This window comes from Enterobacter cloacae complex sp. P40C2 (genome assembly GCF_014930695.1).
Lineage (GTDB): Bacteria > Pseudomonadota > Gammaproteobacteria > Enterobacterales > Enterobacteriaceae > Enterobacter > Enterobacter pasteurii.
On sequence record NZ_JADBRP010000012.1, the window covers coordinates 57,672 to 113,978 of the forward strand.

General features: G+C 55.3%; 56 protein-coding genes and 2 tRNA genes (2 of these 58 running past the window's edge). 33 read left to right on the plus strand and 25 right to left on the minus strand.

Features of this window, described 5'->3' with window-relative positions:
• A protein-coding gene (gene gltB / locus IM304_RS18650; protein WP_148422346.1) for a glutamate synthase large subunit crosses the window boundary here: on the minus strand, positions 1–432 show its 5' end (the start). The gene continues 4,029 nt to the left of window position 1, outside the view; the window shows 432 of its 4,461 coding nt (coding positions 1–432); the start codon lies at positions 430–432; the stop codon falls past the left edge of the window.
• A 687-nt stretch (positions 433–1,119) separates the two neighbouring features.
• Here gltB and IM304_RS18655 point away from each other — a divergent pair.
• A complete protein-coding gene (locus tag IM304_RS18655; RefSeq protein ID WP_193355887.1) occupies positions 1,120–2,061 on the plus strand; it encodes a TIGR01212 family radical SAM protein in 942 nt (313 codons plus the stop codon).
• Here the strand turns inward: IM304_RS18655 and IM304_RS18660 are convergent.
• On the minus strand, positions 2,041–3,543 hold the full coding sequence (locus IM304_RS18660) for a helicase HerA-like C-terminal domain-containing protein (protein ID WP_193355870.1): 1,503 nt from the start codon (positions 3,541–3,543) through the stop codon (positions 2,041–2,043). The genes IM304_RS18655 and IM304_RS18660 overlap by 21 nt on opposite strands.
• A gap of 137 nt (positions 3,544–3,680) precedes the next feature.
• On the opposite strand from IM304_RS18660, the gene IM304_RS18665 reads away from it, so the two are divergent.
• Complete coding sequence (locus IM304_RS18665; protein WP_193355871.1) at positions 3,681–5,327, plus strand: glycerone kinase; 1,647 nt, start codon at positions 3,681–3,683, stop codon at positions 5,325–5,327.
• A gap of 92 nt (positions 5,328–5,419) precedes the next feature.
• On the opposite strand, the gene IM304_RS18670 is transcribed toward IM304_RS18665, so the two are convergent.
• The 5 genes from IM304_RS18670 to pepA all read right to left on the minus strand — a co-directional run bounded on the left by IM304_RS18670 (position 5,420) and on the right by pepA (position 12,045).
• Complete coding sequence (locus IM304_RS18670; RefSeq protein WP_148418297.1) at positions 5,420–6,439, minus strand: NAD(P)-dependent alcohol dehydrogenase; 1,020 nt, start codon at positions 6,437–6,439, stop codon at positions 5,420–5,422.
• An 83-nt stretch (positions 6,440–6,522) separates the two neighbouring features.
• Positions 6,523–7,026, minus strand: a complete 504-nt coding sequence (locus IM304_RS18675) for a GNAT family N-acetyltransferase (protein WP_148418298.1) — start codon at positions 7,024–7,026, stop codon at positions 6,523–6,525.
• 122 nt (positions 7,027–7,148) lie between these two features.
• The gene (locus IM304_RS18680) at positions 7,149–10,004 is read right to left on the minus strand and encodes a valine--tRNA ligase (protein WP_193355872.1); all 2,856 of its coding nucleotides are present in this window, start codon (positions 10,002–10,004) and stop codon (positions 7,149–7,151) included.
• Positions 10,004–10,447, minus strand: coding sequence for a DNA polymerase III subunit chi (gene holC, locus IM304_RS18685; protein WP_193355873.1), 444 nt, complete (start codon positions 10,445–10,447; stop codon positions 10,004–10,006). Before holC ends, IM304_RS18680 begins: the two co-directional genes overlap by 1 nt.
• Before the next feature lie 86 nt (positions 10,448–10,533).
• Positions 10,534–12,045: a leucyl aminopeptidase gene (gene pepA / locus IM304_RS18690; protein WP_148418301.1), complete on the minus strand. Its 1,512-nt coding sequence runs from the start codon at positions 12,043–12,045 to the stop codon at positions 10,534–10,536.
• Positions 12,046–12,310: 265 nt separating this feature from the next.
• Between pepA and lptF the strand changes: the two genes are divergently transcribed.
• The 5 genes from lptF to mtgA all read left to right on the plus strand — a co-directional run bounded on the left by lptF (position 12,311) and on the right by mtgA (position 18,572).
• On the plus strand, positions 12,311–13,411 hold the full coding sequence (gene lptF, locus IM304_RS18695) for an LPS export ABC transporter permease LptF (protein WP_148418302.1): 1,101 nt from the start codon (positions 12,311–12,313) through the stop codon (positions 13,409–13,411).
• Positions 13,411–14,493, plus strand: coding sequence for an LPS export ABC transporter permease LptG (gene lptG, locus IM304_RS18700; RefSeq protein WP_148418303.1), 1,083 nt, complete (start codon positions 13,411–13,413; stop codon positions 14,491–14,493). Before lptF ends, lptG begins: the two co-directional genes overlap by 1 nt.
• Positions 14,494–14,630: 137 nt before the next feature.
• A complete protein-coding gene (arcB, locus tag IM304_RS18705) occupies positions 14,631–16,964 on the plus strand; it encodes an aerobic respiration two-component sensor histidine kinase ArcB (protein ID WP_193355874.1) in 2,334 nt (777 codons plus the stop codon).
• Between the two features lie 232 nt (positions 16,965–17,196).
• Positions 17,197–17,850, plus strand: a complete 654-nt coding sequence (elbB, locus tag IM304_RS18710) for an isoprenoid biosynthesis glyoxalase ElbB (RefSeq protein WP_148418305.1) — start codon at positions 17,197–17,199, stop codon at positions 17,848–17,850.
• Positions 17,847–18,572, plus strand: coding sequence for a monofunctional biosynthetic peptidoglycan transglycosylase (gene mtgA / locus IM304_RS18715; RefSeq protein ID WP_193355875.1), 726 nt, complete (start codon positions 17,847–17,849; stop codon positions 18,570–18,572). Before elbB ends, mtgA begins: the two co-directional genes overlap by 4 nt.
• A 39-nt stretch (positions 18,573–18,611) precedes the next feature.
• Here the strand turns inward: mtgA and npr are convergent, their stop codons facing one another.
• From npr to IM304_RS18770, 11 genes are all read right to left on the minus strand, one after another.
• A complete protein-coding gene (gene npr, locus IM304_RS18720) occupies positions 18,612–18,884 on the minus strand; it encodes a PTS phosphocarrier protein NPr (RefSeq protein ID WP_003861872.1) in 273 nt (90 codons plus the stop codon).
• Complete coding sequence (rapZ, locus tag IM304_RS18725; RefSeq protein WP_148418307.1) at positions 18,881–19,735, minus strand: RNase adapter RapZ; 855 nt, start codon at positions 19,733–19,735, stop codon at positions 18,881–18,883. Before rapZ ends, npr begins: the two co-directional genes overlap by 4 nt.
• A gap of 45 nt (positions 19,736–19,780) precedes the next feature.
• The gene (gene ptsN, locus IM304_RS18730) at positions 19,781–20,272 is read right to left on the minus strand and encodes a PTS IIA-like nitrogen regulatory protein PtsN (RefSeq protein ID WP_148418308.1); all 492 of its coding nucleotides are present in this window, start codon (positions 20,270–20,272) and stop codon (positions 19,781–19,783) included.
• Between the two features lie 82 nt (positions 20,273–20,354).
• Positions 20,355–20,642: a ribosome hibernation promoting factor gene (gene hpf, locus IM304_RS18735; RefSeq protein WP_193355876.1), complete on the minus strand. Its 288-nt coding sequence runs from the start codon at positions 20,640–20,642 to the stop codon at positions 20,355–20,357.
• A 22-nt stretch (positions 20,643–20,664) separates the two neighbouring features.
• Positions 20,665–22,098, minus strand: coding sequence for an RNA polymerase factor sigma-54 (gene rpoN, locus IM304_RS18740; RefSeq protein ID WP_148418309.1), 1,434 nt, complete (start codon positions 22,096–22,098; stop codon positions 20,665–20,667).
• Between the two features lie 47 nt (positions 22,099–22,145).
• Positions 22,146–22,871: an LPS export ABC transporter ATP-binding protein gene (gene lptB, locus IM304_RS18745; protein ID WP_148418310.1), complete on the minus strand. Its 726-nt coding sequence runs from the start codon at positions 22,869–22,871 to the stop codon at positions 22,146–22,148.
• 6 nt (positions 22,872–22,877) lie between these two features.
• The gene (lptA, locus tag IM304_RS18750; protein ID WP_063451030.1) at positions 22,878–23,432 is read right to left on the minus strand and encodes a lipopolysaccharide ABC transporter substrate-binding protein LptA; all 555 of its coding nucleotides are present in this window, start codon (positions 23,430–23,432) and stop codon (positions 22,878–22,880) included.
• Entirely contained in the window at positions 23,401–23,976 is a 576-nt protein-coding gene (gene lptC / locus IM304_RS18755; RefSeq protein WP_193355877.1) for an LPS export ABC transporter periplasmic protein LptC, read from the minus strand. The genes lptA and lptC overlap by 32 nt, the downstream gene beginning before the upstream one ends.
• The gene (gene kdsC, locus IM304_RS18760) at positions 23,973–24,539 is read right to left on the minus strand and encodes a 3-deoxy-manno-octulosonate-8-phosphatase KdsC (RefSeq protein WP_148418630.1); all 567 of its coding nucleotides are present in this window, start codon (positions 24,537–24,539) and stop codon (positions 23,973–23,975) included. Before kdsC ends, lptC begins: the two co-directional genes overlap by 4 nt.
• A gap of 14 nt (positions 24,540–24,553) precedes the next feature.
• Complete coding sequence (kdsD, locus tag IM304_RS18765) at positions 24,554–25,540, minus strand: arabinose-5-phosphate isomerase KdsD (protein ID WP_148418312.1); 987 nt, start codon at positions 25,538–25,540, stop codon at positions 24,554–24,556.
• Positions 25,541–25,553: 13 nt separating this feature from the next.
• Positions 25,554–26,531, minus strand: a complete 978-nt coding sequence (locus IM304_RS18770; protein WP_193355878.1) for a calcium/sodium antiporter — start codon at positions 26,529–26,531, stop codon at positions 25,554–25,556.
• Between the two features lie 227 nt (positions 26,532–26,758).
• Between IM304_RS18770 and mlaF the strand changes: the two genes are divergently transcribed.
• The 7 genes from mlaF (at position 26,759) to murA (ending at position 31,549) form a co-directional block, all read left to right on the plus strand.
• Positions 26,759–27,571: a phospholipid ABC transporter ATP-binding protein MlaF gene (mlaF, locus tag IM304_RS18775; RefSeq protein ID WP_148418314.1), complete on the plus strand. Its 813-nt coding sequence runs from the start codon at positions 26,759–26,761 to the stop codon at positions 27,569–27,571.
• Positions 27,572–27,578: 7 nt separating this feature from the next.
• Positions 27,579–28,361 (plus strand): lipid asymmetry maintenance ABC transporter permease subunit MlaE, encoded by a 783-nt coding sequence (gene mlaE, locus IM304_RS18780; protein ID WP_148418315.1) that lies wholly within the window; start codon positions 27,579–27,581, stop codon positions 28,359–28,361.
• Positions 28,362–28,365: 4 nt separating this feature from the next.
• Complete coding sequence (mlaD, locus tag IM304_RS18785; RefSeq protein WP_148418316.1) at positions 28,366–28,914, plus strand: outer membrane lipid asymmetry maintenance protein MlaD; 549 nt, start codon at positions 28,366–28,368, stop codon at positions 28,912–28,914.
• A gap of 15 nt (positions 28,915–28,929) precedes the next feature.
• Positions 28,930–29,565 (plus strand): phospholipid-binding protein MlaC, encoded by a 636-nt coding sequence (gene mlaC, locus IM304_RS18790; protein ID WP_148418317.1) that lies wholly within the window; start codon positions 28,930–28,932, stop codon positions 29,563–29,565.
• A complete protein-coding gene (mlaB, locus tag IM304_RS18795; protein ID WP_176609381.1) occupies positions 29,565–29,858 on the plus strand; it encodes a lipid asymmetry maintenance protein MlaB in 294 nt (97 codons plus the stop codon). The genes mlaC and mlaB overlap by 1 nt, the downstream gene beginning before the upstream one ends.
• A gap of 126 nt (positions 29,859–29,984) precedes the next feature.
• On the plus strand, positions 29,985–30,239 hold the full coding sequence (ibaG, locus tag IM304_RS18800) for a BolA family iron metabolism protein IbaG (RefSeq protein WP_003861840.1): 255 nt from the start codon (positions 29,985–29,987) through the stop codon (positions 30,237–30,239).
• A 50-nt stretch (positions 30,240–30,289) separates the two neighbouring features.
• Positions 30,290–31,549: a UDP-N-acetylglucosamine 1-carboxyvinyltransferase gene (murA, locus tag IM304_RS18805; RefSeq protein WP_006812128.1), complete on the plus strand. Its 1,260-nt coding sequence runs from the start codon at positions 30,290–30,292 to the stop codon at positions 31,547–31,549.
• Positions 31,550–31,612: 63 nt separating this feature from the next.
• Here murA and sfsB read toward each other — a convergent pair whose 3' ends face one another.
• Positions 31,613–31,900 carry a DNA-binding transcriptional regulator SfsB gene (sfsB, locus tag IM304_RS18810; RefSeq protein ID WP_148418319.1) on the minus strand — a complete coding sequence of 96 codons (288 nt, stop codon included), beginning with the start codon at positions 31,898–31,900 and terminating at the stop codon, positions 31,613–31,615.
• A gap of 228 nt (positions 31,901–32,128) precedes the next feature.
• Positions 32,129–33,100, minus strand: coding sequence for an octaprenyl diphosphate synthase (gene ispB, locus IM304_RS18815; RefSeq protein WP_148418320.1), 972 nt, complete (start codon positions 33,098–33,100; stop codon positions 32,129–32,131).
• 257 nt (positions 33,101–33,357) lie between these two features.
• On the opposite strand from ispB, the gene rplU reads away from it, so the two are divergent.
• The 4 genes from rplU (at position 33,358) to cgtA (ending at position 36,188) form a co-directional block, all read left to right on the plus strand.
• On the plus strand, positions 33,358–33,669 hold the full coding sequence (gene rplU / locus IM304_RS18820; protein ID WP_003025032.1) for a 50S ribosomal protein L21: 312 nt from the start codon (positions 33,358–33,360) through the stop codon (positions 33,667–33,669).
• Between the two features lie 19 nt (positions 33,670–33,688).
• On the plus strand, positions 33,689–33,946 hold the full coding sequence (gene rpmA, locus IM304_RS18825; RefSeq protein ID WP_003861831.1) for a 50S ribosomal protein L27: 258 nt from the start codon (positions 33,689–33,691) through the stop codon (positions 33,944–33,946).
• Between the two features lie 95 nt (positions 33,947–34,041).
• Positions 34,042–35,016, plus strand: a complete 975-nt coding sequence (locus tag IM304_RS18830; RefSeq protein WP_148418321.1) for a DMT family transporter — start codon at positions 34,042–34,044, stop codon at positions 35,014–35,016.
• Positions 35,013–36,188: an Obg family GTPase CgtA gene (gene cgtA / locus IM304_RS18835; protein WP_148418322.1), complete on the plus strand. Its 1,176-nt coding sequence runs from the start codon at positions 35,013–35,015 to the stop codon at positions 36,186–36,188. The genes IM304_RS18830 and cgtA overlap by 4 nt, the downstream gene beginning before the upstream one ends.
• Before the next feature lie 33 nt (positions 36,189–36,221).
• Here the strand turns inward: cgtA and pmrB are convergent, their stop codons facing one another.
• The 3 genes from pmrB to dacB are packed head-to-tail and all read right to left on the minus strand — an operon-like array spanning position 36,222 to position 39,360.
• Positions 36,222–37,265 (minus strand): two-component system sensor histidine kinase PmrB, encoded by a 1,044-nt coding sequence (pmrB, locus tag IM304_RS18840; protein ID WP_193355879.1) that lies wholly within the window; start codon positions 37,263–37,265, stop codon positions 36,222–36,224.
• On the minus strand, positions 37,262–37,924 hold the full coding sequence (pmrA, locus tag IM304_RS18845) for a two-component system response regulator PmrA (protein ID WP_148418324.1): 663 nt from the start codon (positions 37,922–37,924) through the stop codon (positions 37,262–37,264). Before pmrA ends, pmrB begins: the two co-directional genes overlap by 4 nt.
• 2 nt (positions 37,925–37,926) lie before the next feature.
• Entirely contained in the window at positions 37,927–39,360 is a 1,434-nt protein-coding gene (gene dacB, locus IM304_RS18850; RefSeq protein ID WP_193355880.1) for a serine-type D-Ala-D-Ala carboxypeptidase, read from the minus strand.
• A gap of 228 nt (positions 39,361–39,588) precedes the next feature.
• Here dacB and greA point away from each other — a divergent pair, with 228 nt between their 5' ends.
• Positions 39,589–40,065 carry a transcription elongation factor GreA gene (gene greA / locus IM304_RS18855; protein WP_006812122.1) on the plus strand — a complete coding sequence of 159 codons (477 nt, stop codon included), beginning with the start codon at positions 39,589–39,591 and terminating at the stop codon, positions 40,063–40,065.
• A 151-nt stretch (positions 40,066–40,216) separates the two neighbouring features.
• Here the strand turns inward: greA and yhbY are convergent, their stop codons facing one another.
• Positions 40,217–40,510: a ribosome assembly RNA-binding protein YhbY gene (gene yhbY, locus IM304_RS18860; RefSeq protein WP_003861814.1), complete on the minus strand. Its 294-nt coding sequence runs from the start codon at positions 40,508–40,510 to the stop codon at positions 40,217–40,219.
• A gap of 127 nt (positions 40,511–40,637) precedes the next feature.
• On the opposite strand from yhbY, the gene rlmE reads away from it, so the two are divergent.
• The 6 genes from rlmE to IM304_RS18890 all read left to right on the plus strand — a co-directional run bounded on the left by rlmE (position 40,638) and on the right by IM304_RS18890 (position 46,228).
• Positions 40,638–41,264 carry a 23S rRNA (uridine(2552)-2'-O)-methyltransferase RlmE gene (gene rlmE, locus IM304_RS18865; RefSeq protein WP_003861812.1) on the plus strand — a complete coding sequence of 209 codons (627 nt, stop codon included), beginning with the start codon at positions 40,638–40,640 and terminating at the stop codon, positions 41,262–41,264.
• A gap of 102 nt (positions 41,265–41,366) precedes the next feature.
• Entirely contained in the window at positions 41,367–43,301 is a 1,935-nt protein-coding gene (ftsH, locus tag IM304_RS18870) for an ATP-dependent zinc metalloprotease FtsH (RefSeq protein ID WP_003861810.1), read from the plus strand.
• Between the two features lie 97 nt (positions 43,302–43,398).
• Positions 43,399–44,247 carry a dihydropteroate synthase gene (gene folP, locus IM304_RS18875; RefSeq protein WP_193355881.1) on the plus strand — a complete coding sequence of 283 codons (849 nt, stop codon included), beginning with the start codon at positions 43,399–43,401 and terminating at the stop codon, positions 44,245–44,247.
• Entirely contained in the window at positions 44,240–45,577 is a 1,338-nt protein-coding gene (gene glmM / locus IM304_RS18880) for a phosphoglucosamine mutase (protein ID WP_148418327.1), read from the plus strand. The genes folP and glmM overlap by 8 nt, the downstream gene beginning before the upstream one ends.
• A 222-nt stretch (positions 45,578–45,799) precedes the next feature.
• The gene (secG, locus tag IM304_RS18885) at positions 45,800–46,132 is read left to right on the plus strand and encodes a preprotein translocase subunit SecG (RefSeq protein WP_003861803.1); all 333 of its coding nucleotides are present in this window, start codon (positions 45,800–45,802) and stop codon (positions 46,130–46,132) included.
• 9 nt (positions 46,133–46,141) lie between these two features.
• Positions 46,142–46,228, plus strand: a tRNA-Leu gene (locus IM304_RS18890).
• Between the two features lie 152 nt (positions 46,229–46,380).
• On the opposite strand, the gene argG is transcribed toward IM304_RS18890, so the two are convergent.
• On the minus strand, positions 46,381–47,727 hold the full coding sequence (gene argG, locus IM304_RS18895) for an argininosuccinate synthase (protein WP_193355882.1): 1,347 nt from the start codon (positions 47,725–47,727) through the stop codon (positions 46,381–46,383).
• 286 nt (positions 47,728–48,013) lie between these two features.
• Between argG and IM304_RS18900 the strand changes: the two genes are divergently transcribed.
• The 8 genes from IM304_RS18900 to pnp all read left to right on the plus strand — a co-directional run.
• Positions 48,014–48,090, plus strand: a tRNA-Met gene (locus IM304_RS18900).
• 207 nt (positions 48,091–48,297) lie between these two features.
• Complete coding sequence (rimP, locus tag IM304_RS18905; RefSeq protein ID WP_014833432.1) at positions 48,298–48,750, plus strand: ribosome maturation factor RimP; 453 nt, start codon at positions 48,298–48,300, stop codon at positions 48,748–48,750.
• A 28-nt stretch (positions 48,751–48,778) separates the two neighbouring features.
• Positions 48,779–50,281 (plus strand): transcription termination factor NusA, encoded by a 1,503-nt coding sequence (gene nusA, locus IM304_RS18910; protein WP_014885374.1) that lies wholly within the window; start codon positions 48,779–48,781, stop codon positions 50,279–50,281.
• A 24-nt stretch (positions 50,282–50,305) separates the two neighbouring features.
• On the plus strand, positions 50,306–52,993 hold the full coding sequence (gene infB, locus IM304_RS18915; RefSeq protein ID WP_022649517.1) for a translation initiation factor IF-2: 2,688 nt from the start codon (positions 50,306–50,308) through the stop codon (positions 52,991–52,993).
• Positions 52,994–53,098: 105 nt separating this feature from the next.
• The gene (gene rbfA / locus IM304_RS18920; RefSeq protein ID WP_003861793.1) at positions 53,099–53,503 is read left to right on the plus strand and encodes a 30S ribosome-binding factor RbfA; all 405 of its coding nucleotides are present in this window, start codon (positions 53,099–53,101) and stop codon (positions 53,501–53,503) included.
• Positions 53,503–54,453, plus strand: coding sequence for a tRNA pseudouridine(55) synthase TruB (gene truB / locus IM304_RS18925; protein ID WP_193355883.1), 951 nt, complete (start codon positions 53,503–53,505; stop codon positions 54,451–54,453). Before rbfA ends, truB begins: the two co-directional genes overlap by 1 nt.
• Before the next feature lie 154 nt (positions 54,454–54,607).
• Entirely contained in the window at positions 54,608–54,877 is a 270-nt protein-coding gene (rpsO, locus tag IM304_RS18930) for a 30S ribosomal protein S15 (RefSeq protein WP_003861789.1), read from the plus strand.
• A gap of 242 nt (positions 54,878–55,119) precedes the next feature.
• Positions 55,120–56,307 carry the 5' portion of a polyribonucleotide nucleotidyltransferase gene (gene pnp, locus IM304_RS18935; RefSeq protein WP_193355884.1) on the plus strand. 951 nt of this gene lie beyond the right edge of the window, so the window shows 1,188 of its 2,139 coding nt (coding positions 1–1,188); it begins with the start codon at positions 55,120–55,122; its stop codon lies beyond the right edge, outside the window.

Genomic DNA, 56,307 nt, shown 5'->3' on the forward strand with positions numbered 1-56,307 from the left:
CGCGTTAACAAAAATCTGTTCAATACGAGGCAGCGAGGAGAGGGCGATTTCACCGAGTACCCCTTCGTTAGTTGGCACATCGCGCCAGCCGACAATGGACAGGGTTTCACGCTGAAGTTCTTCTTCGACGATGCGGCGTGAGGCGGCCGCTTTTTCAGGATCCTGATTCAGGAACAGCATGCCGACAGCGTAGTTTTTGGCTAAACGCCAGCCGCGCTCTTCCGCCACGATGCGGAAGAAACGATCGGGTTTTTGCAGCAGCAGGCCGCAACCGTCGCCGGTTTTACCATCGGCAAGGATGGCGCCACGGTGCTGCATACGGGCCAGTGCGTGAATAGCGGTACGCACCACCTTGTGGCTAGGTTCGCCTTCTATGTGGGCGATCAGGCCGAAACCACAGTTATCCTTCTCAAGGGATTTATCGTACAACATATCAGTGAACCTCCCCAGGCTCGTCGGGCTTCCCACTGAACGTAACCGTGGCGCACAGGCACAGAAAGAGCGTGGCGACGGGGCTGGCGTTTCATACGCGGACCTCGCATTCGCCCTCTTTTTCATCCTTTCGCGCAGGTAAACAAGTTTGAGGACTTGCTTCAGAGGGAATCTCAATTACTGCATAAATATGATGAGCAGGCCGCTCATCCAGAAAGCTTCCAGCGGATTTCCAACTTATCGGGAATTGGTACACAGGTCAAATGGCAATCTTATTTATACAAAATTGTGCTAAAGAGTATTTATACTATTGATTTAAAAAGATATTTAACTATTTTTACAAGCGCTGAAAGCGTTGGGAAGCGACTGAAGAGTGTGATCTGACTCACTGTATGAAAGCGGTATTATCGATGCAGCGTGCTGAAATGCTGATTTATAGCAGAATAATACGCTGGTGATCTGTTCGGACCCGCATAAAATCACTGTTTTTGAGTGTTGGCGCTATAAATGAAAAAAACAATCAGAACATAAGGAAAAGTAATTACGTGCTGGGTGAATTAAATCTCGGTTATCGTGATTATTTATTCATATAGATAAAGGCCGTCCAGGGCGATTGATCCAGGTCATCGCCGACGGAGGCTAAAAATGGCAGGCTTGTCCCCTTTCTTCGGGACGGTCTATCAGATTATGCAGTTACAGAAATTAGTCAATATGTTTGGTGGGGATCTTTTGCAGCGCTATGGGCAAAAGGTTCATAAGCTGACGCTGCACGGCGGCTTTAGCTGTCCGAACCGCGATGGCACCATCGGACGTGGCGGCTGTACGTTCTGCAACGTGGCCTCGTTTGCGGACGAGGCCCAGCAGCATAAATCCATCGCGGAGCAGCTCGCGCATCAGGCCAGCCTTGTAAACCGTGCAAAGCGGTATCTGGCCTATTTCCAGGCCTATACCAGCACATGGGCGGAAGTGCAGGTGCTGCGTTCGATGTATCAGCAGGCGGTTGCTCAGGCGAACATTGTCGGGCTGTGCGTCGGTACGCGCCCGGACTGCGTGCCCGACGCGGTGCTGGATTTACTCAGCGAGTATAAAGAGCAGGGCTACGAGATTTGGCTGGAGCTGGGCCTGCAGAGCGCGCACGACAAAACCCTGCACCGTATTAATCGCGGCCATGATTTTGCCTGCTACCAGCGCACCACGCGCCTCGCCCGCGCGCGTGGGCTAAAAGTCTGCTCGCATCTGATAGTCGGCTTGCCCGGCGAAGGGCAGCAGCACGGCCTTGAGACGCTGGAAAAAGTCGTTGAGACAGGCGTGGACGGTATCAAGCTGCATCCGCTGCATATCGTGAAGGGCAGCACAATGGCGAAAGCGTGGGAAGCGGGGCGCTTAAGCGGCATTGAGCTCGACGACTATACCGCGACGGCGGGGGAGATGATTCGCCACACGCCGCCGGAGATTGTTTACCACCGACTCTCAGCCAGCGCGCGCCGCCCAACGCTGCTGGCACCGCTCTGGTGCGAGAACCGCTGGACGGGAATGGTAGAGATCGACCGCTATCTGCATGAGCACGGCGTGCAGGGGTCGGCGCTGGGAAGGCCGTGGGTTCCTCGTCTACCGTCGACGGCCGCCTAACAGGCTTCCCAGCATGCCGCGCACAATCTGATTCGTGACCTGCCGCGCTGCGCTCTTCGCCATGGTTTGCACCACGCCATCGCGCTTGCCGCCGCGCGGTCCGGTGGTGCCAAACAGAATGTCTTTTAGCCCGCCGAGAATGCCGTCATCCACGGCGACAGACTGCCCTTTGGCCGCGGGAGCATCCTGGGCATCTGTAGTTGCCTGCACCCCTTTTTGCAGCATCTCAAACGCGGACTCGCGATCCACCTCGTCTTCATACTTTCCGTAAACGGGGGAGTGGTTAATCAGGCCGTTGCGTTCGTCATCAGTGACCGGGCCCATGCGTGAACAGGGTGCTATCACCATCGCACGTTCCACAACGGTTGGGCTGCCCTTCGCGTCCAGGAAGGAAACCAACGCTTCACCGGTGCCCAGCGCCTGAATCTCGGCTTCGGTATCAAACGCCGGATTGGCGCGCATGGTTTGAGCGGCGGCTTTGACGGCTTTCTGATCTTTGGGAGTATAGGCGCGCAGGGCGTGCTGCACTCGGTTACCCAGCTGTCCCAGCACGTTGTCAGGAATATCGGACGGGTTTTGCGACACAAACCAGACACCGACGCCTTTGGAACGGATCAGGCGAATAACCTGCTCAATTTTGTCCAGCAACACCTGCGGCGCATCGTTGAACAGCAGGTGCGCTTCGTCAAAGAAGAACACCAGCTTTGGCTTCTCAAGATCGCCTGCCTCAGGCAGTTGCTCATAGAGCTCGGAGAGCATCCACAGCAGGCTGGCAGCGTAAAGCTTCGGCATTTGGTAGAGCTTCTCTGCCCTCAGGATATTGATGATGCCTTTGCCGCTGCTGTCGGTGCGCATCCAGTCTTTGATGTCCAGCATGGGCTCGCCGAAGAAGTGCTCGGCACCCTGCTGCTCCAGCGTCAGTAACCCACGCTGAATGGCGCCGACTGAGGCGCTGCTGATATTGCCGTACTGGTTCTGGAACGATTTAGCGTTATCGCCGATATACTGGGTAATGGCCCGCAGGTCTTTGAAATCGAGCAGCAGCAGACCCTGGTCATCGGCAATGCGGAAGATAATATTCAGCACGCCGGACTGCACGTCGTTGAGGTTCAGGAGACGGGCCAGCAGCAGCGGACCGAGATCGGAGACGGTGGCGCGCACCGGGTGACCTTTTTCACCAAAGATATCCCATAGCACTACCGGATTGCCGTGCGGCGTCCAGTCCGTGACGCCGATGTTTTTCAGGCGTTCGAGCAGTTTTTCCGACGCCGTACCCGCCTGAGCCACCCCGGTTAAATCGCCCTTCACGTCAGCCATAAAGACCGGTACGCCAGTCTCCGACAATGACTCCGCCAGCTTTTGCAGGGTGACGGTTTTCCCCGTCCCGGTTGCGCCTGTGATCAGGCCATGACGGTTTGCCATTGCGGGCAGTAAAAACAGCTCTTTTTCCAGCGTCCTGGCGATTAACAATGGTGTACTCATGATGCACGTCCTCTCGTAGTCCTGGGTGGAGTATAGGCAACCTGACGGCGAAATGTCTGCGTAAATTCCTTACTTTGCGGCGCATTATCCAGTGCGGACTATGCTTTTGCATACGGTAAACAAATTTTTGGGAAACTATGTCCAGATTCTTTTTTAACGACCGCAAACAGCTTGTCAACGATGCCATTGAAGGCATACTCCTCTCCGCGCCGCACGGTAATCTCGTCAAACTTGAAATCGATCCGGCCATCCGCGTAGTGGCGCGCGGCGACTGGGATAAAAGCCGCGTAGCGGTCATCTCCGGCGGTGGTTCCGGTCACGAACCGGCACATGCGGGATTCGTCGGTAAAGGGATGCTTACGGCGGCAGTGTGTGGCGATCTGTTCGCCTCTCCGAGCGTGGATGCGGTGCTGAACGCCATCGTTGCGGTCACGGGCGACCGTGGCTGCCTGCTGATCGTGAAAAACTATACCGGCGACCGTCTTAACTTTGGTCTGGCCGCTGAAAAAGCCAAACGCTATGGCCTGAAAGTGGAGATGGTTATCGTGGCGGATGACATCGCCCTGCCGGACAACAAGCAGCCGCGCGGCATCGCGGGAACCGCGCTGGTGCACAAGATTGCCGGGTACGCGGCAGAGCAGGGGAAATCGTTAAGCGAAGTGCGGGATATTGCGCAACAGGCCTGCGATAACCTCTGGAGCCTGGGGGTGGCGATGCAAACCTGCAACCTGCCGGGTAGCGATGAAGAAGAAGGAAGGATCAAACAGGGCCATGTGGAGCTGGGGCTGGGCATTCACGGCGAGCCTGGGGCATCCGTGGTGGATACGCAGAACAGCAGGGCGATTATCGACACGTTAATCACGCCGCTGAAGGCCCAGGCGGGAACGGGGCGCTTTGCGGTACTGATCAATAACCTCGGCGGCGTGTCGGCGCTGGAGATGGCTTTGCTGACCAAAGAGCTGGCGCACTCGGCGCTGAAAGACGAGATTGCGTGGCTGATTGGCCCCGCGCCGCTGGTCAGCGCGCTGGATATGAAAGGCTTTTCGCTGACGCTGCTGAAGCTTAACGATTACTTCGAAAAGGCGATCCGCTCCGAGGTAGAAACGCTGGGCTGGCAGAAACCCGTCGCGTTTGCGCCGCTGCGAACCGTCCCGCATAGCGCCATCCACGACCGCGTGGAATACGCCCCGTCGGACAATCCGCAGGTGCGGGCATACGTTTCCGCGGTGACGAAGACGCTGAGCCAGCTGGAAAACCGCCTGAATGCGCTGGATGCGAAGGTCGGCGATGGCGATACCGGCTCTACCTTTGCGCAAGGCGCGCGGGATATTGCGCAGCGTCTTGAGGAGAACGCCTTTCCTCTTAACGAGGTATCGACGTTACTCCTGCTGGTGGGCGAGCGGCTGGCAACCGTAATGGGCGGATCGAGCGGCGTATTAATGTCGATCTTCTTCACGGCGGCCGGGCAAAAGCTTCATGACGGACAATCGCTTGCGGATGCGCTGCTGAGCGGGCTGGCGCAAATGAAGCAGTATGGCGGGGCAGATCTCGGCGATCGCACGCTGATCGACGCGCTGCAGCCAGCGCTTGAGGCGTTGCAGAAAGGCGATGTTCAGGCAGCAGCGCAGGCGGCGCAGCAGGGGGCGGAGTCAACGGCGAAAATGGAGAAAGCCGGTGCGGGGCGCTCGTCGTATGTGAACAAAGAGAATCTGGACGGCGTGATGGACCCGGGGGCGGTTGCGGTGGCAGAGGTGTTTAAGGCCATGGTGGAAGCAAAACGGTAACAGCCGTTACCGTTTTTAGTGTTTGCACCCTCTCCCACAGGGAGAGGGTTGGGGCGAGGGCTCCAGGCCGCACATACCCCAGCACCGTCAGATTAAAAATCCGCTTTCAACACCACGCGGTAACGGGCTTTACCGTCACGCACGTGCTGGATGGCTTCATTGATTTTTGACATGGGATACAGCTCGGTGGTTGGCGCCACTTTAGTGCGTCCGGCAAACTTCATCAGCTTGCGCAGTTCGTATGGCGTACCGGTTGCAGAGCCGGATACGCTGCGATCGCCGCCGATCAGGGTAAATGCCGGAACCGGCAGCGGCTTCATCACCGCACCTACGGTGTGGAAGTTACCGCCATAGGCCAGCGCTTCAAAGTACGGCTGCCAGTTAAGATCGACGTTCACGGTGTTGATGATCAGATCGAACTGTCCCGCCAGCGCGTTCAGCGCGTCAGGATCGCGGCTGTTCACCACTTTATCCGCGCCCATCGCCAGCACTTCTTGCTCTTTCGCCGGGTTAGAGCTGAACGCAGTAACTTCACAGCCCATCGCATGCAGCAGCTTGATGGCGATATGGCCCAGTCCGCCAATACCAATCACGCCTACGCGGCTGGTGGCGGTGACGTGGTGCATCAGCAGCGGTTTAAAGACGGTAATACCGCCACACAGCAGCGGGCCGGCGGATTCAATATCGATGCTCTCCGGCAGCGGGATAACCCATTGCCAGTCGGCGCGCAGCTTATCGGCAAAGCCGCCCTTGTTCAGAATGGTAGGAACAGCGCCTTCCGTGCAGTTAACCTGATTACCGCTGATACAGGCGTCGCAGTGGCCGCAGCTGCGTGCCGTCCAGCCAATGCCCACGCGCTGGCCAACCTTCAGCCCTTTGTCCTGCGCGGCGCTACCGAGCGCTGCAACGCGGCCAATGACTTCGTGACCGGCAACCAGCGGATAGCTGGAGAAGCCCCATTCGTTGTCGATCATGGAGAGATCGGAGTGGCAGATCCCGCAGTAATCAACCTGTACCTCGACGTCTTCCGCTTTTAGTTCGCCCGCATCATATTCGTACAGCTCAAGCTCTGCACCCGCCTGCGGTGCGGCGTAGCTTTTTATCTTCGACATCGCGTTTCCCCTGTTTTGGTGTGAACTGTGAGTGTAGAGCATTCAGTTTACAGCCGCTTAACAGAAGAGGGCAGGAACAAAATTTACAGACTTTTCAGCATTCTGACTTCGCAGTCGACGTGGCCAGTGCAGCCCAGCGGCGCATCGATATGCTCAAAGCCGAGACGTTCATACAGGCCAATGGCCTCTTTAAGGAAGGCGGTGGTTTCGAGGTAACAGCGTTTAAAGCCCTGCGAGCGCGCCTGTTCCAGGGCAACCAGCGCCAGCTTTTTCGCCAGGCCTTGGCCGCGTATCGTCGGCAGGAAATACATTTTCTGTAGTTCACAGATATCCGGCTCGCTGCAAAGCAGTGGCGCGATGCCGCCGCCGCCCACCACCCGGCCGTCCTGCTCGATGACCCAGTAAGCATGGCCTGGCTGGCTATAAAGCTGGAAAAGTTCGTCCAGATTAGGATCGGCTACGGTATAGCCTTTGTCTGCGGTCAGGCCATATTCGGCAGAGACCGTGCGGATAACGGCGGCGATTGACGGGTTGTCTTGCACAGCGATCCGACGCATTGTCGTCGCGACGGGGGTAATCACGCTCATAGCATTACTCATGACAAAAATTGACACACAGCTGCTGTTAATAGCACCGCAGGAAGGGGAGTGCAAGCGAGGAGTTTTCAGGAAGAAAACCCCTTACGCCCTGAAGCGTAAGGGGTAAAGCATTACAGGGCCGCGATCACGGCCTGCTGCTCGATCAGTTTGGTTTTCGCATCGGCGAAGGCAACCAGGCGCTCACGCTCTTTGGCGATGACCGCTTCCGGCGCGCGGGCCACAAAGCCTTCGTTCGCCAGCTTGCTTTCGATTTTGCCAATTTCTACATCGACTTTCGCCACTTCTTTCGCCAGGCGAGCCAGCTCAGCGTCTTTGTCGATGAGGCCTGCCATCGGGATCAGCAGCTCGGCGCCGTCGATGATTTTGGTTACGGAAACCGGACCTTTGTCATCCGCAGGCAGCACGGTGATGCTTTCCAGACGCGCCATGGTTTTCAGGAAGGTGTCGTTCTCGTTTACCCGACGAACGGCAGCCTCGCTGCAGCCGCGCAGCAGCAGCTCAAGCGGTTTACCTGGCGCGATGTTCATTTCAGCACGGATGTTACGTACCGCAACGATTGCCTGTTTCAGCCACTCGGTGTCCGCTGACGCGGCTTCGTCGACTTTCGCCGCATCGAATTCCGGGAACGGCTGTAGCATGATGGTATCGGCGTTGATGCCGGCGATCACCTTCACGCGCTGCCAGATGGTTTCGGTGATGAATGGAATGACCGGATGCGCCAGGCGCAGCAGACCTTCCAGAACGGTAATCAGCGTGTTGCGCGTGCCGCGCAGCTCTGCTTCAGAACCGCCGTTCATCACCGGCTTCGCCAGCTCCAGATACCAGTCACAGAACTGGTTCCAGGTGAATTCGTACAGGATGCCCGCCGCGATGTCGAAGCGGTAGCTGTCCAGCGCGTCGCGGAACGCTTTCACCGTCTGGTTAAATTCCGCCAGGATCCAGCGGTCTGCCAGAGACAGCGTCATTTCGCCGCCGTTAAAGCCGCAGTCCTGATCTTCAGTGTTCATCAGCACGAAGCGGCTGGCGTTCCACAGCTTGTTACAGAAGTTACGGTAACCTTCCAGACGCTTCATGTCCCAGTTAATGTCGCGGCCGGTGGAGGCCAGCGCCGCCAGGGTGAAGCGCAGGGCGTCGGTACCGTGAGCCTCAATACCGTTCGGGAACTGCTTCTCGGTGCGCTTGCGGATTTTATCAGCCAGCTGCGGCTGCATCATGTTGCCGGTACGTTTTTCCAGCAGATCTTCCAGAGAGATACCGTCAACCATATCCAGCGGGTCAATAACGTTACCCTTGGATTTGGACATCTTCTGGCCTTCATCGTCACGGATCAGACCGGTCATGTAGACGGTGTGGAACGGAACCTGCGGTTTACCGTCTTCGTCTTTAATGAAGTGCATGGTCATCATGATCATGCGGGCGATCCAGAAGAAGATGATGTCGAAGCCGGACACCATTACGCTGGTTGGGTGGAACTGACGCAGCGCGTCGGTGTTCTCTGGCCAGCCGAGGGTTGAGAAGGTCCACAGCGCGGAGGAGAACCAGGTATCCAGCACGTCTTCGTCCTGACGCAGCGCCACGTCGGCACTCAGGTTATTTTCCTGACGCACTTCGTTTTCACTGCGGCCAACGTAAACGTTGCCTTCGTTGTCGTACCATGCCGGGATACGGTGACCCCACCACAGCTGACGGGAGATACACCAGTCCTGAATATCGCGCATCCAGGAGAAGTACATGTTTTCGTACTGCTTCGGCACGAACTGAATGCTGCCGTTCTCAACCGCTTCCACGGCCGGTTTTGCCAGCACGTCGGCACGTACGTACCACTGGTCAGTCAGCATCGGCTCGATCACCACGCCGCCACGGTCGCCGTACGGCACGGTCAGATCGTGAGGTTTGATCTCTTCGAGCAGGCCGAGCGCGTCAACGGCGGCCACGATGGCTTTACGCGCGGCAAAGCGCTCCAGCTTCTGGAACTCAGCCGGAATGTCGCTTGAGTAAACGTCGGATTCGTTGCCTTTGGTGTCGTACACTTCTGCGCTTTCACGGATATCGCCGTCGAAGGTCAGAATGTTGATCATCGGCAGGGCGTGGCGGCGACCCACTTCATAGTCGTTGAAGTCGTGCGCCGGGGTGATTTTCACGCAGCCGGTGCCTTTTTCCATGTCGGCGTGTTCGTCGCCCACAATCGGAATACGGCGGTTTACCAGCGGCAGCACCACAAATTTGCCGATCAGATCTTTATAACGCGGATCTTCCGGGTTGACGGCCACGCCGGTATCGCCCAGCAGGGTTTCCGGACGAGTGGTCGCGACGACCAGGTAATCTTTACCGTCTGCGGTTTTTGCGCCGTCGGCCAGCGGATAGCGGATGTGCCACATGGAGCCTTTAGACTCGCGGTTTTCCACTTCCAGGTCAGAGATCGCGGTGCGCAGTTTCGGGTCCCAGTTTACCAGGCGCTTGCCGCGGTAAATCAGGTCTTCTTTGTACAGACGGACAAAAACTTCTTTCACGGCATTGGAAAGGCCTTCGTCCATGGTGAAGCGCTCGCGCTCCCAGTCCACGGAGTTGCCAAGGCGGCGCATCTGACGGGTAATGGTGCCGCCGGATTCCGCTTTCCACTGCCAGATTTTATCGATGAACGCGTCGCGACCGTAGTCGTGGCGGGTTTTACCTTCTTCAGCGGCAATTTTACGCTCAACCACCATCTGGGTTGCGATACCCGCGTGGTCGGTCCCCGCCTGCCACAGGGTGTTTTTGCCCTGCATGCGCTGGTAGCGGATCATGGTGTCCATGATGGTCTGCTGGAAAGCATGCCCCATATGCAAACTGCCGGTGACGTTCGGCGGCGGGATCATGATGCAGAAGGACTCTTTGCTTTCGTCGCCGTTAGGCTTGAAATAGCCCTGCTGTTCCCAGTGCTCGTAAAGCGGCTGTTCGATATCGCGTGGGTTATATGTCTTTTCCATTATTTCCAGGTTGCCGTATTCAGGTTAAAACCGGCCAGGCGGTACGCTTTATAGCGTTCGCGCGCCAGCTGTTTCAAAGTTTCTTCGTAAGGGACAAAGTCTACCACTTCTGTGAAAGCGGTGGCAAAATCTGCAAAGTCTGTGCGCAGGCTAATGAGAATGTCGCGCGCGCTGCTGTTGCGCTTTTGCGGCCAGGCGATTTCAACCGGCGCTCCGCCGCGCGGACCTTCGCCCGACAGGTTATGCGGAACAAAACTCTCCAACGGGCGCGCCCATAGCGCTTCATCAAGGCGAATCGCCTGCTGCTCATCTTCACAGGCAATCAACACGCGTTTACCCGCGCGCCAACGTTCTGCGGCAATTTCACACACCAGCTGTTCTACGGCGCTGAGGCCGTCCTGATGGGTGTCGTTGTCCAGAAGGTAGAACGTTGCATTCTTCATATGTGGGGCTTCTTGTGCTCATTTTAAATGCTTAAGCCGGGCGGCGGCTGCGCCTTACCCGGCCTACGGTTTACTGCCGTACCGTGTTACTCGTCGCCGTTAAAACCCGCACGGTTCAACAGGAACTGCGAGAGCAGCGCAACCGGACGACCGGTCGCGCCCTTGGCTTTACCAGAGCGCCATGCGGTGCCGGCGATGTCCAGGTGCGCCCAGTTGTATTTACGGGTGAAGCGCGCCAGGAAGCAGCCTGCGGTGATGGCCCCGCCAGGGCGACCGCCGATGTTCGCCATGTCCGCGAAGTTAGACTCCAGCTGTTCCTGGAACTCATCGCCCAGCGGCAGGCGCCACGCGCGGTCTCCAGCCTGTTCAGACGCGCCGATAAGCTCGTGCGCCAGCGGATTGTGGTTCGACATCAGGCCGGTGATGTGGTGGCCCAGCGCAATCACGCAGGCACCGGTCAGGGTGGCAACGTCGATTACCGCTTCAGGGTCGAAGCGCTCAACGTAGGTTAGCACGTCGCACAGCACCAGGCGGCCTTCGGCGTCGGTGTTAAGCACCTCGACGGTCTGGCCTGACATGGTGGTCAGCACGTCGCCCGGACGATAAGCGCGCCCGCCAGGCATGTTTTCGCAGCCTGCCAGCACGCCGACCACGTTGATTGGCAGCTGAAGCTCTGCAACCATGCGCATGACGCCGTATACCGCCGCCGCGCCGCACATGTCGTATTTCATCTCATCCATGCCCTCAGAAGGCTTGATAGAGATACCGCCGGAGTCGAAGGTCAGGCCTTTACCGACGAGTACGATCGGACGCGCATCTTCAGACGGATTCCCTTTGTACTCGATGACCGACATCAGGGATTCGTTCTGAGAGCCGTTACCGACCGCCAGATAAGAGTGCATCCCCAGCTCTTTCATCTGCTGTTCGCCGATAACGCGGGTGATGACGTTTTTGCTGTAGGAGTCAGCCAGCTGGCGCGCCTGAGACGCCAGATAGGCGGCGTTACAGATGTTTGGCGGCATATTGCCGAGATCTTTCGCAGCTTTAATACCGGCAGCAATCGCCAGGCCGTGCTGAATGGCGCGCTCGCCGCTGGTCAGCTCGCGACGGGTTGGCACGTTAAAGACCATCTTGCGCAGCGGGCGACGCGGCTCGCTTTTGGTGGTCTTCAACTGATCGAAGCTGTAGAGGCTCTCTTTTGCGGTTTCGACAGCCTGGCGCACTTTCCAGTACGTGTTGCGGCCCTTAACGTGCAGCTCGGTCAGGAAGCAGACGGCTTCCATCGAACCAGTATCATTCAGTGTATTAATCGTTTTCTGAATAACCTGCTTGTACTGGCGCTCATCAAGCTCACGTTCTTTACCGCAGCCAATCAGCAGAATACGCTCGGACAGGACGTTCGGAACATGGTGTAGCAACAGGGTTTGCCCTGGTTTGCCTTCCAGTTCGCCACGGCGCAGCAGGGCGCTGATATAGCCGTCGCTGATTTTATCGAGTTGCTCGGCGATCGGGGAGAGTCGGCGTGGTTCGAAGACGCCCACAACGATGCAGGCACTCCGCTGTTTCTCCGGGCTACCGCTTTTTACACTGAACTCCATGCACTACGCTCCTGAATCTTAAAGACAACGGCGGCGGCTACGGATAGAATTGAAACCTTTCGTAACTCATGTCCGCCGTTGTGGTGACTTCGTGTTAATCTTACGTTACTACGGTTTCGACACGTCAAAAAATGTCATGAAGCGCGAATCCGCCGGGTTTTTTAATCTTAGCGATGATTTCGACGACTCAAGAGAATAAATGACGTTTAAGCCATGAAACAAGCTAAATTCCTGCATAAGACGAGTTTTAACGGGCGTATTTAAAGTGATAATCATAAGATATCTGGTTCGGGAGACGCTGAAGAGCCAACTGGCGATCCTCTTTATCCTCCTTCTGATCTTTTTCTGTCAGAAGCTGGTCAGGATCCTCGGCGCGGCGGTCGATGGCGAAATCCCAACGAATCTGGTGCTTTCCCTGCTCGGGCTTGGCGTGCCGGAAATGGCGCAGCTGATCCTGCCGTTAAGCCTGTTCCTCGGTTTGCTGATGACGCTGGGTAAGCTCTATACCGAAAGTGAAATCACCGTGATGCACGCCTGCGGCCTCAGTAAAGCCGTACTGGTGAAAGCCGCCATGGTGCTTGCGCTGTTTACGGGCATCGTTGCTGCCGTCAACGTGATGTGGGCAGGGCCGACCTCTTCCCGTCATCAGGATGAAGTGCTGGCAGAAGCGAAAGCTAACCCCGGCATGGCGGCGCTTGCGCAGGGCCAGTTCCAGCAGGCGACCGACGGTAACTCTGTTCTGTTTATCGAAAGCGTTGATGGCAGCCGCTTTAACGATGTATTTCTTGCTCAGTTGCGCCCGAAAGGCAACGCTCGCCCTTCCGTGGTGGTAGCGGATTCCGGCCAGCTGGCGCAGCGTAAAGATGGCTCTCAGGTTGTCACGCTAAACAAAGGAACGCGTTTCGAAGGCACGGCAATGCTGCGTGACTTCCGCATTACGGATTTCCAGAACTACCAGGCTATTATCGGTCACCAGGCCGTTGCGCTCGATCCTACGGACACCGAGCAGATGGATATGCGCACCTTGTTTAACACCAATACCGATCGTGCGCGTGCCGAGCTGCACTGGCGTATTACGCTGGTATTCACAGTATTTATGATGGCGCTGATGGTCGTGCCGCTGAGCGTAGTCAACCCGCGCCAGGGCCGCGTGCTGTCCATGCTGCCGGCGATGCTGCTGTATCTGGTGTTCTTCCTGCTGCAAACCTCGATCAAGTCTAACGGCGGGAAAGGCAAAATCGACCCGATGATCTGGACCTGGGTCGTGAATGGTTTGTATCTGCTGCTGGCAGTAGGACTCAACTTATGGGACACGGTGCCTGTGCGTCGTATTCGTGCCCGGTTTACGCGTAAAGGAGCCATCTAATGCAGGCGTTTGGCGTACTTGACCGCTATATCGGTAAAACCATTTTTACCACCATCATGATGACGCTGTTCATGCTGGTGTCGCTCTCCGGCATTATCAAATTTGTCGATCAGCTGAAAAAAGCCGGGCAGGGCAGCTACGACGCGCTGGGCGCCGGAATGTATACCCTGCTCAGCGTACCAAAAGATGTGCAGATCTTCTTCCCGATGGCGGCCCTGCTGGGTGCGCTGCTGGGGCTGGGCATGCTGGCACAGCGTAGCGAACTGGTGGTGATGCAGGCGTCGGGCTTTACCCGTATGCAGGTAGCGCTGTCGGTGATGAAAACCGCGATCCCGCTGGTGCTGCTGACCATGGCGATTGGCGAATGGGTTGCGCCGCAGGGCGAACAGATGGCGCGTAACTACCGCGCTCAGGCCATGTACGGTGGTTCACTGCTTTCCACGCAGCAGGGGTTATGGGCCAAAGATGGCCAGAACTTCGTTTATATCGAACGCGTGAAAGGGGATGACGAGCTGGGCGGCGTGAGTATTTATGCCTTTAACGACCAGCGTCGTTTACAGTCCGTGCGCTATGCCGCCTCTGCCAAATTTGATGCGAATAACAAGCTGTGGCGTTTATCGCAGGTTGATGAGTCTAACCTGACCGACCCGAAACAGATCACCGGCTCGCAGACGGTGAGCGGCACCTGGAAAACCAACCTGACCCCGGACAAACTTGGCGTCGTGGCGCTTGACCCGGATGCGCTCTCCATCAGCGGTCTGCATAACTACGTGAAGTATCTGAAATCCAGCGGGCAGGATGCGGGGCGTTACCAGCTCAACATGTGGAGCAAAATCTTCCAGCCGCTGTCCGTTGCGGTAATGATGCTGATGGCGCTGTCGTTCATCTTTGGTCCACTGCGTAGCGTGCCGATGGGCGTACGCGTGGTAACCGGTATCAGCTTCGGCTTCGTCTTCTACGTCCTCGATCAGATTTTTGGCCCGCTGACGCTGGTGTATGGCATTCCGCCGATTATCGGTGCGCTGCTGCCGAGCGCCAGCTTCTTCCTGATCAGCCTCTGGATGCTGCTTAAACGTTCCTGATATTTTATTTTCCTCGCTCCCGGCACCCCGGGGGCGAGGCTAATCTCCTGTTTCACCCCGCACTTTTTCTCACAACCTGCAACGCCTCGCTCTGAATTTGAGTATTATTGAGCGATAAAGTCGTGAAGGGATCCTCTATGAAGCAAATTCGAATGCTGGCCCAGTACTACGTAGACCTGATGATGAAGCTCGGGCTGGTGCGTTTTTCCATGCTGCTGGCGCTGGCGCTGGTGGTTCTGGCGATAGTGGTACAGATGGCCGTGACCATGGTCCTGCATGGTCAGGTCGAGAGTATCGACGTGATCCGCTCTATCTTCTTTGGCCTGCTGATCACGCCCTGGGCGGTCTACTTCCTCTCCGTGGTGGTCGAGCAACTGGAAGAATCCCGACAGCGCCTGTCGAGGCTGGTGGAAAAGCTGGAGGAGATGCGCGAGCGCGATCTCAAGCTCAACGTCCAGCTCAAGGACAACATTGCCCAGCTGAATCAGGAAATCTCAGATCGTGAGAAGGCCGAAGCCGAGCGTCAGGCCACGCTGGAGCAGCTCAAAATTGAGATGAAAGAGCGCGAAGTCACGCAGATCCAGCTTGAACAGCAGTCCTCTTTCCTGCGCTCGTTCCTGGATGCCTCTCCGGATCTGGTTTTCTATCGTAATGAAGATAAAGAGTTCTCCGGCTGTAACCGGGCTATGGAACTGTTGACCGGAAAAAGCGAAAAGCAGCTGATCCACCTGAAGCCTCAGGACGTCTATTCCGAAGAGGCGGCGGCAAAAGTGATGGAGACGGATGAAAAGGTGTTCCGTCATAACGTCTCGCTGACCTACGAGCAGTGGCTGGATTATCCCGATGGACGCAAGGCCTGCTTTGAGATCCGCAAAGTGCCTTATTACGACCGCGTCGGCAAGCGTCATGGCCTGATGGGCTTTGGCCGCGATATCACCGAGCGTAAGCGCTACCAGGACGCGCTGGAGCGCGCCAGCCGTGACAAGACCACCTTCATCTCTACCATCAGCCACGAGCTGCGCACGCCGCTTAACGGCATTGTGGGGCTGAGCCGGATCCTGCTGGATACCGATCTGACCAGCGAGCAGGAAAAATACCTTAAAACGATCCACGTTTCAGCGGTTACGCTGGGGAATATCTTCAATGATATTATCGACATGGATAAGATGGAGCGCCGTAAAGTTCAGCTCGATAACCAGCCTGTTGATTTTACCGGCTTCCTCGCGGATCTGGAGAACCTGTCAGGCTTGCAGGCTCAGCAAAAAGGGCTGAGCTTCGTGATGGAGCCCACGCTGCCGCTGCCGCATAAGGTGGTGACGGACGGCACGCGTCTGCGCCAGATCTTGTGGAACCTCATCAGTAACGCCGTGAAGTTTACCCAGAAGGGGCAGGTTGCGGTGCGCATTCGCTATGACGAAGGGGACATGCTGCACTTTGAAGTTGAGGATTCGGGTATCGGCATTCCTCAGGAGGAGCAGGATAAGATCTTCGCCATGTACTATCAGGTCAAAGACAGCCACGGCGGTAAGCCGGCGACGGGCACGGGTATTGGCCTGGCGGTGTCTAAACGGCTGGCGAAAAGTATGGGCGGGGATATCACCGTTACCAGCCAGCCGGGTAAAGGCTCAACCTTTACGCTTACCGTGCATGCACCTGCCGTAGCTGAAGAGGTGGAAGATACCTTTGAGAACGACGATATGCCGCTGCCAGCCCTGCACGTTCTGCTGGTGGAAGATATTGAGCTGAACGTTATCGTCGCGCGGTCGGTGCTGGAAAAACTCGGCAACAGCGTGGATGTGGCGATGACCGGCAAAGCCGCGCTGGAGATGTTCACGCCGGGCGAGTACGACCTGGTGCTGCTCGATATTCAGCTTCCGGACATGACCGGGCTGGATATCTCCCGTGAGCTGACGCGCAAATATGCCCCTGACGAGCTGCCGCCGCTGGTGGCGCTGACCGCGAACGTGCTGAAAGATAAAAAAGAGTACCTCGATGCCGGCATGGACGATGTGCTCAGCAAGCCGCTGGCGGTACCTGCCCTGACGGCGATGATCAAGAAGTTCTGGGATACCTGTGATGAAGAGGAGAGCACCATGACGTCAGTTGATAGCGCCAAAGCCCAAACGATACTGGATACCGCCATGCTGGAGCAGTATATCGATCTGGTGGGACCAAAACTGATCACCGATGGCCTTGCCGTGTTCGAGAAAATGATGCCGGGCTATCTGAACGTACTGGAGTCAAACCTGACGGCGCGTGACCAGAAGGGCATCGTAGAAGAGGGGCATAAAATCAAAGGCGCCGCCGGTTCCGTCGGGTTACGCCATCTTCAGCAGCTGGGCCAGCAGATCCAGTCGCCTGATTTACCTGCCTGGGAAGATAACGTCGGTGATTGGGTTGAGGAGATGAAGCAGGAGTGGCAAAACGATGTGGCGGTGCTGAAAGCCTGGGTCGAGTCCAGAAAAAAATGACCCCGGCTATACCGGGGTGCGCGAATACTGCGCCAACACCAGGGAAATCGTGGCTGCGCCTGATTTTTATGGGTGGTTTTCGCATGGGCGCCGCCTGAAATTTGAGGCCGCACGCAGATAAGATAGCAAATCTTAAACAGTTTGTTACATGAATCAGTGAAATGTGTGAAGCATAGCGTTTTAATCAGAATTTTTAATGTGCTTCAGCGGGTTGCATAGAAGGATCGACAGAATGAAAAAGATTGGTGTCGTGCTGAGCGGATGTGGTGTTTACGACGGGTCAGAGATACATGAGGCCGTATTAACGCTGCTGGCCTTATCCCGCCGTGAGGCTAACGTTATCTGCTTCGCGCCGGATAAAGCTCAGGCAGACGTGATTAATCATCTTACCGGCGAGCCGATGGCAGAAAGCCGTAACGTGCTGACTGAAGCGGCGCGCATTGTGCGCGGCGACGTTCATCCGCTGGCGCAGGCCAATGCCGCTGAACTCGATGCCCTCATCGTGCCGGGCGGCTTTGGCGCGGCAAAAAACCTGAGCACCTTTGCAGCGGAGGGCGCGGCCTGTCAGATCGATCCCGATCTGAAAGCGCTTTCGCAGGCGATGCATGCGGCAGGTAAGCCGCAGGGCTTTATCTGCATCGCCCCGGCCATGCTGCCGAAAATTTTTGATTTCCCGCTGCGGCTGACGATCGGAACCGACATCGATACCGCTGAGGTTATCGAGGATATGGGCGGTGAACACGTGCCTTGCCCGGTAGACGACATCGTGGTGGATGAGGATAACAAAATCATCACCACGCCGGCGTATATGCTGGCGCAGACCATCGCCGAGGCTGCCACGGGCATTGAAAAGCTGGTGGACAGAGTGCTGGTTCTTACCGAATGAGCCGTAAATTTACCCCCGCCGGGTGGTTAAAACGGCTTCTGTTGCGGATAGTGCTGGTCCTGGCGGTTTTCTGGGGCGGAGGCATTGTGCTGTTCAGCTTCGTGCCCGTCCCGTTTTCCGCCGTGATGGCGGAGCGTCAGGTGAGTGCCTGGCTCTCTGGTGATTTCGGCTACGTTGCCCATTCAGACTGGGTGAGCATGGATGCGATCTCGCCGTGGATGGGGCTGGCGGTCATTGCCGCAGAGGACCAGAAGTTCCCGGAACACTGGGGCTTTGACGTGGCGGCCATCGAAAAGGCGCTGGATCATAACGAGCGCCATGAGAATCGCGTACGCGGCGCGTCGACGCTTTCCCAGCAGACGGCAAAAAACCTGTTCTTATGGGACGGTCGCAGCTGGGTGAGAAAAGGGCTGGAGGCCGGGCTGACGCTGGGGATTGAGTCGGTATGGAGCAAAAAACGGATCCTGACCGTCTATCTGAATATCGCGGAGTTTGGCGACGGCGTGTTTGGGGTCGAAGCCGCGTCGCAGCGCTATTTCGGCAAGCCCGCCAGCAGGCTGACGATGTCCGAAGCGGCGCTGCTTGCCGCCGTTCTGCCGAACCCTATCCGTTTTAAAGCCAGCGCGCCGTCAGGCTACGTGCGTAGCCGCCAGGCGTGGATCATGCGCCAGATGCAGCAGCTAGGTGGGCAAGGCTTTATGGAGAGAAAGGCGTTGATGTAGGGCGGGTAAGCGCTGTGCTACCCGCCAGCAAAGCAGACGTTAGTCTTCGTCAAACCCGGCATTAAACAGCGCAATCACCGCCGCCAGCGCCTCTTCTTCCTGCGGGCCGGTGGCTTCAACTTCAATCTGACGACCTTTGGCAGAATCCAGCATCAGCAGCGCAATCACGCTGTTGGCTTCTGCCTCGGTTCCTTCGTCGTTGCGCAGCAGGACTTCAGCATCAAAACCCTGCATCAGCTCAAAAAGCTTCATCGCCGGGCGCGCGTGCATGCCCAGCTTATTGGTGATTTCGACGGTCTGTTTTACGGTCATGTTTTACGTTTTTCCAGCGTGCGATGACGGGACTGGACGTTCTTCCCGCGCGAGCGGAAGTAATCGGCCAGCTGTTCGGCAATGTACACCGAACGATGTTTACCGCCGGTACAGCCAATCGCCACCGTCAGGTAGCTGCGATTGTTTGTTTCCAGCATAGGTAACCATAGCTCAAGGTAGCTTCGCGTCTGGTAGATAAAATTGTGTACTTCTGTGTGTCGGTCAAGGAACGCCGCCACGGGTTTATCCAGACCGGTCATAGGACGCAGTTTTGGATCCCAGTGCGGGTTCGGCAGGAAACGCACGTCGAAAACGTAATCCGCATCGATAGGAATACCGTGCTTAAAGCCGAAGGATTCAAACACCATCGTCAGTTCGCGCTCGCGCTTGCCGAGTAAACGGGTACGCAGCATTTCCGCCAGTTCATGGACGGACATTTCAGAGGTGTCGACAATCAAATCGGCGCGGGAGCGCAGCGGCTCCAGCAGGTCGCTCTCTTTATCAATGGCGCTTTCCAGCGACAGATTTTTACTCGAAAGCGGGTGCAAGCGACGCGTATCGCTATAGCGGCGGATCAACGTATTGCGGTCAGCATCGAGGAACAGTAGCTGAGGCGAGAAATAATCTGGCAGGTTGTTCATCGCCTGCTCGAAGATCTCCGGTGATTCCGGCATGTTACGAACGTCGATACTGACGGCGGCAGAGATTTGCCTGTCCGCAAGCGTTCGCGCCAGGTCAGGTAACAACACTACCGGTAGGTTATCTACGCAGTAAAAACCCATGTCTTCCAGCGCGCGCAGGGCCACTGACTTTCCGGACCCCGAACGACCGCTGACGATCATCAGCACCATATTCCGTTTCTCCTCAGGGCAGCAGTTCTGAAAGCCATCTCCCGATTATGCCTCATCCTGATTGCCTTCTGCTTCAGTGATAATTTGATAGAGCTCCTCATCACTTTGCGCGGAGCGCAGACGGCGACAAATGGTTTTATCCGCCAGACGTTTAGCAACCAGCGACAGCGTATGCAGGTGGGTTTTGGTCTGATCGGCAGGAACCAGCAGCGCGAAGAGCAGATCGACAGGCTGGTTATCGATAGCGTCGAAGGCAATCGGCGTTTCCAGTTGCACAAACACGCCCACGGCACGCAGCGTATCTTCTTCCAGCTTGCCATGCGGGATCGCAATGCCGTTGCCGATGCCGGTACTGCCCATTTTTTCACGGGTCAGAATGGCTTCAAACACGATCTGCGGCGGCAGACCCAGCTGTTTTGCGGCCAGTTCACTGATAATTTCCAGCGCACGTTTTTTGCTCTGGCAGTGAACGCCACTGCGGGTACATTCCTGGTTAAGGACGTTGCTCAGTTGAAGAGCGGAATCGTTGTTTATCATAATTTCACCTAAGCGCTAACCGTACAAATGGCCTGTTGTGTTTCACAACAGGCCGTCCTGCACCCGTTAACTGCCCGGACAATTAGTGTTGTTTCAGTTTATCTTTATGTTTATTGAGCTGTCGCGCAAGCTTATCAATCAAGCCGTCGATAGCCGCGTACATGTCTTGCCCTTCCGCACTGGCATGGAGTTCCCCTCCGTTGACGTGCAGGGTCGCATCCGAGATATGAGTCACTTTCTCCACTTTCAACACAACGTAGACCTGATTGATTCTCTCGAAATACTGCTCAAGTTTCGCGAACTTCGCGTTCACAGAATCGCGTAAAGCCTCAGTAATCTCGACGTTGTGTCCGGTGATATTGAGCTGCATAGTGTCTTCCTTATCGGTTGTGTCAAACCAGTTGTTTACGCTGGTTAGACGGCGGAATGGATAAAGACTCTCGATACTTCGCGACAGTACGACGTGCCACCATGATACCCTGATCGGACAGCATGGTGGTTAACTTACTGTCACTTAGTGGCTTCGCGGGGTTCTCCGCGGCGATCAACTTCTTCACCAGTGCGCGAATGGCCGTTGACGAGGCTTCGCCGCCGCCTTCGGTACTTACGTGGCTGGAGAAGAAATACTTAAGCTCAAAAATGCCGCGTGGACTGTGCAGATACTTTTGCGTGGTCACGCGGGAAATGGTTGATTCATGCATCTCGACGGCCTGGGCAATGTCTGCCAGCACCATCGGTTTCATAAACTCTTCGCCCTGTTCAAAGAAGGCCTGCTGTTGTTCAACAATACAGCGGCTGACGCGCAGCAGCGTGTCGTTACGGCTCTCCAGACTTTTGATCAGCCAGCGTGCTTCCTGCAGGTTGCTGCGGATGTACTGATTATCGGCATCGTTACGCGCGCTGGTGCACATGGAGGCGTACTGCTGGTTGATTTGCAGGCGAGGAATACTGTCGGAGTTCAGTTCAACGACCCAGCGGCCGTTGTGTTTTCTCACCAGCACATCAGGAATGACATACTCTGGCTCGCTGGTCTGAATCGACTGCCCCGGACGCGGATCGAGCGACTGGATCAGGTTCACCGCTTCCTTCAGCACCTCTTCTTTCAGGCGCGTGACGCGCATCAGCGTGCGGAAGTCGTGATTCGCCAGCAGATCCAGATGATCGCTGATAATGAGCCGCGCTTCGTCAATCCACGGCGTCTCTTTGGCAAACTGCGAGAGCTGGATCAGAAGGCAGTCGCGCAGATCTTTTGCGGCGACGCCAATCGGGTCGAAACGCTGAACGCGTTTCAGAACGGCTTCGATCTCTTCCAGTTCAATCTCGTCGTCGCCGATGCTTTCCAGAATGTCGTCCAGCGTCACGGTCAAATAGCCCGTGTCGTCAACGGCATCGACAATCGAGGTGGCAATCGCGCGATCGGTATCGGAGAAAGGGGTCAGCTCTACCTGCCACATCAGGTAGTCCTGAAGTGACTGGGTGGTTTCGCCCTGATAGACCGGAAGTTCATCGTCCTGATAGTCTGCACGCGTACCGGAAGGAGTGCCTGCGGTGTAGATTTCATCCCAGCTGGCGTCCAGCGGCAGCTCGTCCGGCATCTCTTTTTGTTCGAGCGCGTCGACGGTATCGAGCGTTTCAGTGTCCTGCGTTTGCTGGGTATCTACCTCGTCATGAAGATCGGTTTGCTCCAGCAGCGGATTGCTGTCCAGCGCTTGCTGGAGCTCCTGCTGGAGTTCTAACGTGGACAACTGCAACAGACGGATCGCCTGCTGTAGCTGCGGCGTCATTGCCAGTTGCTGGCTGAGCCTTAATTGCAAACCTTGCTTCATGTTCAGCGCGTTTTTCTCCGGTTCGGCGTGATTTAACCTCTACCCTATCAGAGTCTGAAGTCTTCCCCAAGGTACACGCGCTTAACATGCTCATCTTCGAGGATTTGCTGCGGCGTACCGTGGGCAATCAGATGGCCCTGGCTCACGATGTAGGCGCGTTCACAGACGGCCAGCGTTTCACGAACGTTGTGGTCCGTGATCAGTACGCCAAGCCCGCTGTCGCGCAGATGCTCAATGATGCGTTTGATATCAATAACGGAGATGGGGTCAACGCCCGCAAAAGGTTCATCCAGCAGGATGAATTTCGGGTTTGCTGCCAGTGCGCGCGCAATCTCGACGCGACGGCGTTCACCGCCAGACAGCGCCTGACCAAGGCTGTCGCGCAGGTGTTCGATATGGAACTCTTCCATCAGCTCGTTCGCACGGTCAGTACGCTGCTCGTTGGTCAGATCGTCACGGATCTGCAACACGGCCATCAGGTTATCGAAGACGCTTAAGCGGCGGAAAATGGATGCTTCCTGCGGAAGATAGCCGATGCCGCGGCGCGCGCGGGCATGCAGCGGCAGCAGGCTGATGTCTTCATCATCGATGATGATGTTGCCGGCGTCACGCGGAACAATGCCTACCACCATGTAGAAGGTGGTGGTCTTGCCCGCACCGTTAGGGCCAAGCAAACCCACAATTTCGCCGGAGTTGACGGTCAGACTGACATCTTCGACGACGCGGCGGCCCTTATACGCTTTCGCGAGGTTTTTTGCAGTTAATGTTGCCATAGCGAATTAGTTACTCTTTTTCTGTGCCGGAGCCTGACCGTTGTTTTTGTCCTGCAACTGCGAAGGAACAAGCACGGTGGTGACGCGTTTGCCTTTCTCGCTGGAGGCCTGCATTTTCTGCTCTTTCACCAGATAGGTGATCTTGTCGCCTTTGATATTGCTGTCCAGCTGTTCCAGGTAAGCATTACCGGTAAGGATGACCAGATCCTTCGCCAGTTCATAGTGCATATGCGAGGCATGGCCCTTTACCGGCTTGCCGTTATCCTGCATCTGGTAGAAGGTGGCCGGATTACCATAGCCATCAATAATTTCTTTGCCCTGCTCGCCGCCCGGACGGGTCACGACAACTTTGTCGGCATTGATTTTAATGGTGCCCTGAGTCACAACGACGTTGCCGGTGAAGGTGACGACGTTACCCTGCATATCCAGAGACTGCGTATCAGATTCAATATGAATCGGCTGTTCGGTATCGCCAGTCACAGCAAGCGCGGGAAGACTGGCCGCCAGCAGCGCGCTGGCGATAACAACTTTAAGGCTGAGTTTGTTTGTTTTGAATTTCATAGGAGGTTCTAACCTTTTCAATCAGCTCGGCGTTTTTGCTGCGTAAGTTCCCGCGCATTTTTAGACCGCTGGAATTAAATGTTGTGCCATACAGGGTGACTAAATCCTGCGACGTGACATCCTGGGTGACCAGGTTGATCTGGGCGTTATCCGTCGTAATTTTGCGCAACTGAGCGTCCGCAGTCAGGGCGTTGACTTCAACGTGACCATACAGATAGAGCATACGGTCATTCGTCAGTTTTGCCCGGTCAGACTTGATTGACCACGTCGGCACTTTGTCCGTATCAAAGGTGGTCAGGACCGGCTGGGTAAACCACGAGGTGCCGTCATCTGAAAAATATTCTACATGCTGAGCAATCAGGCGATAGTTCAGCGCGCCTTCGGGGCTATAGACCACGGTATCGCTGTGATCGCTTTTGTAGGTAGGGTCACTCGTGTTGACCACGTCCGTTTGCGCATCATCGCGGTCGGCGAGGTTCACGCCAATCAGTATCAGGACGGCAAGCGAAAGCAGAATGATAACCCAACGTCTGGTTTTACTCATATCGATTGCCCTTTCGCCTCATCAAGCTTGCCCTGCGCCAGCAGAAGCAGATCGCAGACTTCACGGACGGCACCACGGCCACCCTGAATATGGGTAACATAATCAGCACGCGGGATCAGCAACGGGTGCGCGTCAGCCACCGCGATGCTCAGACCGACCTCCGCCATTACCGGCCAGTCGATCAAATCATCCCCGACGTACGCCACATTTTCTGGCGCAATGGCCAGTTTTCCCAGCAGGTCCCGGAAGGCAACCATCTTATCAGATTGCCCCTGATAGAGATGAGTAATGCCCAGCGTTTCACACCGATCCTCTACCAGTTTAGCCTTCCGTCCGGTGATGATCGCCACGTCAATGCCGGAGGTGAGCGCACAGCGGATACCGTAACCGTCACGAACGTTAAAGGCTTTCAGCTCTTCGCCGTTATTGCCCATATAAATCAGACCGTCGGAGAGCACGCCGTCCACATCGAGGATCAGCAGACGGATATTTTCCGCCTTTGCCATCATGTGGGCGCTCACCGGGCCATAACAGGTTGCAAGGGATGCACCCGCATTACTCATTGTCTTATCCTTCATTACACTACGCCTGCGCGCAGCAGATCATGCATATGTACCACACCCAGCAGTTGGTCGCCATCGGCAACCATCACTGAGGTAATATGGCGGGACTGCATCAGGTTCAGCACATCTACCGCCAGCGTGCCCGGACGGACGCGGATCCCGCCAGGCGTCATCACATCAGCGATGCCCAGCGTGCGGACATCCACTCCCATATCGAACACCCGGCGCAGGTCACCGTCGGTGAAGATGCCCTGAATCTTCATCAGATCGTCGCAGATTACCGTCATGCCCAGATTTTTACGGGTGATCTCCAGTAACGCATCGCGCAGAGAGGCCTCTTTGCTGACGTGCGGGATTTCATCGCCGGTGTGCATAATATCGTTAACCCGCAGCAGCAGTTTGCGCCCGAGCGCGCCGCCAGGGTGAGAAAGGGCGAAATCTTCTGGCGTGAAGCCCCGGGCTTCCAGCAGCGCAACGGCAAGGGCATCGCCCATCACCAGCGCGGCGGTCGTACTGGAGGTAGGCGCCAGCCCCAGCGGACACGCCTCTTTAGGCACCTTCACGCAAAGGTGGATATCCGCCGCGCGGGCCATGCTGCTTTCCGGACGGCTGGTCATGCAAATTAGCGGCACCTGGAGGCGCTTGAGCACCGGGATTAGCGCCAGGATTTCATTCGATTCCCCGGAGTTGGACAGGGCGATAACCACGTCCTGCGGCGTAACCATGCCCAGATCACCGTGCGCCGCCTCACCCGGGTGCACGAAGAATGACGAGGTGCCGGTACTGGCAAACGTCGCCGCCATCTTGCGCCCAATATGGCCGGACTTACCCATCCCCATCACCACGACTTTACCGGCACAGTAGAACATCTTCTCACAGGCCAGACTAAAATCCTGATTAATGTACTGATCTAACTGCGCCAGACCTTCACGTTCAATCTCCAGAACGTCTTTGCCTGCTTTCTGAAAGTCAAAACCCGGCTGCAATTCTATTTGCGACATAATGCGTTTCCGTTTACCCAGAGAGAAGAGGCGAGAGCCAGTACAGCATCGCCATCCATACGATAAATCCACCCGTCAGCAGCGCGCCTGCGCCCTTGCCAATCTGCTCTTTTCGCCGCCAGCAGAGCAGGGCGAAAATTACGCTGACCAGCAGCATCACACCGTAATCGCGCGTGAAGACCATCGGGTTAAACGGCCCCGGCGAGATTAGCGCCGGCAGCCCCGTCACGATCGCGATATTGAAAATATTCGAGCCGATAATATTGCCGATGGCGATATCATCTTCCCCTTTACGCGCTCCGGCGATGGCGGTGGCCAGCTCGGGCAGGCTGGTGCCGATGGCAATCACCGTCAGACCGATTGTCAGTTCGCTCATTGCAAACGCGTTCGCCAGCACCGTCGCGTTATCGACGACCATCCGCGTGGCCATCGGCATGATGATCAGCGCGACGCCCAGCCACAGCAGGGCGACGGGTAAGGTGCCCTCCCGGGGCAGCTCGGCGAGATGCTCACGCGTGAGGCTATCGTTGCCCTGTTTTTCCGCCAGGCGAGCGATTTTAACGCTATAAAGTAACCAGATCCCGGCCAGGGCGAGAAGGAATATACCGTCTCCGACGCTCAGTACCCCGTCGTAAAGCACGCAGCCTGCCAGCAGACTGACGACCAACATTAGCGGCAATTCGCGGCGCAAAACATCAGAATGCACGCGAAATGGATGGAGTAATGCGGCTAAGCCTAAAATCAGTAATATATTGACGATGTTAGAGCCAATCGCGGTACCGATAGCGAGGTCGACCTGGCCATGCAGCGATGCTGAAACAGAAACGATGATTTCAGGAAGCGAAGTGCCTACACTAACCACCGTCATCCCAATAATGATGGGCGGCATGCCGATGAGTCGACAGAGAATTGATGCGGCAAAGACCAAACGGTCAGCACTGTAGACCACCAACAGTAAACCAATTATTAACAGTGCTGTTGCTAAAAGCATCAAAAGTCCTTTCTTCAGGTATACTCGCTGGTCCACTGCGCACGAATATTGGCGCCAGATGAAGTCTGAGACGTAACGAATTCCTAATTTTGACTTTATGCGCCGGAAAAGTAAAACAAATGCCAGCTTTAGCTAACCCCAATAGCGAATATTCTGTAAAAATGCGGGGTTTAGGGCTGATTTACGCTTCATGCCAGCCGTGAAGCAAGGTAAGAAAGGAACCATAAATGAGCCAAACGATGGCGAATATAGTCGATGTCCGGGGCGTCAGTTTTTCTCGCGGCAACCGGTTAATATTTGATGATATTTCGCTGACCGTGCCGCGTGGTAAAATCACCGCCATCATGGGGCCGTCAGGGATCGGTAAAACGACGTTGCTGCGTCTTATCGGTGGGCAAATCCCCCCCGATAGCGGCGAAATCCTCTTCGACGGCGAAAACGTCCCGGAGATGTCTCGCTCGCGCCTCTACACGGTTCGCAAACGGATGAGCATGCTCTTTCAGTCGGGCGCGCTGTTCACTGACATGAACGTTTTTGACAACGTGGCCTATCCATTGCGCGAGCACACCCATCTTCCGCCTGCGCTGCTGCAAAGCACGGTGATGATGAAGCTTGAAGCCGTGGGGCTGCGGGGCGCTGCGAAGCTTATGCCGTCTGAACTCTCGGGTGGGATGGCGCGCCGCGCCGCGCTGGCGCGCGCTATTGCACTGGAACCCGATCTCATCATGTTCGACGAACCGTTCGTCGGGCAGGACCCTATCACCATGGGCGTGCTGGTGAAGTTAATTTCAGAGCTGAACAGCGCCCTTGGCGTCACCTGCGTGGTGGTTTCTCACGACGTGCCGGAAGTGCTGAGCATTGCTGATTACGCCTACATTGTGGCTGATAAAAAGATCGTCGCCCACGGCAGCGCCCAGGCGTTGCAGGAGAATGGCGATCCGCGCGTGCGGCAGTTCCTGGACGGCATCGCGGACGGGCCTGTGCCTTTCCGCTATCCGGCGGGTGACTATCATGACGATTTACTGGGAATAGGGAGTTAAGCCACTCATGCTGTTAAATGCGTTGGCTGGTCTTGGACACCGTGGTCTAAAAACCATCAGTACGTTCGGGCGTGCCGGATTAATGTTGTTCAACGCGCTGGTGGGCAAGCCGGAGTTCCGCAAGCACGCGCCGTTGCTGGTGCGGCAGCTTTATAACGTCGGCGTTTTGTCGATGCTTATCATCATCGTGTCGGGCCTGTTTATCGGCATGGTGCTGGGGTTGCAGGGGTATCTGGTGCTGACTACCTACAGCGCGGAAACCAGCCTTGGCATGCTGGTGGCGCTCTCGCTGCTGCGTGAGCTTGGGCCGGTCGTGGCCGCGCTGCTGTTCGCCGGACGTGCCGGGTCGGCGCTGACGGCGGAAATCGGCCTGATGCGCGCAACCGAGCAGCTCTCCAGCATGGAGATGATGGCGGTCGATCCGCTGCGCCGGGTCATCTCACCGCGCTTCTGGGCCGGGGTAATCTCCTTACCGTTACTGACTATCCTCTTTGTGGCGGTAGGTATCTGGGGAGGCGCGCTGGTTGGCGTTAACTGGAAAGGGATTGACGCCGGATTCTTCTGGTCTGCCATGCAGGACGCCATCGACCTGCGGATGGACCTGATTAACTGTCTGATCAAGAGCGTGGTTTTCGCTGTGACGGTTACCTGGATTGCGTTGTTTAACGGTTATGATGCCATTCCAACGTCGGCGGGCATTAGCCGTGCAACGACACGTACTGTCGTACATTCGTCGCTGGCCGTTTTGGGTCTGGATTTTGTGCTCACCGCACTGATGTTTGGGAATTGAGTTCATGCAAACGAGAAAAAATGAAATTTGGGTCGGCGTGTTTCTGCTTCTGGCGCTGCTGGCCGCGCTGTTTATCTGCCTGCGTGCGGCGGACATTACCTCTGTCCGCACCGAGCCGACGTACCGCATCTACGCGACCTTCGATAACATCGGCGGCCTGAAGGCGCGCTCACCGGTTCGTATTGGTGGCGTCGTTATCGGCCGGGTCTCAGACATTACGCTGGATGAGAAAACCTATCTGCCGCGCGTCGCGATGGATATTGAAGAGCGCTACAACCACATTCCGGACACCAGCTCGCTTTCCATCCGCACTTCCGGCCTGCTGGGGGAGCAATATCTGGCCCTTAACGTTGGTTTTGAAGATCCTGAGCTGGGAACGACTATCCTTAAAGACGGTAGCGTAATCCAGGATACCAAGTCAGCGATGGTGCTGGAAGATATGATTGGTCAGTTCCTTTACAACAGTAAAGGGGATGATAAAAAGTCTGACGATGCCCCTGCGCAGAGTGAAGACCACACCAACGTCGAACCGACGCCAGGCGCGACGAATTAATTTCAGGAGAAGTCCATGTTTAAACGACTGTTAATGGTTGCCATGCTGGTCATTGCCCCTCTTACCGCGGCGCACGCTGCGGATCAGAGCAATCCGTACAAACTGATGAATGAGGCCGCGAAGAAAACCTTCGATCGTCTTAAAAATGAACAGCCTAAAATCCGCTCTAACCCTGACTATCTGCGCGATGTGGTAGACCAGGAGCTGCTGCCGTACGTGCAGATCAAATATGCGGGCGCGCTGGTGCTGGGCCGTTACTACAAAGATGCGACCCCGGCGCAGCGTGAGGCTTACTTTGCCGCGTTCCGTGAATACCTGAAGCAGGCTTACGGCCAGGCGCTGGCGATGTACCACGGCCAGACCTATCAGATTGCCCCTGAACAGCCGCTGGGCGATGCCACCATCATTCCTATCCGCGTGACGATCGTCGATCCAAACGGCCGCCCACCGGTTCGTCTGGACTTCCAGTGGCGTAAGAACAGCCAGACCGGGAACTGGCAGGCGTACGACATGATCGCCGAAGGCGTCAGCATGATCACCACTAAACAGAACGAGTGGAGCGATCTGCTGCGCACCAAAGGCATTGATGGCCTGACTGCACAGCTTCAGTCTATCTCTCGTCAGAAAATTACGCTGGACGAGAAGAAGTAATGTCGCAGCAACTTAGCTGGGCGCGTGACGGCGAGACGCTGGCGCTGACGGGGGAGCTGGATCAGGATCTGCTTAACCCGCTGTGGGAGGCTCGCCATAACGCGATGCAGGGCGTGACGCGGATTGACTTACATGGCGTCACGCGGGTGGATACCGCCGGTATTGCCCTGCTGGCGCACCTGGTTGCCACGGGTAAGAAGCAGGGGAGCAACGTTACCCTGGCGGGGGTAAGCGATAACGTCGTTACCCTTGCAAAGCTTTACAATTTGCCTGAGGACGTATTACCTCGCTAACTTTTTCAGTACGTTACTTCCGAAAGCCCCGTCAGTTTACTCGTCGGGGCTTTTTGCTTGTTTAAGACCGCGTCACTTTGCTCTAAGATGTTGGGCTTGTTTTCACTATCAGATGATGTAGACCCCATGGAAAATAATGAAATCCAGACTGTGCTGATGAATGCACTCTCCCTTCAGGAAGCCCACGTCTCTGGCGATGGCAGTCACTTCCAGGTTATTGCTGTGGGTGAGATGTTCGACGGAATGAGTCGCGTGAAGAAACAGCAGGCTGTGTACGCGCCGCTGATGGAATATATTGCGGATAACCGCATCCACGCCCTGTCGATTAAAGCGTTCACCCCACAGGAGTGGGCTCGCGATCGCAAACTAAACGGTTTTTGAGCTGAGGGCGAAACGCCCGCAGCACGGTTGAATTTATAAGAGAGCAAACGATGGATAAATTTCGTGTACAGGGACCAACGCGTCTCCAGGGCGAAGTCACAATTTCTGGCGCTAAAAACGCCGCGCTGCCCATTCTTTTCGCTGCGCTGCTCGCAGAAGAGCCGGTAGAGATCCAGAACGTACCGAAGCTGAAAGATATCGACACGACCATGAAGTTGCTCGGCCAGTTGGGCACCAAAGTGGAGCGTAACGGTTCCGTCTGGATCGATGCCAGCAACGTGAACAACTTCTCAGCACCGTATGAGCTGGTGAAAACCATGCGCGCATCCATCTGGGCGCTTGGCCCGCTGGTGGCACGTTTCGGTCAGGGACAGGTTTCACTGCCGGGCGGTTGTGCCATCGGCGCGCGTCCGGTCGATCTGCACATCTTCGGCCTGGAAAAGCTGGGCGCAGAGATCAAGCTGGAAGAGGGTTACGTTAAGGCGTCCGTGAATGGCCGTCTGAAAGGCGCGCACATCGTCATGGACAAGGTGAGCGTGGGCGCAACAGTCACCATCATGTCGGCTGCTACGCTGGCGGAAGGCACCACCATCATCGAAAACGCCGCTCGCGAGCCGGAAATCGTTGATACCGCGAACTTCCTGGTGGCGCTGGGTGCGAAAATTAGCGGACAGGGTACTGACCGCATTACCATCGAAGGCGTTGAGCGTCTGGGTGGCGGCGTGTATCGCGTACTGCCAGACCGTATCGAAACCGGTACCTTCCTGGTGGCCGCGGCTATTTCTGGCGGTAAAATTGTCTGCCGCAACGCCCAGCCTGATACCCTGGATGCGGTGCTGGCGAAGCTGCGCGATGCAGGTGCGGATATTGAAATCGGTGAAGACTGGATCAGCCTGGACATGCATGGCCAGCGCCCTAAAGCCGTTAATGTGCGCACTGCGCCACACCCGGCATTCCCGACGGACATGCAGGCGCAGTTTACCCTGCTGAACCTGGTGGCTGAAGGCACGGGCTTTATCACGGAAACCATCTTCGAAAACCGTTTCATGCACGTACCGGAACTGATCCGTATGGGTGCGCATGCTGAAATCGAAAGCAACACGGTAATCTGTCACGGCGTTGAAAAACTGTCCGGTGCGCAGGTCATGGCGACCGATCTGCGCGCGTCTGCGAGTCTGGTACTGGCAGGCTGCATTGCGGAAGGCACTACCGTTGTCGATCGTATCTACCACATCGATCGTGGTTACGAGCGTATCGAAGATAAACTGCGCGCGCTGGGTGCAAATATCGAGCGTGTGAAGGGCGAGTAATCTTTCCGGCACCCCCCTGCCAGACCAGGCCGGGGGATTGCTGTTCCTGTCAGTCCGGGTGCATCAGTCCTGATGTGCTTTCTTCACTTTGCTCTGGCGCATCATGCGCGTTCTGTCGATAAATTCATGGGTAACGGGATCGTGGTAGCGTGACGGCCAGATTATCCACGGATGCGTTTCCAGCGCCGTTGCGATAATCAGCTCCCCCTTTGGCCATGGGCGGGTCAGCGCGTTTGCCAGCGTCGACGAGCTCAACCCATTACGACGTGATTCGGCAGCCAGCGATGTCCCTTTTTTACGCAGCGCCGCAATAATGTCAGCAGAATGCCAGTCGATGAATTTTGTATCCATAATGCTGTCCTTGTGTTCGTTATCGTCCACGCCTTTTCGTGTGAAAAGACAGCATTACTATACCCACTTCGAACATGCGATTTAAAAAGTTCATGTTACGAGAAGCAATATTCAGAATAAGGCACGGCTTTATGCATGCGGCCTGTAACCGGATGAATTTACACGAATATGGAATTTACTGGAGCATACTAAAATCTCCCTGCGGGGCGCAGGGAGAGGAGGGAGGAATTAACGATCGCGCTGAACGGCGATGTGAGCAAGGCCTATAAGCGCATCACGCCACGGGCTGTCAGGGATCACCTGAATCGCGGCGATGGCTTTATCCGCTTCTTCTTCAGCACGCTGACGCGTCCATTCCAGCGAGCCGCAGATTGCCATTGTTTCCAGTACTGGTTCCAGAAGATGGCGACCATTTCCCTGCTCGATTGCTTCACGGATCATCTGCGCCTGTTCCGGCGTGCCATTGCGCATGGCGTGGAGCAGCGGCAGCGTTGGTTTGCCTTCGTTCAGGTCATCACCGACGTTTTTGCCGAGCGTTTCGCCGTCTGCGCTGTAGTCCAGCAGATCATCGATCAGTTGGAACGCCGTGCCGAGGTAACGGCCGTAGTCCTGAAGGCCTTTTTCCTCCGCTTCGCTACAGCCTGCCAGAATGCCAGAGCACTGCGCGGCCGCTTCAAACAGGCGCGCGGTTTTGCTGTAAATCACGCGCATGTAGTTTTCTTCGGTGATGTCCGGGTCGTTGACGTTCATCAGCTGCAGGACTTCACCCTCAGCAATAACGTTGACGGCCTCTGACATCACTTCCAGCACCTTCAGCGAGCCCAGGCTGGTCATCATCTGGAAGGCGCGGGTATAGATAAAATCCCCCACCAGGACGCTTGCCGCATTGCCAAACGCCGCGTTGGCGGTGGCTTTACCGCGGCGCATATCCGACTCATCCACAACATCGTCGTGAAGCAGGGTGGCGGTGTGGATAAATTCGATCAGCGCTGCGATCGTGACGTGAGCATTTCCCTGATAGCCAACCGCGCGAGCGGCCAGAATGGCAATCATCGGACGAATGCGTTTGCCGCCGCCGCTGACGATGTAATAGCCCAACTGATTGATCAGCTGAACGTCAGAGTTGAGTTGCTCCAGGATTGCTGCATTTACACCCGCCATATCTTGCGCGGTTAACTCATTGATTTTTTCTAAATTCATCGCAAAAGCCGGGCTTTTTATCCTGTTTATCCCACACGATATGGGTTCACAAAGGGTTTCGGTTTATAAATAGTATTGCTGATTGTACTGAAAAAACGGCGCAGATAAACGTTACCGTACGTGTTGTGTTTTTTTTCTTCATGTATTGATGCTAGCACTTGTCAAAGGCTCGCGTTTTGCGTAATATTCGCGCCCTATTGTGAATATTTATAGCGCACTCTGAATCATACGAGGATGTGCGCGGAAGCGGAGTTTATATGTACGCGGTTTTCCAAAGTGGTGGTAAACAACACCGAGTAAGCGAAGGTCAGACCGTTCGCCTGGAAAAGCTGGACATCGCAACTGGCGAATCTGTTGAGTTCGCTGAAGTTCTGATGATCGCAAACGGTGAAGAAGTCAAAATCGGCGTTCCTTTCGTTGATGGCGGCGTTATCAAAGCTGAAGTTGTTGCTCACGGTCGTGGCGAGAAAGTTAAAATCGTTAAGTTTCGTCGTCGTAAACACTATCGTAAGCAGCAGGGCCACCGTCAGTGGTTCACTGATGTGAAAATTACTGGCATCAGCGCCTAAGACCTGAGGAGAGATTTAAATGGCACATAAAAAGGCTGGCGGCTCCACACGTAACGGTCGCGATTCAGAAGCTAAACGCCTGGGCGTTAAGCGTTTCGGTGGCGAATCCGTTCTGGCGGGTAGCATCATCGTTCGTCAGCGTGGCACCAAGTTCCACGCGGGTACCAACGTAGGTTGCGGTCGTGACCACACTCTGTTTGCTAAAGCAGACGGTAAAGTGAAATTTGAAGTTAAAGGCCCGAACAACCGTAAATACATCAGCATCGTTGCTGAGTAAGGTTTTCTCGGTCCGGTAACGGATTAAAGCCCCGCAACGTGTTGCGGGGCTTTTTACATTGGAAACCCGGAAAATTTTCTGTAGGGAAAACGGGCATGAAGCAGCAGGCCGGCATTGGTATTCTTTTGGCGCTCACCACCGCAATGTGCTGGGGTGCGCTGCCAATCGCAATGAAGCAGGTACTGGAAGTGATGGAGCCGCCTACGGTGGTGTTTTATCGCTTCCTGATGGCAAGCATCGGCCTGGGCGCCATTCTGGCTGTCAAAGGTAAGCTGCCACCGCTGCGCATCTTCCGTAAGCCGCGCTGGCTGGTGTTACTGGCTATCGCGACGGGCGGTCTGTTCGGTAACTTCATCCTGTTCAGCTCTTCCCTGCAATATCTTAGCCCCACGGCGTCACAGGTGATTGGTCAGCTTTCACCGGTCGGCATGATGGTCGCCAGCGTATTCATCCTCAAGGAGAAGATGCGCGGGACGCAGATTATCGGGGCAAGCATGCTGCTTTGCGGTCTGGTGATGTTCTTTAACACCAGCCTGATCGAGATATTCACCCGCCTGACGGATTACACCTGGGGTGTGATTTTTGGGGTGGGTGCAGCAACGGTCTGGGTGAGTTATGGCGTCGCGCAAAAAGTGTTATTGCGCCGTCTTGCCTCACAGCAGATCCTCTTTTTGCTGTACACTTTGTGTACACTGGCATTATTGCCGTTAGCGAAGCCGGGTGTTATCGCCCAGCTCAGCGACTGGCAGCTGGCGTGTCTCATTTTTTGTGGGCTTAACACGCTGGTCGGTTATGGCGCGCTGGCCGAAGCAATGGCGCGCTGGCAGGCAGCACAGGTGAGCGCCTTAATCACGCTTACCCCGCTGTTTACGCTGTTATTTTCAGATTTGTTATCAATGGCCTGGCCCGATGTCTTCGTCAAGCCGATGCTCAACCTGTTGGGCTATCTCGGTGCGTTTGTCGTGGTTGCGGGCGCGATGTATTCCGCCATTGGTCATCGTCTCTGGGGACGTTGGCGCAAAAATGAAGCGGTCCCCGCTCAGGCGAATGAGTTACGGAGAGTAAAATGAAGTTTGTTGATGAAGCGACGATTCTGGTCGTGGCAGGTGATGGCGGTAACGGTTGTGTAAGCTTCCGCCGTGAAAAATATATTCCTCGTGGCGGCCCTGACGGCGGTGACGGCGGAGACGGTGGTGACGTGTGGCTGGAGGCGGATGAGAACCTCAACACGCTGATCGACTACCGTTTCGAAAAATCTTTCCGCGCCGAGCGTGGCCAGAACGGCCAGAGCCGCGACTGTACCGGTAAACGCGGTAAAGACGTGACGATCAAAGTGCCGGTGGGTACGCGTGTGATCGACCAGGGCACGGGCGAAACCATGGGTGATATGACCAAACACGGTCAGCGTCTGATGGTTGCAAAAGGGGGATGGCACGGTCTGGGCAACAGCCGTTTCAAATCCTCCGTTAACCGTACCCCGCGTCAAAAGACAATGGGTACCCCGGGCGATAAACGCGATCTGCAGCTGGAACTGATGCTGCTGGCTGACGTGGGCATGCTGGGTATGCCAAATGCCGGTAAGTCGACGTTTATCCGCGCTGTCTCTGCTGCGAAACCAAAAGTGGCGGACTATCCGTTTACGACGCTGGTGCCGAGCCTCGGCGTTGTCCGTATGGATAACGAGAAGAGCTTCGTGGTGGCTGACATCCCGGGTCTGATTGAAGGCGCAGCAGAAGGCGCTGGCCTGGGTATTCGCTTCCTGAAGCACCTTGAGCGCTGCCGCGTCCTGCTGCACCTCATTGATATCGATCCAATCGACGGCTCCGATCCGGTTGAAAATGCCCGGATCATCATCGGCGAGCTGGAAAAATACAGTGAGAAGCTGGCGGATAAACCACGCTGGCTGGTCTTCAACAAGATCGACCTGATGGACAAAGCGGAAGCCGAAGCGAAAGCTAAAGCGATCGCTGAAGCGATGGGCTGGGAAGATAAGTACTATCTGATCTCTGCCGCGAGCCAGGTTGGCGTGAAGGATCTCTGCTGGGATGTGATGACCTTTATCATCGAAAACCCGGTGGTTCAGGCGGAAGAAGCGAAACAGCCTGAAAAAGTCGAATTCATGTGGGATGACTACCACCGCCAGCAGCTCGAAGAGCTGGAAGCGGAAGAAGATGATGAAGACTGGGACGACGACTGGGATGAAGACGACGAAGAAGGCGTCGAGTTCATCTACAAGCACTAAATCCCGCATAAAGCCCCTTAACGGGGCTTTTTTTTATCCTATCTTCGCGGGTAGCCAGCAGCTGGCGATTAGGCCGCCCTCGGCGCCGTTCTCCAGCGTTAAACGGCCATGATGGAGCTGCACGATGCGCTGTACGATGCTCAGCCCAAGGCCGCTGCCACCGTAGCGCTGATCGAGGCGTCGGAAAGGTTCGGTGATCGACTGTCGGTGCGCATCGTCAATACCCGGACCCTGGTCTATAACGCTGACCCGGGTACCGTCCTCCGTCTCTGCTAACGTCACTTCAATCGTCGTCCCTGCCGGACTGTAGCGGGCGGCGTTCTCCAGCAGATTCCTTAACATCAGACGCAGCAGGACGGCATCGCCCTGTACCGTCAGCGGGCTGTGAGCAGGCCATATCACCGTATGCTCTCTGGCTTCATGCTCCAGGCCGAGCGGTGCAATGATCGTCTCCGTCCAGTTAACGGTTTCGTAGTGACCGCTTGCCATCGCCTGTCCGGCACGCGCCAGCATCAGCAGCTGTTCCACCGTATGCATAAGCTGATCGATGCGGCTTACCAGCGGGGCGGCCTGCGGCGATCCGGACTGAGCCATCAGTTCAAGATGGAGCCTGATACCCGCAAGCGGCGTTCGCAGCTCGTGCGCCGCGTCGGCGGTAAACAGGCGCTCCTGTTGAATAGTATGATCCAGTCGGGCGAGAAGCTGGTTCAGCGAGGTCGTCACCGCGCCAATCTCTTCCATGTCGGAATACATCGGCAGGGGAGTGAGATTATCCGCCGAGCGGTTCGCAAGGCTGGCCCGCAGCTTATTGAGGGGGCGGGTGATCCAGGTTACCGCCCAGAATGAGAAGAAGAGGGTAAAACCGACCATCACCAGAGAAGGAACCAGCAGGGAGGCAATGGCTTCGCGGATCTCTTTTTCGACATGGTTGTTGCGCGATTTCGCGGACAACGTTTCGTTTACCAGAAAACCGATTTGCTCGCGGCTCTCATGCCACAGCCAGATCACGCTAATCAACTGGAAAAATAACAGAATAACCGCCAGCAACACCATCAACCGCCGGCGCATACTGTTCATTTCTGGCTCTCCAGACGGTAGCCCACGCCGCGGACGGTTTTAATGCGATCTTTACCGAGCTTGCGCCGCAGATTATGGATATGGACTTCAAGCGTGTTTGATCCCGGATCGTCCTGCCAGGAGTAAATGTCCTGCTGCAGCGTTTCACGGTGCACCGTCTGCCCGCTGCGCATGATCAGGCGCGTAAGCAGGGCAAACTCTTTTGGCGTCACTTCCACCGGCTGGGACTGGCGCAGCACCTGCTGGGTTTGCAGATTAAGGGTAATATCCCCGTCCGTAAGCAGGTTGTCACTGTGACCCTGATAGCGGCGGATCAGCGCCCGCACGCGGGCCTGTAGCTCGGCAAGGGCAAAGGGTTTTACCAGATAATCGTCAGCGCCAGAATCCAGCCCGTTGATTCTGTCCTCTATGGCATCGCGGGCCGTGAGGATCAGTACGGGGTTATCCACTCCGCGACGACGCCACTGGCTCAGCAGCGTCGCCCCGTCTTTATCCGGCAGGCCCAAATCCAGGATCACCAGGCTGTATTCGCCGCTCTGGATCAGGGCATCCGCTTCAGCAGCCGTGGCGGCACAATCCAGGGCGTAGCCTTCATTCCCCAGCGCCAGCGCTAACCCTTCCTGCAATAACAGATCGTCTTCAACTATGAGTAGTTTCATCGCTAGTTATTCTGGTAGATATCCTTATAGAGCCTGCTTTCGAAGCGTACCAGTGGAATACGACGATTGCGCTGGTCGGCCGGTTCGACGGCATAGCCGGAAAGATACTGCACAAATGCCATGCGTTGCCCGCTGGCTGTCGTGATAAAACCAGCAAGGTTGTAAACCCCTTGCAGAGAGCCGGTTTTGGCTGACACTTTGCCATCCACGCCCGCGGCGTGAAGCCCCGCGCGATACTGAAGGGAGCCATCGTGCCCCGCAAGCGGCAGCATCGTAATAAAGTTTAGCTCAGCGTCGTGCTGCGCAATGTACTGCAGCACCTGCATCATGGTGGCCGGAGAAATCAGGTTATGGCGCGATAAGCCGGACCCATCGACGGCGATCGTATTGCCCAGATCGATACCCGCCTGCTGGCGCAGGATCTGGCGCACGGCATCAGAACCCGCACGCCAGGTACCCGGCACGCCAAAGCGTGCGTGTCCAATCATGCGGAACACCGTGTCGGCAATCATGTTATCCGACTTTTTCAGCATAATCTTAAGCAAATCATGCAGTGGCGCGGACTGCTTGCTGGCGATCACCGTACCCGGCTCGTTCACCTGCGTCTGGCGCAGCAGCGTTCCGGTGTAGGTTATACCCGCCTGCTTGAGTTCGTCTTTGAAAATCGCGCCGGCATACCCTGCGCCGTCCTGAATGGCGAAGGCCAGCGGCAGGGGGTCAGCGCGCTGGGAAAGGCATCCCGTTAGCGTATAGCGGTTAAGATCGCCCGGTACCACGTCCAGCTCGCAATACTGTGCCTCCGGTGAGCCTTTCGCCAGCGTACGAACCTGGCTAAACATCGTGACCGGATAGTAGGACGCAACGCGGATGAAGGCTAAATCGTTCGGTTTTGGCGCACTGTAAAGCGAGACGGAGAAGCAGTTACGGTCGACGATCGCGGCGGCTGGCGGGGCGCTAAAGCACTGCGTCATGTCGTTCCACGGCCAGCCCGGCGCTTTATCGTGGCTGGCGAAAATAGAGGTGTCGATCAGCACGTTGCCATCGATTTTTGTCACGCCGGATTTTTTCAGCGCCGCCACCATGTTGCGGACATCCTGGCGCTTAAAGGTGGGATCGCCACCAAAACGGGCGATAAGATCGCCTTTCAGTTCACCGTCCTCGACGTTACCTTTGGTTTCAAGGGTGGTGGTAAAACGGAAGTCAGGCCCGAGCTGGAGCAGGGCGGCGAGGGCGGTGATCACCTTCTGGGTACTGGCAGGCAGCGCCATCTGTTGACTGTGATAGTCAATTGCGGGAGCCTGCGCGCCAACCTTCTGCACCATCAGGGCAAGGTTCGCGCCAGCGGGCAGCTGATTAATGTACTCATCAACATTCGCGGCCTGAACGGTGAACGTTATACTGGTAGTCAATCCGATGATAAAACTGGAAAATCGCATAATCTCGCGCTAACAACCCGAAAACAAACCGTCATACTACGGTGCATGGCACCGTAAAGTAAACGATGACCCATAGTGAACTTCGCGGTAAAATACGTATCAAATTGAAAAATTGCTGCTGACCTGGGGCGTTGCTCCCGGGTCGGTTTTCTTTTTGCTTCTGGCCTGTTCAGGTGGGCTGGAGCAGGGAACACTGCTCCCAACAGGAATGTTTAAGAGGTATAACAAATGCAAGCTATTCCGATGACCTTACGTGGTGCCGAAAAACTGCGCGAAGAGCTGGATTTTCTGAAGTCCGTACGTCGCCCTGAAATCATCGCCGCTATCGCGGAAGCGCGTGAACATGGCGACCTGAAAGAAAATGCTGAATACCACGCGGCGCGTGAGCAGCAGGGTTTCTGTGAAGGGCGCATTAAGGATATCGAAGCGAAACTGTCCAATGCACAGGTAATCGATATCACTAAAATGCCAAACAATGGCCGCGTGATCTTTGGTTCTACCGTTAGCGTCCTGAATCTCGATAACGACGAAGAGCAGACCTATCGCATCGTGGGGGATGATGAAGCAGACTTCAAACAGAATCTGATTTCAGTGAATTCACCGATTGCTCGCGGCCTGATTGGCAAAGAACAGGACGATGTGGTCACCATCCGCACGCCCGGCGGTGAAGTGGAATACGAAATTATTAAGGTAGAATACCTGTAATTCGCTTCTCTACTAAGATGTTGATACATTGTAAAGAAAAGAAAAAGGCCGCATAGCGGCCTTTTATCAACTCAAGGAGCATGGCATTTTGCTCGCCTGCTGAAAGAAATCCCTCGTTTCACACACAAAATGTGTTCGATTCAGGATATCCTTAGCGTGGCAGCGAGATTTTACGCTCTTTAGATGGGCGATAGAGCACCAGCGTTTTACCGATGACCTGTACATTACAGGCGCCGGTTTCGCGCACGATGGCTTCCACGATCAGGTTTTTAGTGTCTCTGTCTTCAGAGGCGATTTTCACCTTGATCAGCTCGTGGTGTTCCAGCGCTTGTTCAATCTCGGCAAGCACCCCTTCGGTCAAACCATTGTTGCCAAGCATCACTACAGGCTTGAGCGGATGTGCCAGACCTTTAAGGTGCTGTTTTTGTTTAGTACTCAGATTCATCGTATATTTTTGCTTACGTTGGGATTGAAAACGGTTCATTCTACCGCCATCTCCCTTATATCGCCAAATAGCTGCGTAGAAATTTACGTCACAGGCAAGCAACGATGAACCAGGACGGAAATGTTAAATGACAGGTAAAAAGCGTTCTGCCAGTTCCAGCCGCTGGCTTCAGGAACACTTTAGCGATAAATATGTTCAACAGGCGCAGAAAAAAGGGTTGCGTTCCCGCGCCTGGTTTAAACTTGATGAAATACAGCAAAGTGACAAACTTTTTAAACCGGGAATGACCGTGGTCGACCTCGGTGCGGCACCTGGCGGATGGTCCCAGTATGCGGTAACGCAGATCGGCGGAACGGGCCGAATCATCGCATGCGATCTTTTACCAATGGATCCCATTGTCGGTGTCGACTTCCTTCAGGGCGACTTTCGTGATGAATTAGTGCTTAAAGCGTTACTTGATCGTGTAGGTGACAGTAAGGTCCAGGTTGTCATGTCGGATATGGCACCAAATATGTGCGGAACACCGGCGGTGGATATCCCCCGCGCCATGTATCTGGTGGAGCTAGCGTTAGAAATGTGTCGTGATGTACTAGCGCCTGGTGGTAGTTTTGTTGTGAAGGTGTTTCAGGGCGAAGGTTTCGAGGAGTATCTTAAGGAAATTCGCTCCCTGTTTGCGAAGGTCAAAGTTCGTAAGCCGGACTCTTCCCGGGCCCGTTCCCGAGAAGTGTATATTGTAGCGACCGGGCGAAAATGATAACCGGTAGATTTCAGGCGAAAGTTTGAATGAAACTGGATATAGAGTATCCTGACGCTGTTTTTAACACAGTTGTAATATGAGGTTAATCCCTTGAGTGACATGGCGAAAAACCTAATACTCTGGCTGGTCATTGCCGTTGTGCTGATGTCAGTATTCCAGAGCTTTGGGCCCAGCGAGTCGAATGGCCGCAAGGTGGATTATTCTACCTTCCTGCAGGAGGTCAATCAGGACCAGGTTCGCGAAGCGCGTATCAACGGACGTGAGATCAACGTTACCAAGAAAGATAGTAACCGTTACACGACTTACATCCCGGTGAACGATCCTAAGCTGCTTGATAACCTTCTGACCAAAAACGTCAAAGTGGTAGGCGAGCCGCCAGAAGAACCAAGCCTGTTGGCTTCTATCTTCATTTCCTGGTTCCCGATGCTGCTTCTTATCGGCGTCTGGATCTTCTTTATGCGCCAGATGCAGGGCGGCGGTGGCAAAGGTGCCATGTCGTTCGGTAAGAGCAAGGCGCGTATGCTGACGGAAGATCAGATCAAGACCACCTTTGCTGACGTTGCAGGCTGTGACGAAGCAAAAGAAGAGGTAGGTGAGCTGGTTGAATACCTGCGCGAGCCGAGCCGTTTCCAGAAGCTGGGCGGTAAGATCCCGAAAGGCGTGCTGATGGTTGGCCCTCCGGGTACCGGTAAAACCCTGCTGGCGAAAGCCATCGCGGGTGAAGCGAAGGTGCCGTTCTTTACTATTTCAGGTTCTGACTTCGTTGAAATGTTTGTCGGTGTCGGTGCATCTCGTGTGCGTGACATGTTCGAACAGGCCAAGAAGGCAGCGCCGTGCATCATCTTTATCGATGAAATCGACGCCGTGGGCCGCCAGCGTGGCGCAGGCCTGGGCGGTGGTCACGATGAACGTGAGCAGACCCTGAACCAGATGCTGGTTGAGATGGACGGCTTCGAAGGTAACGAAGGTATTATCGTTATCGCGGCAACTAACCGTCCGGACGTACTCGACCCTGCGCTGCTGCGTCCAGGCCGTTTCGACCGTCAGGTTGTGGTCGGTCTGCCGGACGTTCGTGGTCGTGAACAGATTCTGAAAGTGCACATGCGTCGTGTACCGCTGGCGCCAGACATCGACGCGGCAATCATTGCGCGTGGTACGCCGGGCTTCTCCGGTGCCGATCTGGCTAACCTGGTCAACGAAGCCGCACTGTTCGCCGCTCGCGGCAACAAGCGTGTGGTATCAATGGTGGAATTCGAGAAAGCGAAAGACAAAATCATGATGGGTGCGGAACGTCGCTCCATGGTGATGACGGAAGCGCAGAAAGAGTCCACGGCATACCACGAAGCAGGCCACGCCATTATCGGTCGCCTGGTGCCGGAACACGATCCGGTACACAAGGTAACGATTATTCCACGTGGTCGTGCGCTGGGTGTGACCTTCTTCCTGCCTGAAGGCGACGCGATCAGCGCCAGCCGTCAGAAGCTGGAAAGCCAGATTTCAACCCTGTACGGCGGTCGTCTGGCAGAAGAGATTATCTACGGTGCGGAACATGTTTCCACCGGTGCGTCGAACGACATTAAGGTGGCGACGAACCTGGCGCGTAACATGGTGACGCAGTGGGGCTTCTCCGACAAACTCGGTCCGCTGCTGTATGCAGAGGAAGAGGGTGAAGTATTCCTGGGCCGTTCCGTGGCGAAAGCGAAGCATATGTCCGATGAGACGGCTCGTATCATCGACCAGGAAGTGAAAGCGCTGATTGAACGTAACTACGCTCGCGCTCGTCAGATCCTGAACGACAATATGGACATCCTGCACTCGATGAAAGATGCGCTCATGAAATATGAGACCATCGATGCACCGCAGATTGACGACCTGATGGCTCGCCGCGAAGTGCGTCCGCCAGCAGGCTGGGAAGACCCAGGTGCTTCCAACAATTCTGACAACAATGGCACCCCGCGTGCGCCGCGTCCGGTCGATGAACCGCGTACGCCGAACCCGGGTAACACCATGTCAGAGCAGTTGGGCGACAAGTAAGCACGACTGTTGAAGCGTTTGTCTGTACCTCAAACCCTGGAGCTTGCTCCGGGGTTTTTCTTATCTGTTAAACCATATCTATACCAGGGATTTCGTCATGAAACTATTCGCCCAGGACTCGCATCTCGACCTTTCACATCCCCATGTGATGGGGATCCTGAACGTCACGCCTGATTCCTTCTCTGACGGCGGCACGCACAACTCGCTCATCGACGCGGTTAAGCACGCGAATTTGATGATCAACGCGGGGGCCACCATCATTGACGTTGGCGGTGAATCAACGCGTCCTGGCGCGGCGGATGTTTCGGTGGAAGAGGAGCTGGCGCGCGTGGTGCCGGTGGTAGAAGCTATCGCTCAGCGCTTCGAAGTGTGGATCTCGGTAGATACCTCCAAGCCTGAGGTGATCCGCGAAGTTGCGAGAGTGGGCGCTCACATTATCAATGATATTCGTTCGCTGACCGAGCCTGGCGCTCTCGAAGCCGCTGCGGAAACCGGGCTGCCGGTGTGTCTGATGCATATGCAGGGACAGCCTAAGACGATGCAGGAAGCGCCAAAATATGAAGATGTGTTTGCCGACGTCAGCCGCTTCTTTACTGAACACATCGCACGCTGTGAGCGTGCGGGTATCGCAAAAGAGAAATTGCTACTCGACCCGGGCTTCGGTTTCGGTAAAAATCTCTCTCACAATTACGCGTTGCTTGCGCGCCTGTCAGAGTTTCATCAGTTCGGCCTGCCGCTGCTGGTAGGGATGTCGAGAAAATCGATGATTGGGCAGTTGTTGAATGTCGGGCCGGGCGAACGCCTGAGCGGCAGTCTGGCCTGCGCGGTGATAGCCGCAATGCAGGGCGCGCATATAATTCGTGTCCATGACGTAAAAGAAACAGTAGAGGCCATGCGCGTGGTGGAAGCCACACTGGCAGCGAAGGGAAATAAACGCTATGAGTAATCGTAAATATTTTGGCACCGATGGCATCCGCGGGCGCGTAGGCGACGCGCCAATCACACCTGATTTTGTCCTGAAACTGGGCTGGGCAGCAGGTAAAGTACTGGCGCGTCATGGCTCCCGTAAAATCATTATTGGTAAAGATACCCGTATTTCAGGCTATATGCTGGAGTCTGCGCTGGAAGCCGGGCTGGCAGCGGCGGGGCTTTCAGCTTCCTTTACGGGGCCAATGCCTACCCCTGCTGTTGCGTATCTGACCCGCGCCTTCCGTGCCGAGGCCGGTATCGTTATTTCGGCTTCTCATAACCCGTTCTACGACAACGGTATCAAATTCTTCTCCATCGACGGCACCAAGCTGCCGGATGATGTGGAAGAGGCGATTGAAGCGGAAATGGAAAAAGAGATCACCTGCGTTGACTCCGCTGAGCTGGGTAAAGCCAATCGCATTGTTGATGCTGCGGGCCGCTACATCGAGTTTTGCAAAGGCACCTTCCCGAACGAACTGAGCCTGGCCGACCTTAAAATTGTCGTGGACTGTGCAAACGGTGCGACTTATCACATTGCGCCGAACGTTTTCCGCGAGCTGGGCGCAAAAGTGATTACCATCGGCTGCGAGCCGGATGGCCTGAACATTAACGAAGAAGTCGGGGCAACCGACGTTCGTGCCCTGCAGGCGCGCGTGCTGGCCGAAAAAGCCGATCTGGGTATTGCCCTGGACGGCGACGGTGACCGCGTGATCATGGTTGACCACGAAGGCAACAAGGTCGATGGCGATCAGATCCTCTACATTATTGCCCGTGAAGGCCTGCGTCAGGGTCAGCTGCGCGGCGGTGCGGTTGGCACGCTGATGAGCAACATGGGCCTGGAGCTGGCGCTGAAGCAGCTGGGGATCCCGTTCGTGCGCGCGAAAGTGGGCGACCGCTACGTGCTGGAAAAACTCCAGGAAAAAGGCTGGCGTATCGGCGCGGAAAACTCCGGTCACGTGATCCTGCTCGACAAAACCACCACCGGCGACGGCATTGTGGCGGCGCTTCAGGTTGTTGCCGCGATGGCGCGTAACCATATGAGCCTGCACGACCTTTGCAGCGGCATGAAAATGTTCCCGCAGATCCTGGTGAACGTGCGTTTCACCGCGGGTAAAGGCGATCCGCTGGAAAATGATAACGTCAAAGCAGTGATGGCAGACGTTGAGGCTGCCCTCGGTAACCGTGGTCGTGTTCTGCTGCGTAAGTCCGGTACTGAACCGCTGATCCGCGTGATGGTGGAAGGTGAAGACGAAGCGCAGGTGACTGAATTTGCTCACCGCATTGCGGACGCCGTTAAAGCTGCATAATTTTTCAGAGTAAGTGTTTAAAAAGGCGGCGTTTGCCGCCTTCGTTTTAAGCAATAAATGGCTTTTTGCTGTTTTTTTCCGCAGTTGATACAATGCGTCGAAAATGCCCTTGCGAAGGTGATTCGCTTTGGTTAGTATTCACACCCGCTTCAGTGGGAAACAAAATCCTGCTAATTGGTCGAAGCATTGGTATGCGGCAAATCCGCAAGGAACAGGTTGATTATGTACGAAGCTCTTTTAGTTATTTTCCTTATTGTAGCCATCGCTCTCGTAGCGCTGATTATGCTGCAGCAAGGTAAAGGCGCTGATATGGGAGCCTCCTTCGGAGCAGGCGCTTCCGGTACGCTGTTCGGTTCAAGTGGTTCTGCGAACTTCATGACCCGCACAACGGCGATTCTGGCTACGCTGTTCTTCATCATCAGTCTGGTGCTGGGCAATATCAATAGCAACAAGACCAGTAAAGGAAGCGAGTGGGAAAACCTGAGCGCGCCAGCGAAAACTGAGCAGACTCAGCCAGCTGCACCGGCTAAGCCGACCAGCGATATCCCGCAGTAAGTATTCCGTACCGAGGTGGTGGAATTGGTAGACACGCTACCTTGAGGTGGTAGTGCCCTAACGGGCTTGTGGGTTCGAGTCCCATCCTCGGTACCAATATTCCAGAAGAAAGACGTCGCAAGACGTCTTTTTTTTCGTCTGTAGATCGTGTCTTGTACTCGTCCACCTGCTGGCGCCGCGCTTACCGGACCTGTGCAAGCCCCAATAAAAAAGGCGCCATCAGGCGCCTTCTGCATTTCTGGTGAGCGTTACTTCTTATCGCTGTGTTCCAGGTTCTCAACCTGCGGCAGACCGTTACCCGAGCTTGCAGAGAGCAGTCCGTTCTCAACGTAGTTGAACAGCTTCTCACGGGTATCGGTGATGTCCAGGTTACGCATGGTCAGCTGACCAATACGATCGTCCGGGGAGAATACAGAATCACCTTTCTCCATGGTAAGACGCTCTGCTTTATAGGTCAGGTTGTCAGACACGGTATTCAGGATGGAGTAATCGTTACCGCGACGCAGTTCCAGCGTCACTTCGCCGGTAATCGCGCTGGCCACCCAGCGCTGCAGGGCATCACGCAGCATCAGCGCCTGCGGATCGAACCAGCGGCCCTGATACAGCAGTTTGCCCAGCTGACGACCGTGAGAGTGATACTGTTCAATGGTGTCTTCGTTGTGAATGCCGGTCAGCAGACGCTCATAAGCGATGTGCAGCAGCGCCATCCCCGGAGCTTCGTAAATGCCACGGCTTTTCGCTTCGATGATACGGTTTTCAATTTGATCGCTCATACCCAGACCGTGACGACCGCCGATGCGGTTTGCTTCAAGCATCAGCTCAACATCGTCAGAGAAGGTTTTGCCGTTCAGGGCAACCGGATGACCGCGTTCGAAACGCACGGTCACTTCTTCTGCCGGGATCTTCACGCTCTCGTCCCAGAACTTCACGCCCATGATCGGGTTAACAATTTTTACGCTGGAGTTCAGGAATTCCAGATCTTTCGCTTCGTGCGTTGCGCCCAGCATGTTGGAGTCGGTTGAATAGGCTTTCTCAACGGACATCTTGTAGTCAAAACCGCAGGCAATCATAAACTCGGACATTTCATGACGGCCGCCCAGCTCGTCGATGAAGTCGGTATCCAGCCACGGCTTGTAAATCTGCAGCTCGGCGTTGGTCAGCAGGCCATAACGATAGAAGCGTTCAATATCGTTGCCTTTATAGGTACTACCGTCACCCCAGATGTTCACGCCATCTTCTTTCATGGCGGCAACCAGCATGGTACCGGTGACTGCCCGGCCCAGCGGGGTGGTGTTGAAATAGGTCAGGCCGCCGGTCGTGTTATGGAATGCACCGCACTGGATAGCGGCGATACCTTCTGCAACCAACTGCTTACGGCAGTCAATCAGACGTGCGTTCTCTGCGCCATATTCCATGGCACGACGAGGGATCGCGTCATAATCTTCCTCGTCCGGCTGACCCAGGTTCGCTGTATATGCATAAGGAACCGCTCCCTTCTGGCGCATCCACAGCAGTGCAGCGCTGGTATCCAGGCCGCCAGAAAAAGCGATGCCAATACGTTGTCCTACCGGGAGATGCTTGAGAATCGTCGTCATATAATAAAACCCTGCTTGATTGACTGATAAGAGACCGCTTTCGCTCTCGATGCATGTTTATGCAAAATAAGTGAGTATTCATTTAATCATCTTTTATCGATGACCGAAAGAGACGCGTGCGTTTTTTGTCAAAATTTCCCTTTGATTGCCCTGGCAGATGTTGGGTTGACAGGTGGGGTCAACTATCAATATACTGAACGCCGATTTTACGTCCCGTCTTCGGTACCAAATCCCAGCATTATTTGCAAATTCTGTCCAAAACGCGTAGAATTTGCCACGTTTCAGGCGCGGGGTGGAGCAGCCTGGTAGCTCGTCGGGCTCATAACCCGAAGGTCGTCGGTTCAAATCCGGCCCCCGCAACCACTTTCCCATAAAGTTCTTTTTCAAATATACTGTGAAGACTTAGAGCCTTCGTAGCTGGATTTGAAAAAATTCTTTCGGAAAGTGCTCCAGGCCACAGTTGTGGCTATAGGGTTCAGTTATCTAAAGCCCCGATTTATCGGGGTTTTTTGTTATCTGACTACAGAATAACTGGGCTTTACGCCCTTTTTTTATGTCTTGGGGGTGGGCTTGTCCACATTAGAGCAAAAATTAACAGAGATGATTACTGCACCGGTCGAAGCACTGGGCTACGAACTGGTCGGCATCGAATTCGTTCGCGGCCGCACATCGACGCTGCGCATCTATATTGATAGTGAAGATGGCATCAATGTTGATGATTGCGCTGATGTTAGCCACCAGGTGAGTGCGGTTCTTGACGTTGAAGACCCAATTACCGTTGCGTACAACCTGGAAGTTTCCTCACCTGGCCTCGATCGCCCGATGTTCACGGCCGAGCACTATGTGCGCTTTACCGGTGAAGAAGTGGCTCTCGTTCTGCGTATGGCCGTACAGAACCGCCGTAAATGGCAGGGAATTATCAAAGCCGTTGATGGTGAAATGATCACGGTTACAGTCGAAGGCAAAGATGAAGTGTTCGCGCTGAGTAATATCCAGAAGGCGAACCTGGTTCCCCACTTTTAACAGTCTGGATTGAGGTGAAAAGCCCGCGATGAACAAAGAAATTTTGGCTGTTGTTGAAGCCGTCTCCAACGAGAAATCACTGCCGCGTGAGAAGATTTTCGAAGCGCTGGAAAGTGCACTGGCTACAGCAACCAAGAAAAAATACGAACAAGAGATCGATGTTCGCGTAGAAATCGATCGTAAAAGCGGTGACTTCGATACATTCCGTCGTTGGGTAATCGTTGAAGAAGTGACCCAGCCGACCAAAGAGATCACCCTGGAAGCGGCACGTTTTGAAGACGAAAGTCTGAACGTGGGTGACTACGTTGAAGATCAGATTGAATCTGTCACCTTCGACCGTATCACCACCCAGACCGCGAAGCAGGTTATCGTGCAGAAAGTTCGCGAAGCCGAGCGCGCGCTGGTTGTCGATCAGTTCCGCGATCAGGAAGGCGAAATCATCACCGGCGTGGTGAAGAAAGTGAACCGCGACAACATCTCTCTGGAGATCAAATCCGAAGGGATGCCGGGGAACGCAGAAGCCGTGATCCTGCGCGAAGACATGCTGCCGCGTGAAAACTTCCGCCCAGGCGACCGTATCCGTGGTGTGCTGTATGCCGTACGCCCTGAAGCGCGTGGCGCACAGCTGTTCGTGACCCGTTCTAAACCAGAAATGCTGGTTGAACTGTTCCGTATTGAAGTGCCGGAAATCGGCGAAGAAGTTATCGAAATCAAAGCGGCGGCCCGCGATCCGGGTTCCCGTGCGAAAATTGCGGTGAAAACCAACGATAAGCGTATCGATCCGGTCGGTGCTTGCGTCGGTATGCGTGGTGCACGTGTTCAGGCGGTTTCTACCGAACTGGGCGGCGAGCGCATTGATATCGTTCTGTGGGACGACAACCCGGCACAGTTCGTGATCAACGCAATGGCACCGGCTGATGTGGCGTCTATCGTGGTTGACGAAGACAAACACACCATGGATATCGCTGTAGAAGCGGGCAACCTGGCGCAGGCGATTGGCCGTAACGGCCAGAACGTACGTCTGGCGTCACAGCTGAGCGGCTGGGAACTCAACGTGATGACCGTTGATGACCTGCAGGCCAAGCATCAGGCTGAAGCCCACGCGGCGATCGATACCTTCACCAAATACCTGGACATTGACGAAGACTTCGCCACTGTGCTGGTTGAAGAAGGTTTCTCTACGCTGGAAGAACTGGCCTACGTGCCAATGAAAGAGCTGCTGGAAATTGACGGTCTGGATGAACCAACCGTTGAAGCCCTGCGTGAACGCGCTAAAAACGCACTGACCACCCTGGCACTGGCTCAGGAAGAAAGCCTTGGCGATAAGAAGCCGGCTGATGACCTGCTGAATCTGGAAGGTCTTGATCGTGCGATTGCGTTCAAGCTGGCTGCCCGTGGTGTTTGTACGCTGGAAGATCTCGCTGAGCAAGGCGTTGATGACCTGGCCGATATCGAAGGTTTAACCGACGAGAAAGCCGGCGAACTCATCATGGCCGCACGTAATATTTGCTGGTTCGGCGACGAAGCGTAATAAACTGTAGCAGGAAGGAACAGCATGACTGATGTAACTGTAAAATCGCTGGCTGCTGAGATTCAGACCTCCGTGGACCGCCTGGTACAGCAATTTGCTGATGCAGGGATCCCGAAGGCCGCTGATGACTCGGTGACCGCGCAAGAAAAACAAACCTTGTTAGCGCACCTGAACCGTGAACACGGCTCTACGCCTGACAAGTTAACGCTGCAGCGCAAAACGCGTAGCACGTTGAACATCCCTGGTACCGGTGGCAAAAGCAAATCGGTACAAATTGAAGTCCGCAAGACGCGCACCTTTGTAAAACGTGATCCGCAAGAGGCAGAACGCCTTGCTGCGGAAGAGCAGGCACAGCGTGAAGCGGAAGAACAAGCTCAGCGTGAGGCAGAAGCCACTGCCAAACGTGAAGCAGAATTAAAAGCTGAACGTGAGGCCGCAGAAAAAGCGAAACGCGACGCCGGTGAAAAAGCGAAGCGTGACGCTGCGGAAAAAGACAAAGTGAGCAATCAACAGACCGACGAAATGACCAAAACTGCCCAGGCTGAAAAAGCCCGCCGTGAAAATGAAGCTGCCGAGCTGAAGCGTAAAGCGGAAGAAGAAGCCCGCCGCAAGCTTGAAGAAGAAGCTCGCCGCGTCGCCGAAGAAGCGCGTCGCATGGCAGAAGAAAACGAGAAAAACGGTGTGAATACCGCTGAACCAACTGAAGACAACAGCGATTATCACGTCACCACTTCTCAGCATGCGCGCCAGGCAGAAGACGATAACGACCGTGAAGTTGAAGGTGGTCGTGGACGTACTCGCAGTACAAAAGCGGCGCGTCCTGCGAAAAAAGGTAATAAGCACGCTGAATCTAAAGCTGACCGTGAAGAAGCACGCGCAGCGGTTCGCGGTGGTAAAGGCGGTAAGCGTAAAGGTTCCGCTCTGCAGCAGGGCTTCCAGAAGCCAGCTCAGGCCGTCAACCGTGACGTTGTGATCGGCGAAACCATCACCGTTGGCGAACTGGCTAACAAGATGGCGGTGAAAGGCTCTCAGGTCATCAAAGCGATGATGAAGCTGGGCGCAATGGCCACCATCAACCAGGTCATCGACCAGGAAACCGCGCAGCTGGTTGCCGAGGAGATGGGCCACAAAGTTATCCTGCGTCGTGAAAACGAGCTGGAAGAAGCAGTAATGAGCGACCGTGACACAGGCGCTGCGGCTGAACCGCGTGCACCGGTTGTAACCATCATGGGTCACGTTGACCACGGTAAAACCTCTCTGCTTGACTACATTCGTTCTACTAAGGTTGCCTCCGGCGAAGCGGGTGGTATTACCCAGCACATCGGTGCTTACCACGTAGAAACTGAAAACGGCATGATCACCTTCCTGGATACCCCGGGCCACGCAGCGTTTACCTCAATGCGTGCTCGTGGTGCTCAGGCAACGGATATCGTTGTACTGGTTGTTGCAGCTGACGATGGCGTGATGCCACAGACCATTGAAGCTATCCAGCACGCGAAAGCGGCGCAGGTGCCTCTGGTTGTTGCGGTCAACAAAATCGATAAGCCAGAAGCCGATATGGATCGCGTGAAGAATGAACTGTCCCAGTACGGCGTTATGCCGGAAGAGTGGGGCGGTGAAGCGCAGTTCATCCCTGTATCTGCAAAAGCGGGTACCGGTATCGACGACCTGCTGAACGCTATCCTGCTTCAGGCTGAAGTTCTGGAGCTGAAAGCGGTTCGTAAAGGTATGGCTAGCGGCGCGGTGATCGAATCCTTCCTGGATAAAGGTCGTGGTCCGGTTGCAACCGTTCTGGTTCGCGAAGGTACTCTGCACAAGGGCGACATCGTTCTGTGTGGTTTCGAATACGGTCGCGTTCGTGCGATGCGTAACGAACTGGGTCAGGAAGTGCTGGAAGCCGGTCCGTCCATTCCAGTGGAAATCCTTGGTCTGTCCGGCGTGCCGGCTGCGGGTGACGAAGTGACCGTCGTTCGTGACGAGAAGAAAGCGCGTGAAGTGGCTCTGTATCGTCAGGGTAAATTCCGTGAAGTTAAGCTGGCTCGTCAGCAGAAATCTAAACTCGAGAACATGTTCGCCAACATGACCGAAGGCGAAGTTCACGAAGTAAACATCGTTCTGAAGGCGGACGTTCAGGGTTCTGTGGAAGCGATCTCCGACTCCTTGCTGAAACTGTCTACCGACGAAGTGAAAGTGAAGATCATCGGTTCTGGCGTAGGTGGTATCACCGAAACCGACGCCACGCTGGCAGCAGCGTCCAACGCTATCCTGGTTGGCTTCAACGTTCGTGCTGACGCTTCTGCGCGTAAAGTTATCGATGCTGAAAGCCTGGATCTGCGTTACTACTCCGTCATCTATAACCTGATCGACGAAGTGAAAGCGGCGATGAGCGGCATGCTGTCTCCTGAGCTGAAACAGCAGATCATCGGTCTGGCTGAAGTACGTGACGTGTTCAAATCACCGAAATTCGGTGCGATCGCGGGCTGTATGGTTACCGAAGGGACCATCAAGCGTCACAACCCAATCCGCGTACTGCGTGACAACGTGGTTATCTATGAAGGCGAGCTGGAATCCCTGCGCCGCTTCAAAGATGACGTTAACGAAGTCCGTAACGGCATGGAATGTGGTATCGGCGTGAAGAACTACAACGACGTTCGCGTTGGCGATATGATCGAAGTGTTCGAGATCATCGAAATTCAGCGTACCATCGCTTAATCTTCTTCGACGGAAGATTGACTGACGTAAGCCGGGATCGCCTCGCGCCACCCGGCAATAATTTTAAAAGGGGCTTTAGCCCCTTTTTTGTCTGGAGAATTTATTATGGCGAAAGAATTTGGTCGCCCTCAGCGCGTCGCGCAGGAGATGCAGAAAGAGATCGCACTCATTCTGCAACGTGAAATCAAAGATCCACGCGTGGGTATGATGACCACCGTGTCTGGCGTGGAAATGTCCCGCGACCTGGCGTACGCCAAGGTGTTCGTGACGTTCCTGAACGACCAGGATGAAGACGCGGTTAAGAACGGTATTAAAGCGCTGCAGGAAGCCTCTGGTTTCATCCGCTCTCTGCTTGGCAAAGCGATGCGCCTGCGTATCGTGCCGGAGCTGACCTTCTTCTACGACAACTCGCTGGTCGAAGGTATGCGCATGTCCAACCTGGTGACCAGCGTGGTGAAACATGACGATGAGCGTCGTGTTAACCCGGCGGACGACAGCAAGGAGGACTGATGAGTCGTCCTCGTCGTCGCGGTCGTGACGTGCATGGCGTGCTGCTGCTGGATAAACCGCAGGGTGCATCCAGCAACGACGTGCTGCAAAAAGTAAAGCGTATTTATAACGCCAACCGCGCGGGCCACACCGGCGCGCTGGATCCGCTGGCTACCGGCATGCTCCCGATTTGCCTGGGTGAAGCGACAAAGTTTTCCCAGTATCTGCTGGATTCAGACAAGCGCTACCGCGTGATTGCCCGGCTTGGCCAGCGCACGGATACCTCCGATGCGGATGGTCAGGTGGTGGAAGAGCGTCCGATGACCTTCAGCGCAGAGCAGCTTGATGCGGCGCTGGAAAGCTTCCGTGGCGATACGCTACAGGTGCCGTCGATGTATTCGGCACTGAAGTACCAGGGCAAGAAGCTCTACGAATATGCGCGTCAGGGTATTGAGGTTCCGCGCGAAGCCCGTCCGATTACCGTGTATGAGCTACTGTTTATTCGCCATGAAGGTGATGAGCTGGAGCTGGAGGTCCACTGTTCGAAAGGGACCTACATTCGTACCATTATCGATGACCTCGGCGAAAAGCTGGGCTGCGGCGCGCACGTGATCTATCTGCGTCGTCTGGCGGTCAGCACGTACCCGGTCCAACGCATGGTGACGCTTGAGCATCTGCGCGCGCTGGTTGAACAGGCAGAAGCGCAGGGAATCGCGTCAGCAGAGTTGCTGGATCCGCTGCTGATGCCAATGGACAGCCCGGCGGCGGACTTCCCTGTTGTTAATCTTCCTTTAACATCGTCCGTTTACTTTAAGAACGGAAACCCGGTACGCACAGCGGGGGCACCGCTTGAGGGCCTGGTGCGCGTGACGGAAGGTGAGGAAGGCAAGTTTATCGGTATGGGCGAAATGGACGGTGAAGGGCGCGTGGCGCCGCGTCGTCTGGTCGTCGAATATCCGGTCGACGCTTGACGGTGATTACGCCTCACCTTGCGATAAGCAGGGGAGACGAGTAGAATATCGCCGCTTAACGCCTGGTAAATTGTTTAACAATCTGCGGGGCGTACATGGGATAGCTGAATTAGAGATCGGCATCCTTACATTCTTTATACTTTGGAGTTTGAAAATGTCTCTAAGCGTTGAAGCTAAAGCTAAAATCGTTTCTGAGTTTGGTCGTGGTACTAACGACAGCGGTTCTACCGAAGTTCAGGTTGCACTGCTGACTGCACAGATTAACCACCTGCAGGGTCACTTTGCAGAGCACAAAAAAGATCACCACAGCCGTCGTGGTCTGCTGCGTATGGTTTCTCAGCGTCGTAAACTGCTCGACTACCTGAAGCGTAAAGATGTTGCACGCTACACCGCGCTGATCGAGCGTCTGGGTCTGCGTCGCTAAGTCTTGCGAGTTTCAGAAAAGGGGGCCTGATGGCCCCTTTTTTCAACCAGACGGCAGCAATTCAATGGAAACTATTGTATTGTTGCTATAAATGATCTTCATTGCAGAGGTTCGCGCGGCTAATGAGAGGCTTCACCCATGGGGGTGTCGGTTGTCATTAGTCGCGAGGATGCGAAGAAGGTCGGGTTAAATCGTCAGCACACCTGTGGTGTGCTGACAATCATTTGAGAAAGGACAGAATTTTGCTGAATCCGATCGTTCGTAAATTCCAGTATGGTCAGCATACCGTCACGCTGGAAACCGGCATGATGGCACGTCAGGCTACTGCTGCCGTTATGGTAAGCATGGATGACACTGCTGTATTCGTTACCGTAGTTGGCCAGAAAAAAGCTAAACCAGGTCAGGACTTCTTCCCGCTGACCGTTAACTACCAGGAGCGTACCTACGCTGCCGGTAAAATCCCGGGTGGCTTCTTCCGTCGTGAAGGCCGTCCAAGCGAAGGCGAAACCCTGATCGCGCGTCTGATTGACCGCCCGGTTCGTCCGCTGTTCCCGGAAGGCTTCGTAAACGAAGTGCAGGTTATCGCGACCGTTGTTTCCGTTAACCCACAGGTTAACCCGGACATCGTAGCAATGATCGGTGCATCCGCAGCCCTGTCACTGTCTGGGATTCCATTCAATGGCCCAATCGGTGCTGCCCGCGTCGGTTACATCAACGACCAGTACGTGCTGAACCCAACTCAGGAAGAGCTGAAAGAGAGTAAGCTGGACCTGGTTGTTGCCGGTACTGAAGCCGCGGTTCTGATGGTTGAATCTGAAGCGGAACTGCTGAGCGAAGACCAGATGCTGGGCGCTGTGGTATTTGGCCACGACCAGCAGCAGGTTGTTATCCAGAACATCAACGACCTGGTGAAAGAAGCCGGTAAATCACGCTGGGACTGGCAGCCAGAAGCGGTAAACGACGCGCTGAACGCACGCGTTGCTGCACTGGCAGAATCTCGTCTGAGCGATGCTTACCGCATCACTGACAAACAGGAGCGTTACGCTCAGGTTGACGCGATTAAATCTGAAACCATCGCGACGCTGGTTGCTGAAGATGAAGCGCTGGACGCTAACGAGCTGAGCGAAATCCTGCACGCTATCGAGAAAAACGTTGTTCGTAGCCGCGTGCTGGCAGGCGAGCCGCGTATCGATGGCCGTGAAAAAGACATGATTCGTGGCCTGGACGTGCGTACTGGCGTTCTGCCACGTACCCACGGCTCTGCGCTGTTCACCCGTGGTGAAACGCAGGCGCTGGTTACCGCGACCCTGGGTACTGCACGTGACGCACAGATCATCGACGAACTGATGGGCGAGCGCACTGACAGCTTCCTGTTCCACTACAACTTCCCTCCGTACTCTGTGGGCGAAACCGGTATGGTTGGCTCACCG

What these genes read in the sequence shown, in the direction of transcription:
- truB (WP_193355883.1), top strand. Translation starts at nt 53,503, where the DNA reads ATGAGTCGTCCTCGTCGTCGCGGTCGTGACGTGCATGGCGTGCTGCTG.
- murA (WP_006812128.1), top strand. Translation starts at nt 30,290, where the DNA reads ATGGATAAATTTCGTGTACAGGGACCAACGCGTCTCCAGGGCGAAGTC.
- rpmA (WP_003861831.1), top strand. Translation starts at nt 33,689, where the DNA reads ATGGCACATAAAAAGGCTGGCGGCTCCACACGTAACGGTCGCGATTCA.
- IM304_RS18770 (WP_193355878.1), bottom strand. Translation starts at nt 26,531, where the DNA reads ATGCTTTTAGCAACAGCACTGTTAATAATTGGTTTACTGTTGGTGGTC.
- argG (WP_193355882.1), bottom strand. Translation starts at nt 47,727, where the DNA reads ATGACGACGATTCTCAAGCATCTCCCGGTAGGACAACGTATTGGCATC.
- greA (WP_006812122.1), top strand. Translation starts at nt 39,589, where the DNA reads ATGCAAGCTATTCCGATGACCTTACGTGGTGCCGAAAAACTGCGCGAA.
- rbfA (WP_003861793.1), top strand. Translation starts at nt 53,099, where the DNA reads ATGGCGAAAGAATTTGGTCGCCCTCAGCGCGTCGCGCAGGAGATGCAG.
- infB (WP_022649517.1), top strand. Translation starts at nt 50,306, where the DNA reads ATGACTGATGTAACTGTAAAATCGCTGGCTGCTGAGATTCAGACCTCC.
- IM304_RS18670 (WP_148418297.1), bottom strand. Translation starts at nt 6,439, where the DNA reads ATGTCGAAGATAAAAAGCTACGCCGCACCGCAGGCGGGTGCAGAGCTT.
- mtgA (WP_193355875.1), top strand. Translation starts at nt 17,847, where the DNA reads ATGAGCCGTAAATTTACCCCCGCCGGGTGGTTAAAACGGCTTCTGTTG.
- kdsD (WP_148418312.1), bottom strand. Translation starts at nt 25,540, where the DNA reads ATGTCGCAAATAGAATTGCAGCCGGGTTTTGACTTTCAGAAAGCAGGC.
- elbB (WP_148418305.1), top strand. Translation starts at nt 17,197, where the DNA reads ATGAAAAAGATTGGTGTCGTGCTGAGCGGATGTGGTGTTTACGACGGG.
- lptC (WP_193355877.1), bottom strand. Translation starts at nt 23,976, where the DNA reads ATGAGTAAAACCAGACGTTGGGTTATCATTCTGCTTTCGCTTGCCGTC.
- IM304_RS18830 (WP_148418321.1), top strand. Translation starts at nt 34,042, where the DNA reads ATGAAGCAGCAGGCCGGCATTGGTATTCTTTTGGCGCTCACCACCGCA.
- arcB (WP_193355874.1), top strand. Translation starts at nt 14,631, where the DNA reads ATGAAGCAAATTCGAATGCTGGCCCAGTACTACGTAGACCTGATGATG.
- yhbY (WP_003861814.1), bottom strand. Translation starts at nt 40,510, where the DNA reads ATGAATCTGAGTACTAAACAAAAACAGCACCTTAAAGGTCTGGCACAT.
- pmrB (WP_193355879.1), bottom strand. Translation starts at nt 37,265, where the DNA reads ATGAACAGTATGCGCCGGCGGTTGATGGTGTTGCTGGCGGTTATTCTG.
- lptG (WP_148418303.1), top strand. Translation starts at nt 13,411, where the DNA reads ATGCAGGCGTTTGGCGTACTTGACCGCTATATCGGTAAAACCATTTTT.
- hpf (WP_193355876.1), bottom strand. Translation starts at nt 20,642, where the DNA reads ATGCAGCTCAATATCACCGGACACAACGTCGAGATTACTGAGGCTTTA.
- rlmE (WP_003861812.1), top strand. Translation starts at nt 40,638, where the DNA reads ATGACAGGTAAAAAGCGTTCTGCCAGTTCCAGCCGCTGGCTTCAGGAA.
- dacB (WP_193355880.1), bottom strand. Translation starts at nt 39,360, where the DNA reads ATGCGATTTTCCAGTTTTATCATCGGATTGACTACCAGTATAACGTTC.
- pmrA (WP_148418324.1), bottom strand. Translation starts at nt 37,924, where the DNA reads ATGAAACTACTCATAGTTGAAGACGATCTGTTATTGCAGGAAGGGTTA.
- kdsC (WP_148418630.1), bottom strand. Translation starts at nt 24,539, where the DNA reads ATGAGTAATGCGGGTGCATCCCTTGCAACCTGTTATGGCCCGGTGAGC.
- IM304_RS18655 (WP_193355887.1), top strand. Translation starts at nt 1,120, where the DNA reads ATGCAGTTACAGAAATTAGTCAATATGTTTGGTGGGGATCTTTTGCAG.
- rpsO (WP_003861789.1), top strand. Translation starts at nt 54,608, where the DNA reads ATGTCTCTAAGCGTTGAAGCTAAAGCTAAAATCGTTTCTGAGTTTGGT.
- mlaD (WP_148418316.1), top strand. Translation starts at nt 28,366, where the DNA reads ATGCAAACGAGAAAAAATGAAATTTGGGTCGGCGTGTTTCTGCTTCTG.
- ispB (WP_148418320.1), bottom strand. Translation starts at nt 33,100, where the DNA reads ATGAATTTAGAAAAAATCAATGAGTTAACCGCGCAAGATATGGCGGGT.
- IM304_RS18660 (WP_193355870.1), bottom strand. Translation starts at nt 3,543, where the DNA reads ATGAGTACACCATTGTTAATCGCCAGGACGCTGGAAAAAGAGCTGTTT.
- folP (WP_193355881.1), top strand. Translation starts at nt 43,399, where the DNA reads ATGAAACTATTCGCCCAGGACTCGCATCTCGACCTTTCACATCCCCAT.
- mlaB (WP_176609381.1), top strand. Translation starts at nt 29,565, where the DNA reads ATGTCGCAGCAACTTAGCTGGGCGCGTGACGGCGAGACGCTGGCGCTG.
- rapZ (WP_148418307.1), bottom strand. Translation starts at nt 19,735, where the DNA reads ATGGTGCTGATGATCGTCAGCGGTCGTTCGGGGTCCGGAAAGTCAGTG.
- lptA (WP_063451030.1), bottom strand. Translation starts at nt 23,432, where the DNA reads ATGAAATTCAAAACAAACAAACTCAGCCTTAAAGTTGTTATCGCCAGC.
- IM304_RS18665 (WP_193355871.1), top strand. Translation starts at nt 3,681, where the DNA reads ATGTCCAGATTCTTTTTTAACGACCGCAAACAGCTTGTCAACGATGCC.
- pepA (WP_148418301.1), bottom strand. Translation starts at nt 12,045, where the DNA reads ATGGAGTTCAGTGTAAAAAGCGGTAGCCCGGAGAAACAGCGGAGTGCC.
- IM304_RS18680 (WP_193355872.1), bottom strand. Translation starts at nt 10,004, where the DNA reads ATGGAAAAGACATATAACCCACGCGATATCGAACAGCCGCTTTACGAG.
- holC (WP_193355873.1), bottom strand. Translation starts at nt 10,447, where the DNA reads ATGAAGAATGCAACGTTCTACCTTCTGGACAACGACACCCATCAGGAC.
- sfsB (WP_148418319.1), bottom strand. Translation starts at nt 31,900, where the DNA reads ATGGATACAAAATTCATCGACTGGCATTCTGCTGACATTATTGCGGCG.
- npr (WP_003861872.1), bottom strand. Translation starts at nt 18,884, where the DNA reads ATGACCGTAAAACAGACCGTCGAAATCACCAATAAGCTGGGCATGCAC.
- lptB (WP_148418310.1), bottom strand. Translation starts at nt 22,871, where the DNA reads ATGGCAACATTAACTGCAAAAAACCTCGCGAAAGCGTATAAGGGCCGC.
- rplU (WP_003025032.1), top strand. Translation starts at nt 33,358, where the DNA reads ATGTACGCGGTTTTCCAAAGTGGTGGTAAACAACACCGAGTAAGCGAA.
- glmM (WP_148418327.1), top strand. Translation starts at nt 44,240, where the DNA reads ATGAGTAATCGTAAATATTTTGGCACCGATGGCATCCGCGGGCGCGTA.
- IM304_RS18675 (WP_148418298.1), bottom strand. Translation starts at nt 7,026, where the DNA reads ATGAGCGTGATTACCCCCGTCGCGACGACAATGCGTCGGATCGCTGTG.
- mlaE (WP_148418315.1), top strand. Translation starts at nt 27,579, where the DNA reads ATGCTGTTAAATGCGTTGGCTGGTCTTGGACACCGTGGTCTAAAAACC.
- rpoN (WP_148418309.1), bottom strand. Translation starts at nt 22,098, where the DNA reads ATGAAGCAAGGTTTGCAATTAAGGCTCAGCCAGCAACTGGCAATGACG.
- secG (WP_003861803.1), top strand. Translation starts at nt 45,800, where the DNA reads ATGTACGAAGCTCTTTTAGTTATTTTCCTTATTGTAGCCATCGCTCTC.
- nusA (WP_014885374.1), top strand. Translation starts at nt 48,779, where the DNA reads ATGAACAAAGAAATTTTGGCTGTTGTTGAAGCCGTCTCCAACGAGAAA.
- mlaC (WP_148418317.1), top strand. Translation starts at nt 28,930, where the DNA reads ATGTTTAAACGACTGTTAATGGTTGCCATGCTGGTCATTGCCCCTCTT.
- ibaG (WP_003861840.1), top strand. Translation starts at nt 29,985, where the DNA reads ATGGAAAATAATGAAATCCAGACTGTGCTGATGAATGCACTCTCCCTT.
- ftsH (WP_003861810.1), top strand. Translation starts at nt 41,367, where the DNA reads ATGGCGAAAAACCTAATACTCTGGCTGGTCATTGCCGTTGTGCTGATG.
- cgtA (WP_148418322.1), top strand. Translation starts at nt 35,013, where the DNA reads ATGAAGTTTGTTGATGAAGCGACGATTCTGGTCGTGGCAGGTGATGGC.
- mlaF (WP_148418314.1), top strand. Translation starts at nt 26,759, where the DNA reads ATGAGCCAAACGATGGCGAATATAGTCGATGTCCGGGGCGTCAGTTTT.
- ptsN (WP_148418308.1), bottom strand. Translation starts at nt 20,272, where the DNA reads ATGATAAACAACGATTCCGCTCTTCAACTGAGCAACGTCCTTAACCAG.